Source organism: Streptomyces prunicolor NBRC 13075 (genome assembly GCF_000367365.1).
Classification (GTDB): Bacteria; Actinomycetota; Actinomycetes; order Streptomycetales; family Streptomycetaceae; genus Streptomyces; species Streptomyces prunicolor.
Map to the genome: position 1 here is coordinate 1 of NZ_BARF01000091.1, position 57,671 is coordinate 57,671.

The window sequence follows — 57,671 nt, forward strand, 5'->3', positions numbered from 1 at the left end:
CGCCGCAGCCGACCGACGACGGACGCTTCCTCGCCTCTCCAGCGGAGCGCTACGCGCTGGTGGGGTCCTCACCGCGGTCCAGGGCCTTCCAAATGTCCTCGGGGCGGTCCGGGTCCACCACCGGAGCCCGCCGGGGGCGAGGCGCGCCGTTGCGTTCGTAGCGGCCCGACATCGCGGGCCAGCGGCGGCCGTAGAACAGGGCGAGGAGACCGGCCAGCAGGATCAGGCCGCCGCCCACCGCGGCGACGTAGGGCCAGGCCGTGTGGTCGAAGGCGTGCACGACGGACGAGGTGTCGCCGGAGGCCTGCGCGGCCTTGTCGTCGAGCGCGGAGCTGTCGGTGGCACCGAGGAGGGCCGCGGCGACGATGCCCGCGCCGGAGAGCGCGAGGAGGGCGGAGACCGCGAAGCGGCCCGTCCTGCGGACGGCGAAGACGGCGACGAGCGCGGCGAGACCCACTATGGCGAGCGCCGCGGGCACACCCGTGACGTCGCTGCCCTTGACGGACAGCGGGAACGCGTCGCCGGCCACCGTCGCGGTCCCCATCGACCAGCGCTGACGGGTGGCCAGCAGTGCCACGGCCGCGCCGAGCGCACCGCTCAGCAGAGCCACGGCGAGGCTGCGGCGGCCGGCGCGCGCGGGGCCTTCGCCTTCGGAACGGGGGTGTGGAACAGCAGCAGTCACGTAGTCCACTATCGCTCGAACCCCGGGCGAACCGTCACCCGGGGTTCATATGACCCTCGTCCTATTGCCCGAGCCGGTTCGCCGTGTGTACCGCGCGGAGGACCGCCGCCGCCTTGTTGCGGCACTCCTGGTCCTCCATCTCCGGGTCGGAATCGGCGACGATGCCGGCGCCCGCCTGGACATAGGCCGTGCCGTCGCGGAGCAGGGCCGTACGGATGGCGATGGCGGTGTCGGAGTCGCCCGCGAAGTCGAGGTAACCGACGCAGCCGCCGTACAACCCCCTTCTGGACGGCTCCAGTTCGTCGATGATCTGCATCGCGCGGGGCTTGGGCGCTCCCGAGAGGGTGCCGGCCGGGAAGCAGGCCGTGAGGACGTCGAAGGCGGTACGGCCGGGCGCCACGCGGCCGGTGACCGTCGAGACGATGTGCATTACGTGGGAGTACCGCTCGACGGACATGAAGTCGACGACCTCGACCGAGCCGGGCTCGCAGACGCGTCCCAAATCGTTACGCCCGAGGTCGACCAGCATGAGGTGTTCGGCGCGCTCCTTGGGGTCGGCGAGGAGTTCGTCGGCGAGGGCCTGGTCCTCCTGCGGGGTGGCCCCGCGGTGCCGGGTGCCCGCGATCGGGTGGACCATCGCGCGGCCGTCCTCGACCTTGACCAGGGCCTCCGGGGACGAGCCCACGACATCGAAGCCGTCGAAGCGGAACAAGTACATGTACGGGGACGGGTTCGTCGCCCGAAGGACTCGGTACACGTCCAACGCGCTTGCCGTGCACGGTGTTTCGAAGCGCTGGGAGGGGACGACCTGGAAGGCCTCGCCCGCGCGGATGCGCTCCTTGATGTCCTCGACGGCCTCCTTGAAGTCGGGGCCGCCCCACAGCGCGGTGTACTCGGGGAGCTCGGAGGGCGGGAGCTGGGCGGGCGGCTGGGCCACCGCGCGGGAGAGGTCCGCCTCCATGGCGTCGAGGCGGGCGATCGCGTCCGCGTAGGCCTCGTCGACACCGGTGTCGAGGTCGTTGTGGTTGATCGCGTTGGCGATCAGCAGGACCGAGCCCTCCCAGTGGTCCATCACGGCGAGGTCGCTGGTGAGGAGCATGGTCAGCTCGGGCAGCTTGAGGTCGTCGCGCTCGCCCGGGCCGATCTTCTCCAGGCGGCGGACGATGTCGTAGCCGAGATAACCGACCATGCCGCCGGTGAAGGGCGGCAGGCCCTCCTGGTGGGGGGTGTGCAGGGTCTCGATGGTGGCGCGCAGGGCGGCGAGCGGGTCACCGTCGATCGGGACGCCCACGGGCGGGGTGCCGAGCCAGTGGGCCTGGCCGTCGCGGGCGGTCAGGGTGGCGGCGCTGCGGACGCCGACGAACGAATATCGGGACCAGGAGCGGCCGTTCTCCGCGGACTCCAGGAGGAAGGTGCCGGGGCGCTCCGCGGCGAGTTTGCGGTAGAGCGCGACCGGGGTGTCGCCGTCGGCGAGGAGCTTGCGGGTGACCGGAATGACGCGACGGTCGGTGGCCAGCTTGCGGAACGTCTCGAGGTCCATGGCGGCTGACCCTACTGATCCGAGGCGGCGGTGCCGGAATCAGCACCTTCTTTAAGAAGGCCTTCTCTGAAGCCTTCTTCGGGGCCTTCTTTTAGGAGCACGTCCGCGTCGAAGCACGTGCGGGCGCCGGTGTGGCAGGCCGCGCCGATCTGGTCGACCTTCACAAGGACTGTGTCGGCGTCGCAGTCCAGGGCGACCGACTTGACGTGCTGGAAGTGGCCGGAGGTGTCGCCCTTCACCCAGTACTCCTGGCGGCTGCGGGACCAGTACGTGCAGCGGCCCGTAGTCAGGGTGCGATGCAGCGCCTCGTCGTCCATCCAGCCGAGCATGAGCACCTCACCGGTGTCGTACTGCTGGGCGATCGCGGGGACGAGCCCGTCGGCGCTGCGCTTGAGGCGGGCGGCGATATCGGGATCGAGGCTGCTGGGCTGGGGCGTGCTGGTCATGGGGCCATTGTGCCGCGCCCCACTGACAGTCCCGGCCGGGTGTCCACTGTGCGGACCCTCCGCGCGGTCGTAGGCTGACGGTATGTCGACCTTCGCCAAGCGTGAACGACTTCTGCTCGCCGATCTCCTGGAGACCGCGGGCCCGGACGCCCCGACACTCTGCGAGGGGTGGCGGACCCGGGACCTGGCCGCACACGTGGTGGTGCGCGAGCGCCGCGCCGATGCCGCCGGCGGCATCATGATCAAGCAGCTCGCGCCGCGCCTGGACCGGGTGATGACGGAGTTCGCGGCGAAGCCGTACGAGGAGCTGATCCAGCTCATCCGTACCGGCCCGCCGCGCTTCTCGCCGTTCCAGCTCAAGCAGCTCGACGAGGCGTCCAACACGGTCGAGTTCTACGTCCACACCGAGGACGTACGGCGGGCGCAGCCTGAGTGGACTCCGCGCGAGCTGGACCCGGTGTTCCAGGACGCCCTGTGGTCCCGGCTGGAGCGCATGGCCCGGCTGGTGGGCCGCAGTGCGCCGACCGGGCTGGTGCTGCGGCGCCCGGACGGGCAGACGGCGGTCGCGCACAAGGGTGCGCCGGTGGTGACGGTGACCGGTGAGCCCTCGGAGCTGCTGCTGTTCGCGCACGGGCGGCAGAGCGTCGCCAAGGTGGAACTGGACGGCGACGAGAACGCGATCGCCAAGCTCCAGGAGGCCAAGCAGCTGGGGATCTGAGCCCGCGGTTGTGAACAGGCCGGGTCAGTCGGGGAGTTCGGCCCGCCGCAGGTCTCGGACGCACAGCGCGATGACTCCACCAAGACCGCAGACCACCGCGCTGACCACGAACACCGGGCCCGTGCCCCACGCGCCGATCGCCGCGGCCGACAGCGGCATGCTCAGCGGGGCGAAGCCGAGGCTGGCCAGGCTGGAGACGGCGGTGACGCGGCCGAGGTAGGCGGGGTCGGACCGGGTCTGCAGCAGGGCGCCGCACATCACGCCGCTGAGCCCGGCGAGCAGTCCGATGAGCAGGGCGATGCCCACCGCCGCGAGGACGCTCGGGACGTAGGCGAGGGCGCCGATGGCGACGGAGCCCGCGATGAGCGACCAGCCGGCCACCTGCCCGGCGTGCGGAAGCCGGCCCCGCACGGTCAGCACCGTCGAGGCGGTTCCCGCGCCGACCCCGAACCCGGCGAGCACCCACCCCATCCCGGACGCCCCCCAGCCCCGCTGGTCGGCGAGCAGGGTCAGCCCCACGTTGAGCGGGCCGGCGAACCCCAGGTCACCGAGGGCGATGGCCAGCATCAAGGGCGCGAGGACACGGTGACGGCGGACGTAGCGGAGCCCGACGGCCAGGTCGCGCCACGCGGTGGTCGTACCGACGGCGGCCGTGTCGCCCGGCGGCAGCTCCCGGACCCGTACCGAGATCAGTAGGGGCACCGACACCGCGATCAGCAGCCCGGCGATCCCGAACGCGGCCGTCGCGCCCCCGAACGCCACGGCGAGGCCACCGAGCGGGGCGCCGAAGATCACGGCGAACCGGTACGCGAGGCCCCGCATGCCCTGCACCCGGGCGAGCTGTCCCTTGCCGGTGATGCGCGCGGGCAGCGCACCCACGGCGGGTATGAAGACGGCGTCCACGATGCCGAAGACCAGGGCGAGCGCGGCGAGCGGCCACAGCCCCGGGCCGGTGAGGAACAGCAGCGCCGCCACCGCGAGCACGGCCGCGCAACGCACCGCGTCGCTGCCGATGACGACCCGGCGCGGACCGAAGCGGTCGGCGATCACTCCGCCGCCCAGCATCAGTACCGCGCGCGGGAGCGCGCTGACCGACATCACCAGGCCGGCCTGCGCCGGGGACCCCGCCTGCACGGCGGCCCAGGACAGCGCTACGTAGTAGACGCCGTCGCCGGCCATCGACGACGCGTAGGCGCCTAGCCAGCGCAGGACGTTGGGGTCGCGGTGGGCGGGTCTGTCGGTGGCTGTGCCGGGGGCTGTGAGCGTGGTGGGCACGGGAGTTCGTCCTCTCCGAGGCTCAGGCGCGGAACGGGAAGCCGTACAGGTGGATCGCGACGTTCTCCCGGCCCTGGGTGTCGCCCACCTGCTCGGCGACTCGCCCCCTGGCCTGGTACTTCTTGATCAGGGCGTCCAACTCGTGCCCCAGTTCGGCGAGTTCGGGCGCGTTCAGTCGTGGGAGGTACTCGCCGTCGAAACCCGCCGAGCGCCACTCGTCGCTCCAGGACTCGGACTCGTCGAGGTGACGCCGGTACAAGTCGACACGCTGCTCCAGCAGCGCCCGCACGAGCGCCCCCTGGGTGGCGAGCTTCTCGGGGGCGTCCTTCACGTCCTCGTGCCGCACGATCAGGCTTTCGGCGGCGGTCCGCCACCAGCGCTCCCGACCGTCACCGCTCTGCTGCTCGGCCTCCTCGATCAGCCCGTGCTCGGCGAGCTTGCGCAGGTGGTAGCTCACCAGCGAAACAGCCTCGTCGACCTGGTCGGCGAGCTGCGACGCAGTCGCCGTACGGGCCACGTACAGCGCCCGGTACAGCTTGAGGCGCAGCGGGTGCGCGAACGCCTTGAGCGTCCCCAGATCGGTGATGTTGCGGGTCTCGTCCGAGGTCATGCATCCGACGGTAGATGCGAAAGGAAAGTTGCGCAATATATTTTGCGCAACTTTCCTTTCGCATCCACCCACAAGTAAGCCCCGACCGCCAGGCAGTCGGGGCTTACAACGCCTCTACGGAGTCACCGGACCGGAAATCACCTCACGGGGTGACCCGCCTCTCGCAACGCCTGCTTCACCTCACCGATCCGCAGATCCCCGAAGTGGAAGACGGAAGCCGCCAGCACCGCGTCCGCCCCCGCCGCCACCGCCGGCGGAAAGTCCGCGAGCTTGCCCGCGCCCCCGGAGGCGATGACCGGCACGGTCACGTGCTTGCGCACCGCGGCGATCATCTCCAGGTCGTAGCCGTCCTTCGTACCGTCCGCGTCCATCGAGTTGAGCAGGATCTCCCCCGCCCCCAACTCCGCGGCCCGGTGCGCCCATTCGACGGCGTCGAGGCCGGTGCCCTTGCGGCCGCCGTGGGTCGTGACCTCGAAGGAACCCGACTCCGTACGGCGCGCGTCCACGGACAGCACCAGCACCTGCCGCCCGAACCGCTCCGCGATCTCCCGGATCAGCTCCGGCCGGTTGATCGCCGCCGTGTTGACGCCGACCTTGTCCGCGCCCGCCCGCAGCAGCTTGTCCACGTCCTCGGCCGTGCGGACGCCGCCGCCGACCGTGAGCGGGATGAAGACCTGCTCGGCGGTGCGGCGGACCACGTCGTACGTCGTCTCGCGGTTGCCGGAGGACGCGGTGATGTCCAGGAAGGTCAACTCGTCGGCGCCCTCGGCGTCGTAGACCTTGGCCATCTCGACGGGGTCGCCCGCGTCACGCAGGTTCTGGAAGTTGACGCCCTTGACGACCCGGCCGTTGTCCACGTCCAGGCAGGGGATCACGCGTACGGCGAGCGTCATGACGAACCTCCGCCCTCGGTACCGGAGCGGTACGCCTCCACCTCGACCTCGACGACCAGGCTCGGGTCGACGAAGCCGGACACGATGATCATCGAGGCGGCGGGGCGGATCGCGTCGAAGAGTTCCTTGTGTGCGCGGCCCACGTCCTCGACGTCCCGGGCGTGGGTGATGTACATACGGGTGCGCACCACATTGGCGGGGCCGAGACCCAGTTGCTCCAGCGCCGAGAACGCGACGTTGAACGCGTTGACCGTCTGCTCGTAGGGACCGCCCCCGGCGATCTCGCCGTCCACTATCGACGTGCACCCGGAGACCAGCACCAGGCCGTTGGGCAGCTGCACCGCGCGGGAGTAGCCGAAGGCGTCCTCCCAGGGCGCGCCGGTCGACACGCGTCGTAGCTCGGTCACCGGGCCACCGCCTCCAGGGCCTCTTCCAGGGTGAACGCCTTCGCGTACAGGGCCTTTCCGACGATGGAGCCCTCGACACCGACGGGTACCAGCTCGGAGATGGCGCGGAGGTCGTCCAGCGAGGACACGCCACCGGAGGCCACGACGGGGCGGTCGGTCGCCGCGCAGACGTTGCGCAGCAGCTCCAGGTTGGGGCCCTGGAGGGTGCCGTCCTTGGCGATGTCGGTGACCACGTACCGGGCGCAGCCCTCGGAGTTGAGGCGGTCCAGCGTCTCGTAGAGGTCGCCGCCGTCGCGGGTCCAGCCGCGTCCGCGCAGGGTCGTGCCGCGTACGTCGAGGCCGACCGCGATCTTGTCGCCGTGCTCGGCGATGACCTTGGCGACCCACTCCGGGGTCTCCAGCGCGGCGGTGCCGAGGTTCACCCGGGTGCAGCCGGTGGCGAGGGCGGCGGCGAGGGTGTCGTCGTCGCGGATGCCGCCGGACAGCTCGACCTTGATGTCCATGGCGCCGGCGACCTCGGCGATGAGCTTGCGGTTGTCGCCGGTGCCGAACGCGGCGTCCAGGTCGACGAGGTGCAGCCACTCGGCGCCGGAGCTCTGCCAGGCGAGGGCGGCCTCGAGGGGGGAGCCGTAGGAGGTCTCGGTCCCGGACTCGCCGTGCACCAGGCGGACGGCCTGGCCGTCGCGGACATCGACGGCGGGGAGGAGTTCGAGCTTCGAAGGCATCAGAGGGTTCCGATCCAATTGTTCAACAACTGCGCTCCGGCGTCGCCGGACTTCTCGGGGTGGAACTGCGTGGCCCACAGGGCGCCGTTCTCCACGGCGGCCACGAAGGGCTTGCCGTGCGTCGACCAGGTCACCAGGGGGGCACGCATCGCCGGGTTCACGACTTCGAGGGACCAGTCGTGGACGGCGTAGGAGTGCACGAAGTAGAAGCGCGCGTCCGCGTCGAGGCCCGCGAAGAGCTGGGAGCCCGCCGGGGTGTCCACGGTGTTCCAGCCCATGTGGGGCACGATCTCGGCCTGGAGCGGCTCGACCGAGCCGGGCCACTCGTCCAGGCCCTCGGTCTCCACGCCGTGCTCGATGCCGCGCGCGAACAGGATCTGCATGCCCACGCAGATGCCCATCACCGGGCGCCCGCCGGCCAGCCGACGGCCGACGATCCAGTCGCCGCGCGCCTCCTTGAGGCCCTGCATGCAGGCGGCGAAGGCGCCGACACCGGGCACCAGCAGGCCGTCCGCGTTCATGGCCTTGTCGTAGTCACGCGTTATCTCGACCTCGGCACCCGTGCGCGCGAGGGCACGCTCGGCGGAACGGACGTTCCCGAAGCCGTAGTCGAAGACGACGACCTTCTTGGAAGCGTTCTTCGCCGCGCTCAACTCCACACCGCCAACCGCATGACCCCCGCGACCAGACACATCGCCGCGCCGATGGAGACCAGCACGATGAGGCTCGCCGGCATCTTCTGCTTGACGAAGGAGTAGACCCCGCCGAGGAGGAAGAGTCCGACGACGATCAGGAGGCTGGAGAGGCCGGTCACAGCGCGCCCTTCGTGGAGGGGAGGATGCCGGCCGCGCGCGGGTCGCGCTCGGAGGCGTAGCGCAGCGCGCGGGCCAGCGCCTTGAACTGGCACTCCACGATGTGGTGTGCGTTGCGCCCATAGGGCACGTGCACATGAAGCGCGATCTGGGCCTGTGCGACGAAGGACTCCAGGATGTGCCGGGTCATCGTGGTGTCGTACTCGCCGATCATCGGCGCCATGTTCTCGGGCTCGGTGTGCACGAGGTACGGGCGGCCGGAGAGATCGACGGTCACCTGCGCGAGGGACTCGTCGAGCGGCACCGTGCAGTTGCCGAACCGGTAGATCCCCACCTTGTCGCCGAGCGCCTGCTTGAAGGCGGCGCCGAGGGCGAGGGCGGTGTCCTCGATGGTGTGGTGCGAGTCGATGTGCAGATCGCCCTCGGTCTTCACGGTGAGGTCGAACAGACCGTGCCGGCCGAGCTGGTCCAGCATGTGGTCGTAGAAGCCGACTCCTGTCGACACGTCGACCTTGCCGTGCCCGTCGAGATCGATCTCGACGAGGACCGACGTCTCCTTGGTCGCCCGCTCCACACGTCCTACGCGGTTCATGCGCTCTGCTCCTTCTTCAGTTCACGGACCGCGTCGAGGAACGCGTCGTTCTCTTCGGGGGTTCCGGCGGAGACCCGCAGCCACCCCGGGATGCCGTTGTCCCGGACCAGGACGCCCTGGTCGAGGATCTTCTGCCAGGCGGTGTGCGAGTCCGCGAACCGCCCGAACTGCACGAAGTTCGCGTCGGACTCGACGACTTCACACCCGAGGGCCTTCAACTCGCCCACCAGCCGGTCCCGTTCGGACTTCAGCTGCTCGACATACCCCAGCAACGTGTCGGTGTGCTCCAGGGCGGCCAGCGCGGTCGCCTGGGTGACGGCGGACAAGTGGTAAGGCAGCCGTACGAGTTGGACGGCGTCGACGACCGCCGGGTGCGCGGCGAGATAGCCGAGCCGCAGGCCCGCCGCGCCGAACGCCTTCGACATCGTCCGCGAGACGACGAGATTCGGCCGACCTTCGAGCAGCGGCAGCAGCGAGTCGCCGTGGCTGAACTCGATGTACGCCTCGTCGACGATCACCATCGACGGCTTGGCGGCCTGCGCGGCCTCGTACAGCGCGAGCACCGTCTCGGGCGGAACGGCGTTGCCCGTGGGGTTGTTGGGGGTCGTGATGAACACGACGTCGGGCTTGTTCTCGGCGATCCAGCGCTCGGCGGCGGCGAGATCGATCGTGAAGTCCTCGTTGCGCGGACCGGAGATCCAGCCGGTCCCCGTGCCGCGCGCGATGAGCGCGTGCATCGAGTACGACGGCTCGAAGCCGATCGCCGTACGGCCGGGCCCGCCAAAGGTCTGGAGCAGTTGCTGGATGACCTCGTTGGAGCCGTTGGCCGCCCACACGTTCTCGACGCCGACCCGGTAACTCCCGGTCTTCGTGAGGTAGTTGGCCAGCTCGGTGCGCAACTCGACCACGTCCCGGTCCGGGTAGCGGTTGAGATCGCGGGCGGCCTCACGGACTCGCTCGGCGATGCGCTCGACCAGCGCCTCGGGCAGCGGGTAGGGGTTCTCGTTGGTGTTCAGCCGTACGGGGACGTCCAACTGGGGCGCGCCATAAGGGGACTTGCCGCGCAGCTCGTCCCGTACGGGAAGATCGTCGATTCCGAAGCTCACTTGCCGGGCACCTTCCAACCGAACCTTGCCTTGACCGCCGCGCCGTGCGCGGGCAGGTCCTCCGCCTCCGCCAGCGTGACCACGTGATGCGCCACGTCCGCCAGCGCGTCCTTCGTGTAGTCGACGATGTGGATGCCGCGCAGGAAGGACTGCACGGAGAGCCCGGAGGAGTGGCAGGCGCAACCCCCGGTCGGCAGCACGTGGTTGGAGCCGGCCGCGTAGTCGCCCAACGACACGGGCGCCCAGGGTCCGACGAAGATCGCGCCCGCGTTCCGCACCCGGTCGGCGACCGCGGCGGCATCCGCCGTCTGGATCTCCAGGTGCTCGGCGCCGTACGCATCGACGACCCGCAGGCCCTCGTCGATGCCGTCGACGAGGACGATCGCGGACTGCCGGCCGGCCAGCGCCGGGGCGATCCGGTCCTCGATGTGCTTGGTGGCCGCGACCTGCGGTTCCAGTTCCTTCTCGACGGCGTCCGCGAGCGTCACGGAGTCCGTGACCAGGACGGCGGCGGCGAGCGGGTCGTGCTCGGCCTGGCTGATCAGGTCGGCGGCGACGTGCACGGGGTCGGCGCTGTCGTCGGCGAGGACCGCGATCTCGGTCGGGCCGGCCTCGGTGTCGATGCCGATCTTGCCGGTGAAGTAGCGCTTGGCGGCGGCGACCCAGATGTTGCCGGGCCCGGTGACCATGTTGGCCGGGGCGCAGGACTCGGTGCCGTGGGCGAACATCGCGACGGCCTGGGCGCCGCCGACGGCGTAGACCTCGTCGACGCCGAGCAGCGCGCAGGCGGCGAGGATCGTCGGGTGCGGCAGACCGTCGAAGTCCGCCTGCGGCGGCGAGGCGAGCGCGACGGAGCCGACGCCGGCCTCTTGCGCCGGGACGACGTTCATGATCACGGACGACGGGTACACGGACCGACCACCCGGGGCGTACAGCCCCACCCGGTCCACCGGCACCCACTTCTCGGTGACCGTGCCGCCGGGCACGACCTGGGTCGTGTGCGTCGTACGGCGCTGCTCGCGGTGGACGAGCCGGGCGCGCCGGATGGACTCCTCCAGGGCCGCGCGCACCGCCGGGTCGAGCTGCTCCAGCGCGTCGCTGAGCGCCTGCGCCGGGACCCGTACCGATTCCAGCCGCACGCCGTCGAACTTCTCGGCGAAGTCGATCAGCGCCGCGTCGCCCCGATGATGCACGGCCTCGCAGATCGGCCGCACCTTCTCCAGGGCGGCCGAGACGTCGAAGTCGGCTCGGGGCAGCAGGTCGCGCAGGGCGGGCCCTTCGGGGAGGGCGTCACCGCGCAGATCGATTCGGGAGATCACGCGCCAATTCTCTCAGACGGCGATCGACGACTGCTCACGCATATCAATGGCTGATACAGACCGTGGCCGGAACCCGGAAGATCCCCTTCACGTCTAGTGTTCCGGGCGTCACGGAGCGGGCATGAACAGCTGTGCGAAACCCGTGAGTAGTTGAGAGGGATGAAAGAGCAGTGACCGAGGGTGCCGGCCTCCGCGCGGGGGATGTGCCGGACGATCTGACCGCCGCCGAGGCCGGTATGTGGCAGGCCTTCCGCAACGGCAGCGTGTACGACCTGAGCAGCGGCGACACGGTCGTCGACGATCCGCACGGCGGGCACCCGTGGGGCCCGGAGCGGACGGTACGGGCCCGCATCGTGTGCTGGCTGCTCCTGGACGGCCCGCCCGCGCTGTCGGGCCGGGTGGCCTCCCTGAAACTCACCGGCGTGCAGATCAGCGGCGTGCTGGACCTGGCGGGCGGCACCGTCACGCCGTACGTCGAGCTGAAGGGCTGCCGTTTCGAGCGGGAGGTGCTGCTGCCGGAGGCCCGCTTCCGGACCGTACGGCTGGTGGACTGCTCGGTGCCGCGCCTGGAGGCGGCGCGGGTGCACACGGAGGGTGATCTGCATCTGCCGCGCTGCCGCTTCCACAACGGCGTCCGGCTGACCGACGCGCACATCGGCACGGATCTGCTGCTCAACCAGGCGATCGTGTACCGGGACCGCACCGGGCGTTCGATCGCCGCCGACGGCATGACCGTGGGGCAGGATCTCCAGGCCGAACTCCTCGAATCGCACGGTGAGTTGAGCCTGCGCAGCGCCAAGGTCGGCGTCTCGCTTAGTCTGCGCGGCGCCCGGCTGGCGAACCCGTACACGCGACTCGCCCTGAACGCGCCCCAGTTGACCGTGGGCCGCACCCTGTACCTCACCCCGGCCGGTGTCGGCGGCCCGTGGCTGAGCGGCACAACTCCCGCGCGCGGGACCCGCATCCAGCGTTTCTCGTGCCAGGGCGGGGTGCGGCTGGACGACGGGCGGTTCGGGGACGCGGTGGACCTGGAGCGGGCCCGGTTCACGTTCACGGACAACCAGGAATTGTCGCTACTGCGCATCCAGGCGCCGGAGTTGCGCTTCCTCGGGGAGGGGCCACAGCGCGGGAAGGTGGTGCTGTCGGGGGCACGGGTGGTCAACCTGATTGATTCGGCGACCAGTTGGCCGGGTCCCGGCAACCTGCACATGGGCGGCTTCGTGTACGAGAACCTCGTACCGCAGGGCCCGTTCCCGCTGGACACCCGCCTCGACTGGGTGGCCGCGGCGACCGCCGAGTACGCCCCGGAGCCGTACGAGCGGCTCGCGACCGTGCTGCGCAACGCCGGTGAGGACGAGGACGCGCGGGAGGTGCTGCTCGCCAAGCAGCGCAGGCGGCGGGAGAGTCTGCCGGTCGCGGCGAAGGTGTGGGGGGTCGTGCAGGACTGGACGGTCGCCTACGGGTACCGGCCGGGCCGGGCCGCCGTATGGATGGCGGTGCTGTGGGCGGCGAGTTCGCTGGCGTTCGCGCACGCCGACCACGCGCCGGTGAACGCGAACGGGCATCCGCCGTGGAGCCCGGCCCTGTTCGCGCTGGATCTGCTGCTGCCGGTGATCGACCTGGGGCAGGTGGGCCAGTGGCAGCTGCACGGGGGCTGGCAGTGGCTCTCGGTGGCGCTGATCCTGCTGGGGTGGATCCTGGCCACGACGGTGGCGGCGGGCGCCACACGCCTGCTTAGACGCGGTTAGGAACCCGCTCGCAAAGGCCCCGGGCACAGCACTCGAACAGATGAGCAACAGTCACCTTTTACCTGCCTTTGACCAGGGCGCGTACAACTTTCAGGCGGGTGCTCAAACGGTCTGGCGCACTCCGGATCCACGGTCTTTCAATGGTCGACACCATGGCTCTGCTGCGCGCGTTCATCCGTACCGCCCGGATGGCAAGGAACACCTCGCGGCTCGCCGCCGGGCTGCCGGCCGACGACGAGGTCCTCCTCGACGCGCCCGACGACCGGCTCGGCCCCGCGCTGGTCGCCGCCGGGCGCGGCGAGTACGGCCCGGCCTCCGCACTGCTGGCCGCCACGCGCGCGTCCGCCGAGTGGGAGGACCGCGACCGCCACACACGCCGGCTCGCCGCGTTCGCCCGCTCCCGCCCCGAGTGGCTGGACGACTGGTGCGCGGCCGCCCCGCAGAACCCGGACGCACTCCTCGTCACGGCCCAGCTGGCGATGGACCGCTGCTGGGAGTCACCGGCCCGCGCCGAACTGCTGCGCGAGCTGAGCCCGCTGATCACCGCGGCGGCCGAGGCCGAACCGCGCGACCCGGTGCCCTGGCGCATCGCCCTCGACCGGGCACGGGGCACGAACGCCGGGCACACCGAGTTCGAACGGCTGTGGGGCGAGGCGGTCCGCCGCTCCCCGCACCACTACGGCTGCCATGTGGCCGCCCTCCAGTACCTCTCGGCGGCCTGCTGCGCGCAGTGGGGGAACACACCACACACCGCCCGCTGCTCCCACCGCGCGTGCTTCGACTTCGCCGAGCCGGCCGCGCAGGACGCCCTGCCCGGCTCGCTCGTCCAGGCGCTGCCGGTGCGGGCAGCCTTCGCCTGTCTGACCGACGGCTGCGCTCCGACGGTGCCCCGCGCCCGCCTGGACGCGGCGGCCGACCTGGCGATCGCCCTCTCGGCCACCTACGCGGCGGCGGACCCCTGGCCGGCCGAGGTCCGCAACCTCCTGACCTACGTCCTCATCCGCCTCGAACGCTGGACGGACGCGCTCGACCAGCTCCGCCTGATCGGCCCGTACGCCACGTCCTTCCCCTGGGACCGGATCTCCGACGACCCGCTGGGCCAGTTCCTCGAAGTCCGGGACGGCGTACGCATGGCGGTGGCCTCGGACATCCCGCTCGGCGGCCCGATTCCCCACACTCTGCGGGCGATTCCGACGCAGCCGTGGGCCTTCGAGGACGCTCCCGGGTATCCACGGAGTGAGCACGACGGACGTGCCCGCTCCGGCGACCATTAGGCTTTTGCGCCGTGACCACCGTCCGGCTGCCGCTCTTCCCCCTGAACTCGGTTCTGTTCCCGGGGCTCGTGCTTCCTCTGAACATTTTCGAGGAGCGCTATCGCGCCATGATGCGCGATCTGCTCAAGACCCCTGAGGAGGATTCGCGCCGATTCGCCGTCGTGGCCATCCGCGACGGCCACGAGGTGGCATCGACCGCCCCGGGCATGCCCGACCAGACGGCCGTGCCCGAACGCGGGCCCACCGCCGGCTTCGGCCCCGACCCGCTCAAGGCCTTCCACTCGGTGGGCTGCGTCGCCGACGCGGCCACGATCCGCGAGCGCGCCGACGGCACCTTCGAGGTGCTGGCGACGGGCACGACCCGGATGCGACTGCTCTCCGTGGACGCCTCGGGCCCGTTCCTGACGGCCGAGCTGGAGGAGCTGCCCGAGGAGAAGGGCGACGAGGCGGGCGCCCTTGCGGAAGGCGTGCTACGCGCGTTCCGCCAATACCAAAAACGCTTGGCAGGCGCCCGCGAACGCACCCTGTCGACGGGCGAGGCCGAACTCCCCGACGAACCGGCGGTCGTCTCCTACCTGGTGGCCGCGGCGATGATGCTCGACACGGCGACAAAACAACGCCTCCTCCAGGCCCCCGACACGGCTTCCCGCCTCCGCGACGAACTGAAACTCCTTCGCTCCGAGACGGCCATCATCCGTAACCTGCCGTCCCTGCCCGCGTCGGACCTGACCCGAGGCCCGACAAGCCTGAACTGACCCCGGAAACCGGACCAACTGATGGCCAAGAAGCCAAAACAACAACAGTCGGGCGGCACTCCCGCGACGGTCGTCCTGACGACCGCGGGAGTGCCGTACGACCTCCACGCCTACGACCACGACCCGTCCCACCCCTCCTACGGCGAGGAGGCGGCCGAGGCGATGGGCGTCTCCCCGGACCGGGTTTTCAAAACCTTGCTGGCGGACGTGGACGGCACGTTGACGGTCGCCGTCGTCCCGGTGGCGGGCCAGCTGGACCTGAAGGCACTCGCGTCGGCGGTGGGCGGCAAACGCGCGACGATGGCCGACCCGACCCTCGCCGAACGCACCACGGGCTACGTCCGAGGCGGCATCTCCCCCCTGGGCCAACGCAAGAAACTCCGCACGGTCCTGGACGACTCGGCCACCTCCCACCCCACGATCTGCGTCTCGGCGGGCCGCCGCGGCCTGGAGGTGGAACTCTCCCCCGAGGACCTGAAAACCCTCACGGCCGCGGTACTGGCCCCCATCGGCCGTGCGTGACCTCTCGACGCGACGCCCGTCCTGGGTTAAGCACAAGGGGCATGTCGAAGAAAACGAGAAAACGAAAGTGGCGCGTACGAAAGCACAGGGCTAATCACGGCCACCGACCGGCGTAGGCGTTTCGGACGCCGGTCCGGTGACTGGCGGGGATGGCTTCTGGACGCAGGGGGCAACGCGGCGCGACTTCTCGACGCCGACGGGCAGAATCCAGCCCGTCCGGCGATTGAGGACGAGGCCGTTCAGGCCGATGGGGGTCTGGGGGCGGAGCCCCCAGGCGGGGCTGAAGGGGCAGAGCCCCTGGAGGATGGGACGGGTAGGGGCGGCGGGGGCGAAAACCGCCCTAGCTCATCGGCGCCCCGTACCCATCCTTGGGAACCGCCCCGTCCTGCACATACACCGGCTCAGGATCCCGCGGCCCGAACAACGCCGTCAGCCCCAGATGAACGACCAGCGCGGCCACCGGCCAAGCCAGCAACGCCCCCTTCGCGCTCAACTTCAGCGGCGCGGAGAACGTAACCCCCTTACCGACAGCCTTGGCATGCGCGAGCACATCCTTCGTGGGCCCGAACCACATCCCCAGCCGCCAGGCGAGGAACGAAGCGAGCAGCCCTCCCAGGGCCAGCGCAGCGACCAGCGGCACTCCCCCACGCCGCCGCAACAGGAACACGCCAAGCGCACTCAGCACCCCGAAAGCCACCGCGAGCAGAGTGAACGTTCCGTCCACCCCCACCGCCTGCTCGCCCTCGGAGTCCTTGAGGTAGACGACCCAGCTCTTGTCGACCACGTCCCCGACCAGCGGCACATGCGGCGCCAGCCACCACCACAACACCCCGAGCAACACCCCACCGAGCGCGACGGCGACCGTGACGACCACGCCCTCGATCAGCTCGGTCTTCATCCCGGGCCCGTCCTGGCCGTAGGACGCTTCCTGCGGGGGATACGCGGGATACCCGGCACCGGAGGCACCCGGGTCGGCCGAGGCGCCGGGGTCACCCGAGGTGCCCGGATCACCCGGCGGCTGCCACGGGTCGTGCGGGGACTGGTCACGCGGCGGCGGAGGCGGAGTCAGCGGTGCGGTCACACCGCCATCGTGCCAGGCCCCGCTGTGCGGCGCGTCACCGGACGGCAGCCCGACGGTAGGCCCAGGCGGCGACGGCCAGCGAAACGACCCCGACCCCGGCGCATACGGCGAGGTCACCGAGGACGAGCGCCCAGTCCGGATGCGCGGCGAAGGTCTGCGCGAACGCCTCCACGCCGTACGTCGAGGGCACCAGATCCCGCAGGAACCGCACCGCGTCCGGCATCCGATCGGCAGGCAGCACACCCAGCAACAGAGCCGCGGACATACCCAACTGCCCAAGCAGCGTGGCGAGTTCAGGGCGAGGCGCAAGCAGCCCGAGAGCCGCCCCGAGCCCGGCGAGCGCGGCCCCGGCGAGCGGGATCACCGCCGCCAGGATCCAGATGTTCCCCATCGGCAGCCCGAAGAGCACACACCCGAAGACGGCGGTGAGCGCGGTCCCGGGCACGGTGAAGGAGGCGTACGCCCCCGCCGCGCCCAGCACCACGGCCGCGGGCGGCACCGGCAGGGTGGCGTAGTGGTCGAGCCCGCCGCTGCCGCGCAGCTGTCCGAAGTACTGCGCGAGCAGGTTGAGGCCGACGTAGGCGACGACGAGCACGGACGAACCGGCCACGACGAACCGGGCGTCGTGGCTCCCGCCGTCGACGACCCCGCGCATCATGATCAGGATGCCGACCGACTGGAAGGTCGCCACGAACAGCAGCGGGATCCGCGCGACCCGCGCCCGGGACAGCTGTGCCCGGTACACGGCGGCCATGGAGGGCCACAGCCTGGCCTTCGGCCCCAGCTCGGCCGCGCCCGTCCCGACGGCCTCCGGCACGGCCAGCGGGCCACTCGGCAGAACATCGGCGGATACGACACTCACGTCGCGCTGCTCCTCTCGACACCGGCAGTCGCCCTGTCCCATACGGATACGACGGCCCGTGTACTCATGCTTTCACCAGCCCCTGTGCGTTCCCGCCCAGTGCCAGGTACACGTCCTCCAGGCTGGGTGTGGCCAGGGTGAAGTCGTCGAGAGCGGCGAACGCGGCCCCGCCGGTCACCGTGGCGACGGCCACCCGGGCCTCCTCCGGGGCGAGCCTGAGCGTCCAGCGGCGCCCGGACTCGACGGCCCGGTCCCGCAGCGCGGCGACCTCCGGGACGTCCAGCGGCGGCTTCTCCCGCCACACCAGCTCGACCCGCACCTCGCCCGCGACCTGTTCCTTGAGCCCGGCGGGGGTGTCGCAGGCGATGACCTTGCCCTGGTCGAGGACGGCGACCCGGTCGAGGACGGTCTCGGCCTCGATGACGTTGTGGGTGACGAGCAGCACGGTGGACCCGCGCTCGGCCCGGCGCCGGTCTACGGCGGACCACACGGCCCTGCGCGCGACCGGATCCATCCCGGTGGTCGGCTCGTCGAGCACCAGCAGCGACCGCTCCCCGACCAGCGCGGCGGCCACACACGCCAGCCGCCGCTGCCCACCGGACAGCTTCTTGAGCGCCCGCCCGGCGATGGCCGTAAGCCCCAACTCGTCCAGTACGGCGTCCCGTTCGGCCCGCGCGTCGCGCAGGTCCAGGCCGCGCAGCCGGGCGGTGGTCTCGGCGGCCAGCGACACGGTGAGTTCGTCGAGGGCGGAGGACTCCTGGCCGAGGTAGGCGAGGATCCGCGCGGCCCGCTCCGGGTGGCGCACGATGTCGTGCCCGAGGATCTCGACGCTGCCGGCGTCGGGCCGCATGAGCCCGGTCAGCTGGCGTACGAGGGTGGACTTGCCGGCGCCGTTCGGCCCGAGCAGTCCGAAGATCTCGCCCCGGCGGATGTCGAGGGTGACGTCGTCGGTGGCCCGCACCTCGGGGGTGCCCGGCGCACCGCGTCGGCCGCGCACCGCCGGATAGGTCTTGCTGAGCCCGCGCACCGCACACACGACATCCCCACCGTGTCGAAGTGCCACTCCCGCGCGCGTACTCACGGGACGAGACTACGGGGTCCGGGAGGCCCGCCCGTTCGCGGGTCGGTCGAGAACGGCACATTCGTCGGTAAAGCCGCCCCGCCGCACGGCCGCCCGGCCGGCTCCGCTCACTCGCCCGCGGGTGCGTGCTCCGCGGCCGTCCGTACGTCGATCTCGCGCCAGAAACCGGCCCGGATCGCGTACCGGTCGTGCTCGTCGATCTGGTCGTCCTTGTGCGCGAGGAGGCCGAACCGGGCGGCGTAGCGCAGCAGTTCGCCGTCGATGCGGTGCGGGACGCGCGGGTACATCCCGGACAGTTTCTGCAGGTTGCTGCCGTGGTCGCCGAGGCGGCCCATCCAGCGGCGGGCGAAGACCTGGCCCACTTCGTAGGGGTCGCCGCCGACCGTGGTGATGTCTTCCTCGCGGTCGGCCCAGCGCTGCTCGGCGGTGGTCAGCTGCGCCAGCGTCGGCATCGAGGCGACCTCGGGGGGCTCGGCGGCGCCGCCCGGCCGGTCGACCCACCCTTTGTCGGAGGACCAGCGCAGGGTCGCGCTCGTGGGCTGCGGTACGGGTTGGGCGGCACCCGGGGCCTTCAGGCTCGCGAGGTCCTTCGGGGTGGGCACGCCCTTGGACGCGGGCACCCGCTCCTGCGAACCGTTCTCCGAACCCGCCTCGGCCGCCGCGTGCTCGCCCTCCTCGGCCGGCCGCTCGCGCGTGGCCGGTGCGGACTCGGGCAGCGGCGCGGACAGGATCGCGGCGATCTCCGGCCGCGGCACCGGCGGCGGCGCACACACACCGCCGAGATCCTTCGCCCGTACGGCCTTGGTGATCCAGGTCCGGTCGAGCACCCGCCGCTCGTCGGCCTCGGCGACCAGGTCCTCGGACTGGTTGTAGTCCCCGTCCGCGGCCTGCACGGCCCACAGGTGTACGGCGACGCCGTGCTCCTTGGCGGCCATCATGCCCGGCAGCAGATCGCCGTCGCCGGTGACGAGCACGACGTCGGAGCAGGCGCGGTTGCGGGCCAGTTCGGTGAGCTCGGCGTGCATGGCGGCGTCGACGCCCTTCTGCGCCCAGCGACCGTCGCTGCGGGTCAGGGCACCGAGGCGGACGGTGACGCGGGGCATCACGCGCAGCCTGCGGTGCTCGGGCTGCGGGACGCGGTCGGGGGCGCCGTCGAACCAGTAGATACGCAGCAGGGGGCGTTCGGTGTCGGACTCGGCTCGCTCGCGCAAACCCTGGATGAGGGCGGCGTGATCGACGGTGATACGGGAACGCGAGGGCTCTCCGGCGAGGAGACTGGCCGCCGCCCCCAGCAGATACCCGGCGTCCACCAGGACGATGCAGCGGTCCACGCGACTCACCCTCTTCCCGGTCGGTTCACTTCGGGCTTGCTTCGAGTCTGCCCGACCGCGCAGGGGTTAACGGCCCGAACTCGATCTTCGGCGTGGCGTTTCGGGGCTTCTCTCTCGTACCAACCATGTCACACACGGTAATTATCCGAAATGCGTTCTTCGTCAGCCTATGTGAATCTGGTCGCGGCCCTGGCCCCTAGATCCCCCTCAGGAGGCAGAGCACCATGGCCAAGAACAAGAACCGTGACCGTAAGCAGCCGCAGTCGGAGCGCGCCCAGGAGCAGGCCACGTCGTCCTCGATGGAGGCACAGGCCGAGCAGCGCATATCCCAGGTGACACCGGGCGACATGGCCCGCAAGGGCAAGCAGAAGCGCTTCGGCCACAACTGAGGCCTGCTTCAAGGCTTGTTGAATGACTGAGGGGCGCATCCGTTGGCGGATGCGCCCCTCAGTCACTTCTCTGTCGTCTGTCGCCTGTTGCCCGCCGCCTGTTGCTCAGCCGGCCAGACAGGCCGCGCCGAGCAGCACCTTCAAGTCGCCGAACAGCGCCGGGTCGGGCTTCACCCGGTGCTTGTCCAGCCGCAGGATCGTGGTCTTGGTCGGGCCCTGGAGCTTGATGCGGACCTCGCTGTCGCCCCGGTGGTGGCTGAGGATCTCACCGAGCCTGCTGACCATGGGCGGCGTGACCCTGGTCGCCGGGATGGTCAGGATCACGGGCGCGTTGGTGCCCACGTTCGACACGTCCGGGACCTGCATCTCCATCGCGACCAGGCGCGGCACATCCTCGCGCTTGTCGAGGCGGCCCTTGACGAACACGATGGTGTCCTCAACGAGTTGGGTCGACACCAGCTGGTAGGACGCCGGGAAGAACATGCACTCGATCGAGCCCGCGAGGTCCTCGACGGTGGCGATCGCCCAGGCGTTGCCCTGCTTGGTCATCTTGCGCTGGAGGCCCGAGATGATGCCGCCGATGGTGACGACCGCGCCGTCCCCGTGCTCACCTCCGGTGAGCTGGGCGATGCCCGCGTCGGCCTTGTCGGACAGCACGTGCTCCAGGCCGAAGAGCGGGTGGTCGGAGACGTACAGACCGAGCATCTCCCGTTCCTGCGCGAGGAGATACGTCTTCTCCCACTCGTCGGTGGTGAACTCCACGTCGAGTCCGAAGCCGGGCTCGCTGGTGTCCTCGTCACCCATGCCACCGAAGAGGTCGAACTGCCCCTCGGCCTCCTTGCGCTTGACCGCCACCACGTTGTCGATCATCGGCTCGAAGTGCGCGGTGAGGCCCTTGCGGGTGTGCCCCAGGGTGTCGAACGCACCGGCCTTGATGAGGGATTCAGTGGTGCGCTTGTTGCAAGCGGCGGCCTCGACCTTGTCCAGGTAGTCGGGGAACGAGCCGTACTTCCCCTTCGCCTTGCGGGACCTGATGATCGAGTCGACCACGTTCGTGCCGACGTTGCGCACGGCCTCCAGGCCGAAGAGGATCACGTCGTCGCCCTGGGCGGCGAAGTTGTGCACCGACTCGTTGACGTTCGGCGGGAGCACCTTGATCTTCATGCGCCGGCACTCGTTCAGGTAGATCGCGGACTTGTCCTTGTCGTCCTTGACCGAGGTGAGCAGCGCCGCCATGTACTCGGCCGGGTAGTTGGCCTTCAGATAGGCGGTCCAGTACGAGACCAGGCCGTACGCGGCGGAGTGCGCCTTGTTGAAGGCGTAGCCGGCGAAGGGGACCAGGACGTCCCACAGGCCCTGGATCGCCTCGTCGCTGTAGCCGTTCTTCTGGGCGCCGGCCTGGAAGATGGTGAAGTTCTTCGCCAGCTCGTCGGCCTTCTTCTTGCCCATCACGCGGCGCAGGATGTCGGCCTCGCCGAGCGAGTAACCGGCCACGATCTGGGCGGCCTTCTGCACCTGCTCCTGGTACACGATCAGCCCGTAGGTCACCGCGAGGACCTCCTCGAGGGGCTCCTCCAGCTCCTTGTGGATCGGGGTGATCTCCTGCCGCTTGTTCTTGCGCTCGGCGTAGTTGATGTGCGAGTTCATGCCCATCGGGCCCGGCCGGTACAGGGCCGAGACGGCGGAGATGTCCTCGAAGTTGTCGGGCTGCATCTGGCGCAGCAGCGAGCGCATCGGGCCGCCGTCGAACTGGAAGACGCCCAACGTGTCGCCGCGGCAGAGCAGTTCGAAGGTCTTGGGGTCGTCCAGCGGGAGGGCGAGCATCTCCAGGTCGATGCCCTTGTTGGACTTCACCATCTTGATGGCGTCGTCCATGATCGTGAGGTTGCGCAGGCCCAGGAAGTCCATCTTCAGCAGGCCGAGCGACTCGCACTGCGGGTAGTCCCACTGCGTGATGGTCACGCCGTCGGTGTGGCGCACCCACACCGGTGCGTGGTCGACGATGGGCTCGCTGGACATGATGACGCCGGCCGCGTGCACGCCCATCTGCCGGACCAGGCCCTCGACGCCCTTGGCGGTGTCGATGACCTTCTTGACGTCCGGCTCGTTCTCGTACATCCCGCGGATCTCGCCCGCCTCGCCGTAGCGGGGGTGCTTGGGGTCGGTGATGCCGGAGAGGTCGATGCCCTTGCCGAGGACGTCGGCGGGCATCGCCTTGGTGAGCCGGTCGCCCATCGCGTACGGGTAGCCCAGTACGCGCGCGGAGTCCTTGATGGCGTTCTTGGCCTTGATCTTGCCGTAGGTGCCGATCATGGCGACCTTGTCGGCGCCGTACTTCTCCGTCACGTACCGGATCACCTCGACGCGCCGACGCTCGTCGAAGTCGATGTCGACATCGGGCATGGAGACGCGCTCGGGGTTGAGGAACCGCTCGAAGATCAGGCCGTGCGGGATCGGGTCGAGGTCGGTGATGCCCATGGCGTACGCGACGATCGAACCGGCCGCGGAGCCACGGCCGGGGCCGACCGCGATGCCGTTGTTCTTCGCCCACATGATGAAGTCGGCGACCACGAGGAAGTAGCCCGGGAACCCCATCTGGATGATGACGTCCATCTCGTAGTCCGCCTGCTTCTGGCGGTCGTCGGGGATGCCGCCCGGGAAGCGGCGCTCCATACCCCGGCGGACTTCCTCCTTGAACCAGGTGATCTCGGTGTAGCCGTCCGGGATATCGAACTTCGGCATGAGGTTCTTGGCCTCGAACATGCCGCTGGTGTCGATCTGTTCGGCGACCAGGAGGGTGTTGCGGCAGCCCTCCTGCCAGGCGTCCGAGGAGTCCACGGCGTACATCTCGTCGGTGGACTTCAGGTAGTAGCCGGTGCCGTCGAAGCGGAAGCGGTCCGGGTCGGAGAGGTTCTTGCCGGTCTGGATGCACAGCAGAGCGTCGTGCGCGACCGACTCGTGGGCGTACGTGTAGTGCGAGTCGTTCGTCACCAGGGGCGGGATGCCGAGCTTCTTGCCGATGTCCAACAGGCCGTCACGGACCCGGCGTTCGATCTCGATGCCGTGGTCCATCAGCTCCAGGAAGTACCGGTCCTTGCCGAAGATGTCCTGGTACTCGGCGGCGGCCTTCAGGGCCTCTTCGGGCTGGCCGAGCCGCAGCCGGGTCTGGAGTTCGCCCGAGGGGCAGCCGGTGGAGGCGATGAGGCCCTCGGACCACTGGGAGATGGTCTCCTTGTCCATGCGCGGCCACTTCTGGAGCCAGCCCTCGGCGTACGCGTCCGAGGAGAGCTTGAAGAGGTTGTGCAGGCCCGTCCTGTTGGCCGCCCAGATCGTCTTGTGGGTGTAACCACCGGAACCGGACACGTCGTCGCGCTTCTGGTGCGGCTGGCCCCACTGGATCTTGCGCTTGTTGCGCCGGGACTCGGGGGCGACGTACGCCTCGATGCCGATGATCGGCGTGACGCCCGCTTTCTTCGCGGTGTGGAAGAAGTCGTAGGCCCCGTGCAGGTTGCCGTGGTCGGACATGGCGATATGGGTCATGCCCATCTCGTTGCACGCGTCGAACATGTCCTTCAGCCGCGCGGCACCGTCCAGCAGCGAGTACTGGGTATGGACGTGCAGGTGCGTGAACGGCGGCTTTGACACGGCTTGGCCTCCAGGGATAACAGGGGAAACGATCGACAAAGTGCGGCGGACGGTCTGGGGGGACGAAACCGAATCCTATGCCTCGGGACTGACACTCGGCGGGCACTCCCACGTACCTTCAAGCGTTGGAAAGTGACGACAGACCCGTCACATGTCACGTACCACCCGTACCAGGAGGCACAGAGCGATGTCGGTTCCGCAGCTCAACGACGAGCACCGCGGCGAGGAGATCCTTGCCGTCTTCGACACCGCCTTCGGCGAGCTCCTGGCCGCCGACCCGGCCGCGTTCCGCGTGAAGTTCCGGAAGATGGCGGCCTCCGCCTTCGCCTTCTACCGGGGCACGGCGGCCCTCTTTTACCACGACCTCACTGCAAATAATCAGTTTGGCTCGAAGCGGGGCGGCCCGTACCTGGACGAGCGCACCTCGCGCGTGTGGATCCACGGCGATCTGCACGCGGAGAACTTCGGCACGTACATGGACTCGAACGGCCGCCTGGTCTTCAACGTCAACGACTTCGACGAGGCGTACGTCGGCCCGTTCACCTGGGACCTCAAGCGCTTCGCCGCCTCCGTCGCGCTGATCGGGTACGCGAAGGCGCTCAGTGACGAGCAGATCACCGAGCTGGTGCAGGTCTACGCGGGCGCGTACCGCGAGCGGGTGCACGCGCTGGCGACGGGCGCGAAGAGCGACGAGGTGCCGCCGTTCACGCTGGACACGGCCGACGGCCCGCTCCTGGGCGCGCTGCGCACCGCGCGCTCGCTGACCCGCTTCGAGCTGCTGGACTCGATGACCGAGATCCGCGACTTCGAGCGCCGGTTCGCGTCGGGCGGCGGCTCCATCGAGCTGGACGCGGCGACCCGCTACAAGGTCCTCGCGGCCTTCGACGGCTACCTGGAGACGCTCCCCGATTCCTCCCTGGACCGCCCCGACTCCTACCGCGTCAAGGACGTCGTCGGCCGCCGGGGCATCGGCATCGGCTCGGCCGGGCTGCCGTCGTACAACATCCTTCTGGAGGGCAACAGCGACGCCCTGGAGAACGATGTGGTGATCTACATCAAGCAGGCCCAGACGCCGGCCGTCTCCCGGCACATCACGGACGCGGCGATCCGGGACTACTTCCAGCACGAGGGGCACCGCACGGTGATCTCCCAGCGCGCGCTCCAGGCGCACGCGGACCCGTGGCTGGGCTGGACCGAGCTGGGCGGGACCGGGCAGCTGGTCGCCGAGGTGTCGCCGTACGCGGTGGACCTGGACTGGAGCGACATCGACGACCCGGAGGAGATCGCCGCCGTCGTCGCCGACCTCGGGCGGGCCACGGCCACGATGCACGCGGCGGCCGACGACCAGTCCGGCGAGTCCCTGGTGCCGTTCTCCACGGAGCGGGCCATCGACGCGGCGATCGCGGCCGACGAGGACGGCTTCGCGGGCGTGCTCGTCGACTTCGCGCACGACTACGGCGCACGCGCGCGTGCCGACCACCAGACCTTCGTCGACCTGTTCCGCAACGGCCGGATTCCGGGTCTGTAACCATCCGTACGCTCACAGGAACCCTTTAGGGGTCCCTTACCGGAGCACATGACAGACTCACCTCCGCTATGGACATATCCGGGATCCAGCTCAGGGCCGTACGCGCGGCGCTGTTCACGGCACTGGTCGTGACGCTCAGCACCGCGTCGCACGTGCTGCTGTCCCGGGTCCCGCTTCCGTTCGGCACGGTGGCGGCGATCGCCGCCACCGTGTTCGTGATCGCCTACGCGCTCGCGGGCCGAGAGCGCGGCTTCGGCCGGATCGCCGCGCTGCTGATCCCGCTGGAACTGGCCGCCGACACGGTGTTCACCACCGGCCAGCACGCCTGCTACGGCAGGGCGGGCGGCCCGGTCGCCGGACCGCTGCGCGCGGTCGGCCTGGACGTGCTGTGCAGCGGCGGCAGCGTGGGCACCTCGCTGGCCCGGATGACCGACAACCCCCATCAGGCGGCGGCGCTGCTCACACACACCGACGCCACCGCCGCCTGGCTGCTGCTCGGCGCGCACATCGGCGTCGGCCTGCTGGCCGCCGCCTATCTGCGCCGCGGCGAGCGCGCGCTGTCCGAACTGCTGCGCGCGGCGACGGCGGTGGGCTTCCGCCCGCTGCTGCTGGCCGTCGCCGCGGTGTCGGCCCGACGCACCTCACCGGCCCGCCGGCTGCCGCGCGCCACGCACCGTACGACCACCGCCCGTGAGCGGCTGCTGGTGCACTCCCTGGGACGGCGTGGACCGCCGTGCTCGCTCCTGCCCGCGGTCTGAACACCCACAGGTACCTGAGCACACATCAGTCCCCCACACGTATTCCGCGTACGACGTGTACGCGTCCCATATGGAGATCACCAACATGAGCAAGCGGAACAGCGCGGCGGCGAAGACGGCGGCCCGTGAGCGGCTGCGCGCGGAGCGCGAGCGCCAGGCCAAGCGCGCCAAGGTCAGGCGGCAACTCATAGTCGCCGGTTCGGTCGTCGCGGTCCTCGCGATAGCCGGCGGTATCGGCTACGCGGTCGTGCAGAACAGCAAGCCCTCCTACTGGGAGTCGGCGAAGGACGACAAGCTCGTCAAGCCGGCCAACACCACCGGCACCAACGGCACTACGGTCGTCTTCGGCAAGAGCACCGCCAAGAAGACCCTGGTCATGTACGAGGACCCGCGCTGCCCGATCTGCGCCCAGTTCGAGCAGGTCGTCGGCTCGACCGTGAAGAGCGACTGGGACGCCGGCAAGTTCAAGATCCAGTACGTCGGCGCCACGTTCATCGACAACAAGGACAACGGCGAGGGCTCCAAGAACGCGCTGAGCGCCATGGGCGCCGCGCTGAACATCAGCCCCGAGGCGTTCCTCGAGTACAAGACCGCGCTCTACTCGACGAAGTACCACCCGGACGAGACGACCGACAAGTTCAAGGACGACGCGTACCTGATCAAGGTCGCGAACACGGTCCCCGCCCTGAAGAACAACAAGGCCTTCCAGAAGGCCGTGAAGGACGGCACCTACGACAAGTGGGCGCTGGACATGTCCGCCACGTTCGACAAGAGCGGGGTGACCGGCACGCCGACCCTGAAGATGGACGGCAAGGCACTGACCTCCGACGGTTCGAACGCGCCGATGACCGTGGACACCTTCAACACGGCGCTCACGGCGGCCCTCAAGGGCTGAGCCCTGTTGTAACTCCAGGCCTGAGCCTCCTTGCAAGACGCGCAGCCGAAGAGCGGGCGAACTTTTACGAGTTCGCCCGCTCTCGTTAATACTGGTCAGTAACCTAATCGCTCGTGACCAGTCGATACAGAGCACCCGAGGACGTCAACCCGCCCTCCCCGCGCCGCCGTACGGTCGTCAAGGCCGCCGCAGCCACCGCGGTCCTGGCCGGCCCGCTGATCGCCGCCCTACCTGCCGGGGCCGCCACCGACACCCCCGCCTTCCTGCACGGCGTCGCCTCCGGGGACCCGCTCCCGGACGGCGTCCTCCTGTGGACCCGGGTGACGCCCACCGCCGAGGCGGTGCCCGGCTCCGGACTCGGCCCGGACACCGAGGTGAGCTGGACCGTGGCCACCGACAAGGCATTCACCACCATCGTCTCCAGAGGCTCCCTCACCGCGACCGCCGCCTCCGACCACACCGTCAAGGCCGACATCCGCGGCCTGGCCCCGGCCACCGACTACTTCTTCCGCTTCTCGGCCGGCGGCACCGACTCCCCGGCGGCGCGCACCCGCACCGCGCCGGCGACGGACGCGACCGTGACCGGCCTGCGCTTCGGCGTAGTCACCTGCGCCAACTGGGAGGCCGGCTACTTCTCCTCGTACCGCCATCTCGCGGCCCGCAACGACCTGGACGCCTGGCTCCATCTCGGGGACTACATCTACGAGTACAAGTCAGGCGAGTACGCGGCGCGCGGCACGGTCGTACGGCAGCACGCGCCCCTGAACGAGATCATCACGCTCGCCGACTACCGCACCCGGCACGGCAAGTACAAGACCGACCCGGACCTCCAGGCCCTGCACGCGAAGGCGCCGGTCGTCGCGATCTGGGACGACCACGAGTTCGCGGACAACGCCTGGTCGGGCGGCGCGGTCAACCACACCGAGGGCGCCGAGGGCACCTGGACGGCCCGTCAAGCGGCCGCGAAACAGGCCTACTTCGAGTGGATGCCGGTCCGCCCGGCGATCGCGGGCACCACCTACCGCCGCCTCCGCTTCGGCAAGCTGGCGGACCTCTCGCTCCTCGACCTGCGCTCCTTCCGTTCGCAGCAGGCGAGTTCGGGCAGCGGTTCGGTGGACGACCCGGACCGTACGATCACGGGACGCGCCCAACTCGACTGGCTGAAGGCCGGGTTGAAGGCGTCGGACACCAAGTGGCGGCTGGTCGGCAACTCGGTGATGATCGCGCCGTTCGTCGTCGGCGCGCTCTCCGCCGACCTGTTGAAGCCGCTCGCCAAACTGCTGGGCCTGCCGCAGGAGGGGCTCGCCGTCAACACCGACCAGTGGGACGGCTACACCGACGACCGCCGTGAACTCCTCGCCCATCTGCGCTCGAACGCGATCGGCAACACGGTCTTCCTCACCGGCGACATCCACATGTCCTGGGCCAACGACGTGCCGGTGGACGCCGGGACGTACCCGCTCTCGCCGTCCGCGGCAACGGAGTTCGTGATCACCTCGATGACCTCGGACAACCTCGACGACATCGTGAAGGTCCCCGAGGGCACGGTCTCCGCGCTCGCCGCACCGGTCATCCAGCTCGCCAACCGGCACGTCCACTGGGTCGACACGGACCGCCACGGCTACGGCGTCCTGGACATCACGGCCGACCGCGCGCAGATGGATTATTACGTCCTGTCCGACCGGACGTCGGCGACCGCGACCTCGTCCTGGGAGCGGTCGTACTGGACGCGGAGCGGCACGCAGAAGGTGGAGCGGACGTACAACCCGGTGTAGGCAGGGCCTTTAACCGGCGTGGGCAAGGCTTTAAAGGGTCTCCAGGAAGCCGAGGGCCACCCGCCAGGTGGCCTCGGCGGCCTCCTCGTCGTAGTCCGGGAGCCCGGGGTCGGTGTACAGATGGCCGGCTCCGGCGTACCGATAGATCTCGACATCGGCACCGGCCTTGCCCATCTGCAGATACCAGGAGCTGAGCCAGTCGTCGGTCTCGAACTGGTCGGGCTCGGCGACGTGCAGTTGCACCGGCAGGCCGTCGACGGAGGCGTTGGCCGCTATGTCCGAGGTGCCGTGCAGGAGGAGCAGCCCCAGTGCCTTCTCGTCGCCGAGGGCGAGGGTCTGCGCGACGGAGGCGCCGAGCGAGAACCCGGCGTAGACGAGGCCACGCTCGGAGTAGGGGGCGGCGGCCAGCACGGCCCGCTTGAGGAGCTCGTCCTTGCCGATCTCCTGGTTCAGCGCCCTGCCGTCCTCGACCGTGTCGAACGTACGCCCCTCGAAGAGGTCCGGCGTCCACACCTCGTGGCCCGCCGCGCGCAACCGATCGGCGGCGTCGCGCACCGCCGGCCGGAGACCGTACGTCGAGTGGAAGAGCATGATGTTCATGAAGCCATCGTGCCAGTACGGTCGGACACATGGAGAACGTACTGCGCCCGCTGATCGTCATCGGCGGCTCCGTCGTCCTCACGCTGTTCATCGGCTGGGTCACCGACCTGCTGCTGCGCAAGGCGGACGCCCGGCACGACGACACCACCCTGTGGGGCCTGCTGCGCCGAGGCCGAGTCCCGTACCAACTCGTACTCTGCGCGGCCTTCCTCAGAGCCTCCTACGACCAGGCACAACTGCTGGAGGAACACCGGGTCGGCATCGGCCAGACCCTCACCCTGGTGCTGATCGGCGCCACCGCGTGGCTGATGATCCGGGTCGCGGCGGCGATCGTGGAATCGTCGTACGCGCGCTACGCCCGCGCCTCCCGCGACGCGGCACGGGTCCGCCGGGTCCGGACCCAGGTGACGCTGATCACGCGGGTGGTGGCCGCGATCGTCGGCGTGGTGGCGGTCGCCGCGATGCTGCTGACGTTCCCGGCGATGCGCGCGGCCGGCGCGTCGCTGCTGGCCTCGGCGGGCGTCCTGGGCATCGTCGCCGGTGTAGCGGCGCAGTCCACTCTCGCCAACCTCTTCGCGGGACTGCAGATCGCCTTCGGCGACATGGTCCGCATCGGCGACACGGTGGTGGTGGACGGCGAGTGGGGCACGATCGAGGAGATCACCCTGACCTTCCTGACGGTACGGACCTGGGACGAGCGCCGGATCACCATGCCGGTGTCGTACTTCACGTCCAAGCCCTTCGAGAACTGGTCCCGCGGCACCCCACAGATGACCGGCATCGTCTACTTCCAGGTCGACCACTCGGCCCCGGTGGACGCGATGCGCACCCAGCTCCGCGAGATCCTGCGCGCCTGCCCCGCCTGGGACGGCCGCAGCTACGGCCTCGTCGTCACCGACACCACCCCGAACACGATGGAGGTCCGCGCCCTGGTCACGGCCAAGGACGCGGACGACATCTGGACGGTACGGGTCACGGTCCGCGAACAGATGATCCGCTGGCTGTACGTGGAGCATCCCTACGCGCTGCCTCGCGTGAACACGGCGGACGCGGCGCCGATTCCGGGGGAGGATCCGTCGCCGAACGGTGGTGGCGTCGGGCGCACGGCGCATGAGCCTCCGGGGGTAACCGGGGCTGAGGGTCGGACGGGGCGAGGTAGCCGGTCGGCTGACGACCACGGCTGAATTGCCCACTCACGCCCACCCGTTCACATTCGGTTGAGGGGTGGGCGTCTGCCGTTGGGGTGCGGCACCGCTGGCGACTGACGGCCGGCCGGTTCAGGGCCTCAACACCCGCGCCGGGTGCGTACCCCCTCACCGGCGAGCGACAGAACCCGAACCGGGTCCGGGCGACTCCGGCCCCTCAACGCCCATGCTGGGCAACGTCGTTGGACTGGGCGGCCCGCGAAGCGACCGGGAACCGGCCAAGGCTGAGCACCTCCAGGCACCCCAACACCCGTGTCCAGCAACACCATTGACCCGGACGCCCAGCGAGGCACCCGGCACCCGGAGCGACCAGCCGGCCCAAGGTCGCAACGCCCATGCCCGGCGAGAACCCTCCCCCACCCCGAACGCCCAAGCCCCAGCCGAGGCCAGTACCCGGCGCCTCAATCTCCGCGCCCGGCAACGCCGTTGACCGGAACCAAACCTCAGCCAAATAGCCCCAGCCCCTCAACGCCCCCGCTCAGCCCCACCGTTGACCTGGATCACCTGCGAGGTGACATGCCCGGCCGCCGGGGACGCGAGCCAATGCAGGGTCGCGGCGATGTCCCCGGGGGTACCGGCACGCCCGGTCGAGGTGTCTCGGATCATCCGTTCACGCCGCGCTTCCGCGATCGCGGGGCCGAAGAACTCCGTGTCCTCGATGTACCCGGGCGCGACCACGTTCACGGTGATTCCGCGCGGCCCGAGATCCCGGGCCAGATCATGGGCGTACGGGTGCAACGCGGCCTTGGCCCCGCCGTACGCCCCACTCCCCGAACCCCGGTACGCGGCGATGGAACTGACGAACAGCACCCGCCCGCCCGGCTCCGCGAGCCGCGTCCTCAGCGCCTCGGTGAGCAGCGCGGCGCTCAGGGTGTTGCTGCGGAAGTTCACGGTCCAGTCGTGCGCGACGGCGTCCAGCTCATCGCCGCTCGCGCTCGCGGGTTCCAGGCTCCCGTTCCCGCCCGCGCTGTGCACCAGCACATCCACGGTGCCGAACTCCTCGGCGACGAACCGCCCGACGCCCCGCACCACTTCGGGCTCACTCAGATCCCCGGCGTACGTCAACGCCCCGGGCACCCCGGCCTTCTCCAACACCTCACGCCGCCGCCCGAGCAGCAACACCCGGTCCCCGCCGGCCACGAAGGCATGCGCCGCGGCGAGCCCAATTCCCGTACCACCACCACTGATTACGACGTTACGAGCCATGGGACGAGCCTACAAAGAGGGCGAGGACAAACACGAACCAATTCGAACGACGGCCGCCGACAACACTCAACCCGCAGCCGCCAACGGGGCCGAGCCCCCACAGGAGACGTCCACCCTTCAATCGCCCGTAAACGGGCGGTGCGCGGGTGGGCAAGCATTTCGGCCCACAGCCGCCAACGACGCCCGACCCCCACGACAAACGCCCACCCTCCAGCCCACGGTGAACGGGCGGTGCGCGGGTGGGAGACTCACCTCAGACTACGCACGTCAAGATGCCGAAGCACCCGGTCCACGATCTCCGGATCCGCCCCCGGCTCACTCCGCGCCGCCAACACCTCATGCCGAGCCGCGCTCATCATCTCCCCCTGGATCCGCCGCATCCGCTTCACCCGCTTCACCCGCTTCTCGTACGCCTCCCGCCGCTCCCCGTCCCCCACCTCGGGAGAGATCCGCACCCCGATGTCGAACGCCCGCCGCAACAACTGCTCGGACACCTCCTCCGGCAACTCCTCCACATCCTCGATCTCCCGCAGCCTCCGCTTCGCGGCCTTCGCCGCCCGCACCGCCAGTTCCTTCTCGAACGCCTTCTCGCTGTCGGTGTCGGCCCGCACCCCCAGCCGCTTCACCAGCCACGGCAACGTGAGCCCCTGAAGCACCAGCGTCGCCATGATCACCCCGAACGCGATGAACACGATCTCGTCCCGGTCCGGGAACGCCGACCCGTCGTCCATGGTCAGCGGGATCGCCAACGCCAGGGCCACGGACGCCACCCCGCGCATCCCCGCCCACCACATGATCACGGTCTCCCGCCAGGACGTCGGGATCTCCTCGTCGTAGTCCCGCTTGGCGTGCAGCCGTTTCGTCAGCCAGGTCGCCGGCAGCAACCACGCCAGCCGTACGACCACCACGACCCCGACGATCGCGGCGGCCCAGCCGAGCATCTCGCCCCACCGCCCGGACGCCGTACGGATCGCGTTGTGCAGTTCGAGCCCGATGAGCCCGAACGCGACCCCTGTGACCAGCGTGTCCACGACATCCCACACGGTCGCCCCGGCGAGCCGGGTCAGCACATCATCGGCGCCCAGGGAGTACTCCGCCAGGAACAGCGCGGTGGTGAGCACCGCGAGCACCCCGGACCCGTGCAGTTCGTCGGCCAGGACGTACGAGGCGTACGGCACCAGCAGCGTCAGCCCGATCTGCAGGGTGGCGTCGTCGAGGGCCGACATCAGCTTGTTCGTGGCCCACCCCAGGGCCACTCCGACCACTACGGCGACGACGGCGGACAGCACGAAGTCGAGCCCGGCACGCCAGAAGTCGAAGCTCCCGCTGACGGCGGCGGCGATCGCGACGTGGTACAGCACGATGGCCGTCACGTCGTTGAAGAGACCCTCGCCCTCCAGGATCGACACCAGCCGCCGCGGCAGCCCGAGTTGCCCGGCGACGGCGGTCGCGGCGACCGGATCGGGCGGTGCCACGAGCGCGCCGAGCGCCACGGCGGCGGCGATCGGCAGGCCGGGCACGATCGCGCTCGCGACGGCGGCCACGGCGAGGGTGGTGACGAAGACCAGCGCCACGGCCAGCAGGAAGATGGGCCGGATGTTGGCCGTGAACTGCCGCCAGGAGGTGCGCCGTACGGCCGCGTACAGCAGCGGTGGCAGCAGCAGGGGCAGGATCAGGTCGGGCGGGACGTTCACGTTCGGCACGAAGTCGGCCACCGCGAGGACTATCCCGAGGAGCGTCATGAGCACCGGCGAGGGCAGACCGAACCGGTCCCCCAGCGGGACGCTCACCACGGCCCCGAGCAACAGGACGAAAAGCAGGGCCAATTGATCCACGGTCAGGGCTCCGGCGGGATCTCGACGTTCAACTAGCGGACGTCCAAGCCTGCCATGCCGCCCGCCCGACCAGCTCTTTCGACGCCCTCAGGTTGTGGAGCCGGTCACAGCGCGCACCGCATCGCCCGATGCGGAATCCCCGCGTCCGGGAACTCCGGCCCGTACACCTCGTAGCCGAGCCGTTCGTAGAACCCCAGCGCATGCGTCTGCGCGTGCAGATCCACGGCGGCCAGCCCACGCGCACGTGCCGCGTCCTCGATGGCCCGCACCAACGCGACCCCGACCCCGAGCCCCCGCGCCTCCTTGGTGACGGCCAGCCGCCCCAGGGACCCCACGGTCGCGTCCCCGTCGGTCTTCGCCGCGGCCGCCTCGCCGTACAGCAACCGCCCGGTACCCAGCGGCGTCCCGTCCTCCCGCACGGCGAGGACATGCGTCGCCACGGCGTCGTAGTCGTCGTACTCGAGCTCCTGGGGCACGCCCTGCTCGACGACGAAGACCTCCTTGCGCACCGCGAAGCAGGCCTCACGGTCGGCGGGATCGTCGGCGACGCGCACCACGTACGACGACGGACTCACGCGTACGTCTCCTCGCGCACCAGGTCCAGGGCCTGCTGAAGGTCGTCCGGGTAGCCGCTCTCGAACTCGACCCACTGTCCGTCGGCGGGGTGCTCGAAGCCGAGCCGGACGGCGTGCAGCCACTGGCGGGTCAGGCGCAGCCGCTTGCTGAGCGTCGGGTCGGCGCCGTACGTCAGGTCGCCCACGCACGGGTGGCGGTGGGCCGCCATGTGCACACGGATCTGGTGGGTGCGGCCGGTCTCCAGCTTCACATCGAGCAGGGAGGCCGCGCGGAACGCCTCGATCAGGTCGTAGTGCGTGATCGACGGCTTGCCCTCGGCGGTGACCGCCCACTTGTAGTCGTGGTTCGGGTGGCGGCCGATGGGGGCGTCGATGGTGCCGCTGGTCGGGTCGGGGTGGCCCTGGACCAGCGTGTGGTAGCGCTTGTCGACCGTGCGCTCCTTGAACTGGCGCTTCAGCGAGGTGTACGCGCGCTCCGACTTGGCGACCACCATCAGACCGGATGTGCCTACGTCGAGGCGGTGCACGATGCCCTGGCGCTCGGCGGCACCGGACGTCGAGATGCGGTACCCGGCGGCGGCGAGGCCGCCGATGACCGTGGTCCCGGTCCAGCCGGGGCTGGGGTGCGCGGCGACGCCGACCGGCTTGACGATCACTACGACGTCATCGTCGTCGTAGACGATCTCCATACCCTCGACCGGCTCGGCGACGATCTGCACGGGCGCGGGTGCCTGCGGCATCTCGACCTCGAGCCAGGCCCCGCCGTGCACCCGCTCGGACTTCCCGACCACCGAGCCGTCGACCGTGACCTTCCCCGCGGTGGCCAGCTCGGCGGCCTTCGTACGGGAGAAGCCGAACATGCGGGAGATGGCGGCGTCGACACGCTCGCCCTCCAGGCCGTCGGGCACGGGCAGGTTTCGGATCTCGGGAACTGTGCTCACCCGGTCGAGTATGCCGGACGGGTCCGACACCGCCTTACCCGAGCCGGGGCGCTCAGGCCTCGCCGACTCGCGCTCAGCCCTCGTGGATCCGCGCTCAGTCCTTGTGGACGGTGCCGTCCGGGTCCAGGCCGCGGAAGGAGAGCAGCACGATCAGGATGCCGCCGCACACGATCGCCGAGTCGGCGAGGTTGAAGACGGCGAAGCCCTTGGGCGCGATGAAGTCGACGACCTCGCCCTGGAAGATGCCGGGCGAGCGGAAGATCCGGTCGGTGAGGTTGCCGAGCGCGCCGCCCAGCAGCAGCCCGAGCGCGATGGCCCACGGCAGGCTGTAGAGCTTGCGGGCCAGCCGGGCGATCACCACGATCACGGCGGCGGCGATCATCGTGAAGATCACCGTGAAGGCCGCGCCGAACCCGAAGGCGGCGCCGGGGTTGCGGATCGCGTGGAACTCCAGCCAGTCCCCGAAGACCTCGATCGGCGCGTGGTGCTCCAGCTTGGCGACCACGAGCAACTTGCTGACCAGGTCGAGGGTGTACGCGAAGACGGCCACCACGAAGAGCACGGTGATCCGCCGCCTGCCCCTGGGGGGCGCACTCTCGCCCTGCTCCGGCTCGGCCCCCGCCGCCTCTGGGGTATCCGGCGTACCGATGATGCGCTCCGCCTCTGCCACGTGAGTCCCTCGACCTAGGTACCTAACTCAGGATGAGGGTACGGCACACCTGTCGGCAGCTTCAGTACCGGCGTCAGTACCGCGTCAGTACCGGCGCTCCTGCTTCTGCTTGCACTCCACGCACAGGGTGGCCCGGGGGAAGGCCTGCATACGGGCCTTGCCGATCGGGTTGCCGCAGTTCTCGCACAGACCGTAGGTGCCGGCGTCCAGCTTCCCCAGGGCGCGCTCGGTCTGGATCAGCATCTCGCGCGCGTTGGCGGCCAGCGCCATCTCGCTCTCGCGCGTGATGTTCTTGGTCCCGGTGTCGGCGTCGTCGTCGCCCGCGCCGTCCCCGGAGTCCCGCATCAGGCCGACGAGGGCCTGCTCGGTGGACGTGATCTCCTCGCTCAGCCGCGCCGCCTCGGACTGCAACTCGGTACGGGCCTCCTCGACCTCCTCGGGCGTCCAGGGGTCCTCCCCGGGGCGCACCGCGAGCTCGCCGGGCACCGCCGCGACCCGCGCCTTGGGAACGGCCCTCTTCGCCGCAGTGGCCGTACCCGGAGTCTTCTTCGCAACCACCGTCGTGGCTCCCGTCTGCTCCGCGGCCTGCGCCGCGCCCGCCTTTGCCTTCTTGGCCGCGCTCTTCTTCGTGCCGGTCGTGCCCTTGGTTCCCGTGGTTCCCGCAGTGCGATTCGTGCCCGTGGTGCTCTTCGCAGAACCGCTTTTCGCACCGGCGGTGCTCTTCGTAGGGCTGCTCTTCGCCGACGTGCTCTCAGGGGCGACGGTCTTCTTCACAGCCGCTTTCTTCACAGCCGCTTTCTTCACGGCCGTCTTCTTCGTGTCCGTGGCCTTCGGGACGGCCGCCGCCTTCGTAGCGGTCGTCTTCCTGGTCACCGTCTTCGTAGCGGTCGTCTTCGTAGAGGCCGTCTTCGTAGCCGTGGCCTTCGTAGCCGCCGCCTTTTTCGTCGCCGTGGTTTTCGCGGCGCTCTTCTTGGCCACCGTCTCCTCGGCCATCGCCTTCTTGACGGCCCCCGGTCTTTCGGCCCCTTCCCCGGTCGCCTTCTTCGAAGAAGCCGCCTTCGTAGCGACCGCCTTCTTGGACGCGGTCTTCTTCGCTGCGGTCTTCTTCGCCACCATGGCCGCGGCCCCTTCACATTTTGTGATCACGCACGCGAATCGTGCTGGGACGATAAATCGACTTGAGTCCCGCGGCAACGGGGCACGCCGCCCGATTCGTCCACCCCCCTGGCCTCGCGCGGCAAGCCTTCATGCGTTGTGCCCAGCTCCCCGCCGGGTAATCCGCCAAGTCCGACACCTCGAACATCGAACGCGTGTTCAGCGCCATTCGAGTCATGAACCGTGTTCGCAAGCCTCCCGCCGAGGCCCCCGCAAAACCGGTCGGCCGCTGTCCGTGCGGCCCCGTACACTGGGCGGAGCGAGAAGCGTGGATGGGGACGAGTAGCGGCGTACGCAGCCCAGAGCGACCCGGGGACGGTGGAAGCCCGGGGGCCGGCACGACGTGAAGATCACCCCGGAGCCGCCGGAAGAAAGCCGCAGCCGACCGGCCGTGGCGAGTAGACCCGGTATCGCGACCCCAATGAGGGGGCTCACTGGTGCGCTGGACGCACCGGGGAGCCAAGGAGGGTGGTACCGCGGGAGCGCGCCGCACACGGCGTACGGAAAGTCGTAGCTCTCGTCCCTCCGGACGGAAGGCAGAAAGTCCGCCGGAGGAAGCTCGCTGATGACAACGCCGACGTACCGCCAGGTGCCCGCCCAGGTCGACCTGCCCGCGCTCGAGCACGCCGTGCTCGACTTCTGGCGCGAGCAGAAGATCTTCGCCAAGACCCTGGACCAGTCCGAGGGGCGCCCCGAGTGGGTGTTCTACGAGGGCCCGCCCACGGCCAACGGCATGCCGGGCGCCCACCACATCGAGGCGCGCGTCTTCAAGGACGTTTTCCCCCGCTTCCGGACCATGCGCGGCTACCACGTGGGCCGCAAGGCCGGCTGGGACTGCCACGGCCTCCCGGTGGAGCTGGCGGTGGAGAAGGAGCTGGGCTTCACCGACAAGCAGGACATCGAGGCGTACGGCATCGCCGAGTTCAACGCCAAGTGCCGCGAGTCCGTGACCCGGCACACCGATGCCTTCGAGGCGCTCACGACCCGCATGGGGTACTGGACGGACCTCGAGGACCCGTACCGCACGATGGACCCCGAGTACATCGAGTCGGTCTGGTGGTCGCTCAAGGAGATCTTCAACAAGGGTCTGCTGGTCCAGGACTACCGCGTCGCCCCCTGGTGCCCGCGCGACCAGACGGGCCTCTCGGACCACGAGCTGGCGCAGGGCTACGAGACGGTCGTCGACCCCTCCGTGTACGTCCGTTTCCCGCTCACCTCCGGTCCGCTGGCCGGCCGTGCCGCGCTCCTGGTGTGGACGACGACCCCCTGGACGCTCGTGTCCAACACGGCCGTCGCCGCCCACCCCGAGGTCACCTACGTCGTCGCGACGAAGGGCCCCGACAGCGCAGAGCAACTCGTCGTCGCCGAGCCGCTGTTCGCCAAGGCGCTCGGCGAGGGCTGGGAGACCACCGGTGAGACCTTCACCGGCGCCGAGATGGAGCGCTGGACGTATCAACGTCCGTTCGAGCTCGTGGAGTTCCCGGAGCCGGCGCATTACGTCGTCAACGCCGAGTACGTGACGACCGAGGACGGCACGGGTCTGGTCCACCAGTCCCCCGCCTTCGGTGAGGAGGACCTCAAGGTCTGCCGCGCGTACGGCCTGCCGGTCGTGAACCCGGTCCGTCCGAACGGCACCTTCGCCGAGGACGTCCCGCTCGTAGGCGGTGTCTTCTTCAAGAAGGCCGACGAAAAGCTCACCGAGGACCTCAAGGACCGCGGCCTGCTCTTCAAGCACGTGCCGTACGAGCACAGTTACCCGCACTGCTGGCGCTGCCACACCGCGCTCCTGTACTACGCGCAGCCCTCCTGGTACATCCGCACCACAGCGGTCAAGGACCGCCTCCTCCAGGAGAACGAGAACACCAACTGGTTCCCGGACACCGTCAAGCACGGCCGGTACGGCGACTGGCTGAACAACAACATCGACTGGGCGCTGTCCCGCAGCCGCTACTGGGGCACCCCGCTCCCGATCTGGCGCTGCGAGGACAACCACCTCACGGTCGTCGGCTCCCGCGCGGAGCTGACCGAGCTGACGGACACCGACCAGTCCGGCCTGGACCCGCACCGCCCGTTCATCGACGCGGTCACCTTCGCCTGCCCCCAGTGCGGCGAAACCGCCACGCGCGTGCCCGAGGTCATCGACGCCTGGTACGACTCGGGTTCGATGCCGTTCGCGCAGTGGGGCTACCCGCACAAGAACAAGGAACTCTTCGAGTCCCGCTACCCGGCGCAGTTCATCTCCGAGGCGATCGACCAGACCCGCGGCTGGTTCTACACGCTGATGGCCGTCGGCACCCTGGTCTTCGACAAGTCCTCGTACGAGAACGTGGTCTGCCTGGGCCACATCCTCGCCGAGGACGGCCGCAAGATGTCCAAGCACCTGGGCAACACCCTGGACCCGATCCCGCTGATGGACCGCCACGGAGCGGACGCGGTGCGATGGTTCATGGCGGCGGGCGGCTCCCCGTGGGCGGCACGCCGCGTGGGCCACGGCACCATCCAGGAAGTCGTCCGCAAGACCCTCCTGACGTACTGGAACACGGTCGCCTTCCAGGCCCTGTACGCGCGCACCTCCGACTGGGCGCCGAGCGCGGCGGACCCGGCCCCGGCCGACCGCCCGGTCCTGGACCGCTGGCTGCTGTCCGAACTCCACGCGCTCACCGACCAGGTGACGCAGGCTCTGGAGTCCTACGACACCCAGCGCGCCGGCAAGCTCCTGTCGGCGTTCGTCGACGACCTGTCCAACTGGTACGTCCGCCGCTCCCGTCGCCGCTTCTGGCAGGGCGACAAGGCCGCGCTGCGCACCCTGCACGAGGTCGTCGAGACGGTCACCCAGCTGATGGCCCCGCTGACCCCGTTCATCACCGAGCGGGTCTGGCAGGACCTGATCGTCCCGGTGACTCCGGGCGCCGCGGAGTCCGTCCACCTGTCCTCGTGGCCGGAGGCGGACCTGTCCGTCATCGACCCGGAGCTGTCCAAGCAGATGGTCCTCGTACGGCGCCTGGTGGAGCTGGGCCGGGCCACGCGCGCGGAGTCGGGCGTCAAGACGCGCCAGCCACTGTCCCGCGCGCTGATCGCGGCCACGGGCTTCGCCGCCCTGGACCGGGAGCTGCACGCGCAGATCACGGAGGAGCTGAACGTCGAGGGGCTCGCCTCGCTGAGCGAGGTCGGCGGCTCGCTGGTCGACACCACGGCGAAGGCCAACTTCCGCGCCCTGGGCAAGCGGTTCGGCAAGCGCGTCCAGGACGTCGCGAAGGCCGTGGCGAACGCCGACGCCGCCGCGCTGTCCCTCGCCCTGCGCGAGGGCACGGCGACCGTCGAGGTGGACGGCGAGACCATCACGCTGGCTCCGGATGAGGTGATCATCACAGAGACCCCGCGCGAAGGCTGGTCCGTGGCCTCCGACTCGGGGGCGACGGTCGCCCTCGACCTGGAGATCACCGAGGAGCTGCGCCAGGCGGGCCTGGCCCGTGACGCGATCCGGCTGATCCAGGAGTCCCGCAAGAACAGCGGCCTGGACGTGGCCGACCGGATCGCCCTGCGCTGGACCTCGACCGACCCGGCGGTCATCGCGGCCCTGTCCGAGCACGCGGCCCTGATCGCCGACGAGGTCCTCGCCACGGACTTCGCCCAGGGCGAGGCGGACGACACCTACGGCACCCCCTTCACGGACGAGGGCCTGTCCCTGGTGTTCCGCCTGCACAAGGTCTGAGCACCACCGGCACCCGAAAGGGCCCGGCCTCCTTCGTGGAGGCCGGGCCCTTTTCTCACGCCCAACGGCGGCCAACTCACCTGAGCCAACGGTCAACTCACGTGATCCAGCGCTCAACCCGCGTAAAAAGGGCGGGGCCCCGGATCGAAATCCGGGGCCCCGCCCTGTTGAACGCTGCCGACGCCCAAGGCGTACTAAAGGCCGGTCAGTTGTCGTCCTCGTCGATCAGGAACCCGCGCATCGGCGACGGAGCCTGACCCATCGGGGACGGGCCCTGCGGCCGTACCGGCGCCATCGGCTGGGTCATGGCCGGAGACATCTGCTGCTGGCCGCCGTAGGACGGGCCGGCCGGAGCCGGGCCACCCATGCCCTGCGGGCCGCCGTACGACGGGGCGCTCGCGCCGGCCGGGGCCATCGAGGGCGCCGGGGACGGCGGAAGCGACGCGGCGGCCGGAGCACGCGGCGGGGCCAGCGAGTCGTCGGCCTGGGTCTCCAACTGACGCAGCTGGGACTCCAAGTAGGACTTCAGACGCGTGCGGTACTCGCGCTCGAAGCCGCGCAGGTCCTCGACCTTGCGCTCCAGCGTGGCGCGGGCGGACTCCAGGGAGCCCATCGCGACGCGGTGCTTCTCCTGCGCGTCCCGCTCCAGGGCGTCGGCCTTGGCACGGGCGTCACGCTCAAGACCCTCGGCGCGCGAACGGGCCTCGCCGACAATCTTGTTGGCCTCGGAACGGGCCTCGGCGATCGCCTGGTCGGCGGTCTGCTGGGCCAGCGAGAGGACACGGGCGGCGCTGTCGCCACCGGGGCCCTGCTGCGGCATGCCGCCACCCATGGGTCCGCCCATCGGGCCGCCCATCTGCTGCTGCATGGGGGGCTGGCCGCCCATCTGACCCTGCATCGGGCCCTGGCCCATCTGCTGCATCTGGCCCTGCATCGGACCCTGGCCCATCGGACCCTGACCCATGGGGCCCTGTCCCATCGGACCCTGACCCTGCGGGCCGCCCTGGCCCTGGCCGCTGGGGCCTGCGGGCAACTGCGGGGCACCGCTCGGCAGTTGGGGCGGGCCGCCCATGGGGCCGCCCATCTGCTGCGGCGGGCCCGATATGCCGGCGGGCACCGGGCCACCCGGACCGCGCATGCCTTGCGGGGGCATGCCCTGCTGGGGCATCCCCTGCTGCTGCATGCCGCCTTGCTGCATGCCACCTTGCTGCATGCCGCCCTGCTGCTGGTCCTGTTCGGGGGGCTTGCGCATGTTCTGTTGGTTCTGGGCGGCTGCGCGCGTGGCCGCGGCCAACTTGGCGCGCAGGTCCTCGTTCTCGCGCAGCAGACGCGTCAGTTCGGCTTCGACCTCGTCGAGGAAGGCATCGACCTCGTCCTCGTCATAGCCTTCTCGGAGGCGGACGGTCGTGAACTGCTTGTTCCGCACGTCCTCGGGGGTCAACGGCATCTCTTCACCTCAACGTAGTCATCGGCAGTCGGCAAGACCGTATCGTCCACTGTCACCTCGCGAGATTGCCCACGATAGAGATCAAGATGTAGACGATGATCATCAGGACGAAGAAGGACAGGTCGAGCGCCACGCCCCCGAGACGCAACGGCGGGATGAACCGCCGTAGAAGCTTCAACGGTGGATCGGTGACAGTGTAGGCGGCCTCCAGAACGACCACCATCGCCTTGCCGGGTTGCCATGAGCGGGCGAACTGGAAGACGTAGTCCATGACCAACCGGAAGATGAGCACGATGAGGAACACCATCAGCGCGATGTAGATCACCTGCGCGAACACGCTCATGGTCTGTCTTTCCCTCTCCCCTGTTCCGTGCTTCCTAGCGGCTGTCTGTCTCAGCTCTGATTGAAGAACCCGCCCTCTGCGATGCGGGCCTTGTCCTCCGCCGTGACATCGACGTTAGCAGGCGACAACAGGAACACCTTCTGCGTCACCCGCTCGATGCTGCCGTGAAGACCAAACACCAAACCGGCCGCAAAGTCGACAAGTCGCTTGGCGTCTGTGTCATCCATCTCAGTCAGATTCATGATCACCGGGGTGCCTTCACGGAAGTGTTCCCCGATGGTACGGGCCTCGTTGTAGGTCCGGGGGTGAAGTGTGGTGATCCGGTAAGGCTCTCGTTCCGACACGACCTTGGGCATGATCACCGGTGCGTTCTTCTCCAGGGACTGGCGTTCTTGTGTGATGGATGCCACGGGCGCGATACGCGCCGGACGCCCTGATTCCGCACCCAGTGAAGCGGAATGGGACACCGGTTCGCGAGGGGCCGGAGGCTGCACCACTCGTACCGGTTCGTCCCTTTGAGACTGATGCGGGCTGTGTGACTGGTGCGACGGCTCGTGCCGTCGACGGTCCCGCTCGGGCTCCGGGTCCAGTTCGGGTTCGAAGTCGTCATCGGGGTCGAAACCCCGGCCGTCGTACCCATCGTCCTCCACGAGGCCGAGGTAGACCGCCATCTTGCGCATCGCGCCGGCCATGCTCTGAGTCCTCCGCTCTGTGGTGGATCGGCTGACGACTGCCAAGTGCCCGCGATCCACGAGGTCGTTACGCCCACTTTCGGGGGCATTGACCATATTTTCTACTGTGGTCCGACTTCCTGGCGACGTTACCCGAGCCTGGGGCGCACGCCGAGTACCGCAGTGCCGACGCGTACATGTGTCGCTCCGGCTGCCACGGCCTGTTCGAGGTCCGCACTCATCCCTGCCGACACCATGTTCGCAGCAGGATGGGCTCGGCGCAGGTCAGTCGACAAATCCATCAACCGGCCGAACGCCTCCTGTTGGCGTCCGGCGTACTCGCCGGTGAGCGGAGCGACGGTCATCAGACCGTCGAGCCGCAACCCCGGAGCCCCGGCGACGAGATCGGCCAACTCCCCGATCCCGCCCGGCCCTACGCCACCCCGCTCGCCCCGCCCGCTCACTCCCGCGTCGAGCGCGACCTGGATGAGACAGCCCAGTTCGCGCCCGGACCGCTCGGCCTCCTTCGACAGCGCGGTGACGAGCCGGGAACGGTCGACCGACTGCACGACATCGGCGTAACCGACCACGGATCGCACCTTGTTGGTCTGCAACTGACCGACGAAGTGCCAACTCAGCGGCAGATCCGCGCAGTCGGCGGCCTTCGGGGCGGCGTCCTGGTCCTTGTTCTCGGCGACATGACGCACACCGAGTTCGGCCAACGTTCGTACGTCGCTCGCCGGATAGGTCTTGGTGACCACGATCAGGGTCACCTCTTCGCGCTTCCGCCCGGCCGCCGCGCAGGCGGCGGCGATGCGCTCCTCGACTCTCGCCAGATTCACGGCGATTTCTTGCTTACGGTCCGTCATGTCCGATCAGTCCAACCAGACATAGCTCGCCAGCCGCCCGGTCGTCCGGTCGCGGCGGTACGAGAAGTGGTCGCCCGATTCACGGGTGCACACCGGCGACTGCTCCCGGTCGCGCACCCCGAGCCGGTCTAGCTGCGCGTGCGCTCCGGCGGTCACGTCGACCGCGGGAGTGCCCCAACTCGTCTCGGCGTACGCCGCGGGTTCCACGGCGGCGACGTCGGCGCGCATGTCCGCGGGCACTTCGTAGCACCGGCCGCAGACGGCGGGTCCGGTGCGGGCGATGATCCGGGCGGGATCGGCGCCGAGTTCCACCATGGCCGCCACTGCGGCCGGAACGACCCCGGCCACCATGCCCGGGCGTCCGGCGTGGGCCGCGCCCGCGATCCCGGCGACCGGGTCGGCGAGCAGGACCGGGGTGCAGTCGGCGGTCAGCACGGCGAGGGCGAGGCCGCGCCGGGCGGTGACGACCGCGTCGACAGAGGGGACGTCCGAGGAGCCCCAGGGCCCCTCGACGACCGCCACGTCCGCGCCGTGCACCTGGTTCATCCAGACCACCAGCGCCAGGTCCAACCCCAGTGACTTGGCGGCCAGTTCGCGATTGGTACGTACCGCTTCGAGGTCGTCGCCGACCGCGCCGCCGAGGTTGAGCTCCTCGAACGGAACGGCGCTCACCCCGCCCCACCTGTCGGTGAAGGCGAAGTGCGCGCCGCTCACGGTGTCGACCTGTCCTATCACTTCAGGAAGTCCGGTACGTCCAGCTCCTCGGCGGCGCTGTCCGAGTAGGTCCGCGACGGCGGGACCGGCGGGGCGACCGGGAGGTCGGCGACCGGCTCCGGAGCGTGCTCCGGCTCCTCCTTCGGCTTGACGCTGCCGAGCGAGCCGAAGGACGGACGGCTCTCCTGCCGTACCGGAGTCGGCTCGTCGCGGCGGGCCGAGGACGAACTCGAGCCCGTCTCACGGCGGGTCGGCGGCTGGCCGCCGTCGAAGCCGGCCGCGATCACGGTGACCCGGACCTCGTCGCCGAGGGCGTCGTCGATGACCGCGCCGAAGATGATGTTGGCCTCGGGGTGGGCTGCCTCGCTGACCAGTTGGGCCGCTTCGTTGATCTCGAACAGGCCGAGGTCGGAGCCGCCGGAGATGGACAGCAGGACGCCGCGGGCGCCGTCGATGGAGGCTTCGAGGAGCGGCGAGGAGATCGCCATCTCGGCCGCCGCCACCGCGCGGTCGTCGCCGCGGGCCGAGCCGATGCCCATGAGGGCCGAACCGGCCTCGGACATCACGGACTTGACGTCGGCGAAGTCGAGGTTGATCAGGCCGGGCGTGGTGATCAGGTCGGTGATGCCCTGGACGCCGGAGAGCAGGACCTGGTCCGCCGACTTGAAGGCGTCGAGGACCGAGACCTGGCGGTCCGAGATGGACAGCAGCCGGTCGTTCGGGATGACGATGAGGGTGTCGACCTCTTCGCGGAGTTCGGCGATGCCGTCCTCCGCCTGGTTGGCCCGGCGCCGTCCCTCGAAGGTGAACGGGCGGGTGACCACGCCGATGGTGAGGGCGCCCAGGGTGCGTGCGATGTTCGCCACGACGGGCGCGCCGCCGGTGCCGGTGCCGCCGCCTTCACCGGCCGTCACGAAGACCATGTCGGCCCCCTTGAGGACCTCCTCGATCTCCTCGCGGTGATCCTCGGCGGCCTTGCGGCCGACGGCCGGGTTGGCGCCGGCGCCGAGTCCGCGGGTGAGTTCGCGGCCGACGTCGAGTTTGACGTCGGCGTCGCTCATCAACAGCGCCTGCGCGTCGGTGTTGATGGCGATGAACTCGACGCCCTTGAGGCCGACCTCGATCATCCGGTTGATGGCATTGACACCACCGCCGCCGACACCGATGACCTTGATGACTGCGAGGTAGTTCTGCGGTGCTGCCACGTCGAAGGCCTCTCGCCTCGAGTTACGTGTCGCCGATCGCGGTGCTCCGCGATCCGACGACGGATGTCGAATGGGACGGTCCGTAGCGCCGACCCGAACCCTAACGTTGAAGTTTAGGGTTACCAGTGTGTCCGTTCCTTGAAGTCTTCTGAACAGGACACTAAGTCGACAAGTGGCGCACGTTCAACGAACACGCCGAACCTCCCGTTTTTCTTTTCACCCTATGTGATCAGCCGTAGCGCTGCCCAACCAGGGTGCTGGCCTGCGCGAATGTGCGTCAACTCCCGGCTGACGCAGGGGCGGTGGGAACACTTACATCGAAGTACCGGGCGCCGGAAGCTGCTTTCATGAGAGCGGTGAGCGTACGCGCCTTCGCCGCGCCCTTGTCGCCACTTCCCCAAGAGACCGTCCGGCCACCGCTCAACTCCAGCGAGATGTCGTCGTAGGAACGGACCTTGACGACTTGGGTGTCCCGCGCGACCGCGGCCGGAATGCCACCCGCGACCTTCACCGCCTCGCGCACGAGCCGGTCCTCGTCGAAGCGGCGCAGGCTGGCCGCGGACGAACCCGATTGAGAGAGCGTCAATTCGAGGGTGGGGACGGACTTCGGCGGCGTGGAAACAGTGGCGAATCGCACGCCATTGGCGTCCACTTCGACGAAGTTTCCGCCCTTTTTCACCACCAGAACCGGGCTGCGTTCGGTCACTTTCAGCCCGATTCCATGAGGCCAGGAACGGACTACGTCAACCGCGTCAATTCGGGGCAATTTCCTGCGGAGTCGGGCTTCGATCGCATCGGTGTCGACGGAAATCAGCGGTCCGCCGACCGGAACGTCGGCCGCTTCGCGCACCTGCTCCGGCGTCAGAACCTTGGTCCCGGAGACCGACACCTTCTCCACCCGCAGCCACTGCGAGCCGTAGAGCAGCCAGACCGCCGCGGTGCCCAACAGGACTGCGGCGAGGGCGAGTACGACAATCAGACGAAGGCGCCGCGGTCCCAGGCGCCGGACAAGGGGCGGGCCGGACGACTCCTGTTGGCGTTCACCGCGCTCGGCGGTCGTCGGTCCGGCCACGATCCCCTGCCTCTCTCACATATGGCTAGCGGTGCCGCGAGGCGATCGCCTCGTACACCATGCCGACGAGCAGGTCGTCGGCGTCCCGGCGGCCGAACTCGCTTGCCGCGCGCGACATTTCGTACAGCCGGTGCGGATCGGCGAGCACGGGCAGGACGTTGCCCTGGATCCACTCGGGCGTCAGTTCCGCGTCGTCGACCAGGAGTCCGCCGCCGGCCTTGACCACCGGCTGGGCGTTCAGCCGCTGTTCGCCGTTGCCGATGGGCAGCGGGACGTAGGCGGCCGGGAGTCCGACGGCGGAGAGTTCGGCGACGGTCATCGCGCCCGCACGGCAGAGCATCATGTCGGCCGCGGCGTACGCGAGGTCCATCCGGTCCACGTACGGTACCGGGATATAGGGGGGCATCCCCGGCATCTGGTGCACCTGCGGCAGTTCGTTCTTCGGGCCGACCGCGTGCAGGATCTGGATTCCGGCCTGTTGGAGGTACGGCGCGACCCGCTCGACCACCTCGTTCAGGTGCCGGGCGCCCTGCGAGCCGCCGGAGACCAGCAGCGTCGGCAGGTTCGGGTCGAGCCCGAACGCGGCCCGGGCCTCGGGCCGTACGGCCGCGCGGTCCAGGGTGGCGATCGAGCGGCGCAGCGGGATGCCGATGTAACGGGCGTCGCGCAGCTTGCTGTCCGGGGTCGAGACGGCGACCCGGGCCGCGTAGCGCGAGCCGATCTTGTTGGCCAACCCGGGCCGGGCGTTGGCCTCGTGGATCACGATCGGCACCCCGAGGCGCTTGGCCGCGAGATAGCCGGGCAGCGCCACATAGCCGCCGAAGCCGACGACGCAGTCCGCCTTGGTGCGCTCCAGGATCTGCTCGGCCGCCTTGATGGTGCCGCGCAACCGGCCCGGCACGGTGATCAGTTCGGGGGTGGGCCTGCGCGGCAGGGGTACGGCGGGGATCAGCGCGAGTTCGTAGCCCCGCTCGGGTACGAGACGGGTCTCAAGGCCGCGCTCCGTGCCCAGGGCCGTGATCCCCACAGTGGGGTCCTGCCTGCGCAGGGCGTCCGCGAGGGCGAGCGCGGGCTCGATGTGGCCGGCGGTCCCCCCACCGGCGAGTACGACATGCACCGAAATTCACCGCTCTCCGGACGAACGCGCCGCCGAGGCACGCCGTCGCATCGTGTTCCATCTGCGGGGACTCCGGCCGGAACCGGGTCCCCTGCCCCCCCGTTTTCTACCAAAGCGGGGTTGCCGCATCGCAAGCGCCGCCCGCGCAGCGGGGTCGTCGCGCGCGAAGGCGATCAGCAACCCGATGGCGAACATGGTCGGCAGCAGGGCGGAACCCCCGTAGGAGAACAGCGGGAGCGGGACGCCGGCGATCGGCAGCAGGCCGAGCACCGCACCGATGTTGATCACCGCCTGAGCGATGATCCAGGTGGTCACGCCTCCCGCGGCATACCTGACGAAGGGGTCCTCCGTGCGTCCGGCCACGCGGATACCCGCATAGCCTAGAGCCGCGAAGAGGGCGAGCACCGACAGTGTGCCCGCCAGACCCAGTTCCTCACCGGTGACGGCGAAGATGAAGTCGGTGTGGGCTTCGGGGAGTTGACCCCATTTCTCCACACTCGCACCGAGCCCGGAGCCGAAGATCCCGCCGGATGCGAGCGCGTAGATCCCGTGCACGGCCTGCCAGCAGTCGGCGACCCCGGTCTTGGGCTCGGTGGCGCCGATGCAGGCGAGCCGGGCCATGCGGTTGGGGCTGGTCTTGATGAGGATCACACCGATAGCGGCCGCGATCGAGAGAACGCCGACGAAGAGCCGGGTGGGCGCACCGGCCAGCCAGAGCAGGCCGAACAGGATCGCGGTGAGGATGATCGCCGTACCCATGTCGCCGCCGAGCATGATCAGCCCGAGCAGCATGAACGCGACCGGCACCAGCGGCACCAGCATGTGCTTCCACTGGGACAGCATCGCCTTGTCCTGCTTGCGGGCGAGCAGATCGGCGCCCCACAGGACGAGGGCCAGCTTGCCGAACTCGCTGGGCTGGATCTGGAAGGAGCCGCCGAGCGAGATCCAGTTGCGGTTGCCGTTGACCGACATCCCTATCCCCGGCAGCTGCACCAGCGCCATCATGAAGACGGCGCCCGCGAGGATCGGATAGGCCAGCGCCCGGTGGAGTTTGACCGGCATCCGCGACGCGGCGAGCGCCAAGACCCCGCCGATACAGGCGGCGAGGAACTGTTTGCGGAAGAAATACGAGCCGGGCAGCGAGAGTTGGAGTGCGGTGATCTGGGAGGCCGAGTAGACCATCACCAGACCCAGCACGGTGATCAGCACGCTGCCGCCTGCGATCAGGTAGTAGGCCGTCAGCGGACGGTCCCAGGCCCGGCGCGCGTTGGCGTAGAGCCGTCGTACGGGGTTGTCGCGGACGGTCCTGGCGGCTGCGGGACGTCTGGGGGTCCGCTGCTGCACGGGCGGCCGGCCGGTACGGCTACTGGGCATCAGCGCCTCCGCTTGCGTCGGTCAGGCGCCGAGTTCGCGAACCGCCGTGGCGAACGCGTCACCGCGCTTGTTGTAGTTGGCGAACATGTCCATGGAGGCGCAGGCCGGGGCGAGCAGCACCGTGTCGCCGGCGGCGGCGAGCCGCTGTGCCTCCTGGACAGCCGCGAGCATCGCCCCAGTGTCGGTCCGGTCGAGGTCGACGACGGGTACTTCCGGCGCGTGTCGCGCGAGGGCTTCGCGGATCAGCGCGCGATCGGCGCCGATCAGCACGACACCCCGAAGGTGCTTCGCCGACTTGGCGACGAGTTCGTCGAAGGTCGCACCCTTGGCGAGTCCGCCCGCGATCCACACGATCGACTCGTAGGCCGCCAACGAGGCTTCCGCCGCATGGGTGTTGGTGGCCTTGGAGTCGTCGATGTACGCGACACCGTCCACATCGGCCACGTGCGCGATGCGGTGCGCGTCGGGCGTGAAGGCCCGCAGCCCGTCCCGTACGGCCTTGGCGGGCACCCCGAAGGCGCGCGCGAGGGCAGCGGCGGCAAGGGCGTTGGCGATGTTGTGCGGGGCCGGCGGATTGACGTCCGCGACCTCGGCGAGTTCCTGCGCGTTCTTCTGCCGGTCCTCGACGAAGGCGCGGTCCACCAGAATGCCGTCCACGACGCCGAGTTGGGACGGCGCGGGACTGCCGAGGGTGAAACCGATCGCCCGGCACCCCTCCTCGACGTCGGCCTCGCGGACCAGCTCCTCGGTGGCCTTGTCGGCGACGTTGTAGACGCAGGCGACCCGATTGCCTTCGTAGATACGGCCCTTGTCGGCGGCGTACGCCTCCATCGAGCCGTGCCAGTCGAGGTGATCGGGCGCCAGGTTGAGAACGGCCGCGGAGTGGGCACGCAGCGAGGGCGCCCAGTGCAGCTGATAGCTCGACAGTTCCACGGCGAGGACGTCGTACTCCTCGTCCCCGAGTACGGCGTCCAGGACCGAGACGCCGATGTTGCCGACCGCCGCCGTGCGCAGGTCCGCCGCCTTCAGGATCGAGGCGAGCATCTGGACGGTGGTGGTCTTGCCGTTGGTGCCGGTGACGGCGAGCCAGGGGGCCGCTTCGGGGCCGCGCAGGCGCCAGGCGAGTTCTACGTCGCCCCAGATCTCGATCCCGGCTGCCCGGGCCGCCGTGAACAGCGGCTTGTCGGGCTGCCAGCCGGGGGTGGTGACGATCAGTTCGGTGCCGTCGGGCAGGGTCGCACCATCGCCGAGGCGCACGGTGATGCCGAGCGCCTCCAGGTCGGCCGCCTGGGCCCGGGAGCGCTCGTCGGCGCCGTCGTTGACGACCGTGACGAGCGCGCCGAGGCCGTGCAGGACCTTGGCCGCCGGGATGCCGGAGACACCGAGCCCGGCGACGGTGACGTGCTTGCCCTCGAAGGAGAGCCCCTGCCCATCGGTCACTTTTCCGCTGCCCATCCCGCGTAGAAGAGGCCCAGGCCGACGATCACGCAGATGCCCTGGATGATCCAGAAGCGGACCACGATGAGCACTTCGGACCAGCCCTTGAGTTCGAAGTGGTGCTGGAGCGGGGCCATTCGGAAGACCCGTTTGCCGGTGAGCTTGAAGGAGCCGACCTGGATGACCACCGACATGGTGATGAGGACGAAGAGGCCACCCATGATGGCGACGAGCAGCTCCGTGCGGGAGAGGATCGCCAGACCGGTGAGAACACCGCCGAGGGCGAGCGAACCCGTGTCCCCCATGAAGACCTTGGCCGGCGAGGTGTTCCACCACAGGAAGCCGAGGCAGGCACCCATCAGCGCGGAGGCGATGACCGCGAGATCGAGCGGATCGCGCACTTCGTAGCAGGCGTTCGGGTTGGTCAGGGTCTGCGCGTTGGCGCAGGACTCCTGGAACTGCCAGACACCGATGAAGGTGTAGGCGCCGAAGACCAGGACGGAGGCGCCGGTGGCGAGGCCGTCCAGACCGTCCGTCAGGTTCACGCCGTTCGACATCGCGAGGATCATGAACAGCGCCCAGATCACGAACAGGATCGGGCCGATCTTCCAGCCGAAGTCCGTGATGAACGACAGCTTCGTCGAGGCCGGGGTGTTGGCGCGGGAGTCCGGGAACATCAGCGCGAGGACCGCGAAGCTGATGCCGACGATCAGCTGGCCGGCCATCTTCGCCTTGGCCCGCAGGCCCAGCGAACGCCGCTTGACGATCTTGATGTAGTCATCGAGGAAGCCGACCAGCCCCATACCGCACATCAGGCCGAGCACCAGCAGCCCCGAGTAGGTCGGGGGGTAGCCGGTGATGACCTTGGAAAGGAAGTAGGCGACAACCGTCGCCAGGATGAAGGCGATACCGCCCATGGTCGGCGTACCGCGCTTGCTGGCGTGCTCGCGCGGGCCGTCGTCACGGATGTACTGGCCGTAGCCCTTGCGGGCCAGCAGCTTGATCAGCAGCGGGGTACCGACCAGCGTCAGGAAGAGACCGATGACGCCCGAGAACAGGATCTGCTTCATCATCGGGCATCGACCCCACCCTCGGCACCGGTCTCGACGAGCGCCTGCGCCACGCTCTCCAGACCGACCGACCGGGACGCCTTCACGAGAACGACGTCTCCCGGGCGCAACTCGCTGCGCAACAGGTCGACCGCCGCCTGTGCGTCGGACACGTGCACCGACTCCTCACCCCACGAACCCTCGTTATATGCGCCCAGTTGCAGCCAGGACGCTTCCCTGCCCCCGACCGCGACGAGCTTGCCGACATTGAGCCGGACGGCCAGCCGTCCGACCGCGTCGTGCTCGGCGAGCGCCTCGTCCCCGAGCTCGGCCATCTTGCCGAGCACCGCCCAGGTCCGCCGCCCCTTGCCCATGGCCGCGAGCGCGCGCAAGGCGGCTCGCATGGACTCGGGGTTCGCGTTGTAGGCGTCGTTGACGATGGTCACGCCGTCCGGTCGCTCGGTGACCTCCATCCGCCAGCGGGAGAGGGAGCCCGCCTCGGAGAGCGCGGTGGCGATCTCGTATGCGGACATGCCCAGCTCATGGGCGACGGCGGCCGCGGCGAGCGCGTTCGACACGTGGTGCTCACCGTACAGGCGCATGGTCACGTCGCTTGCACCGGAGGGTGTGTGGAGCCTGAAGGCGGGCTGTCCGCTGTCCGTGAGTCGCACGTTCTCGGCCCGTACGTCCGCTTCGCCGGACTCTCCGAAAAGGATCACCTTCGCCTTCGTACGGGACGCCATGGCCCGTACGAGCGGATCGTCCGCGTTGAGGACCGCGACGCCGCCATCCTCAACTGAAGGGAGCGCTTCTACGAGTTCGCCCTTTGCCTGCGCGATCTGCTCCCGGCCGCCGAACTCGCCGATGTGGGCGGTGCCGACGTTGAGGACGAGGCCGATCTGCGGGGGCGTCAGATCCGCGAGGTAGCGGATGTGACCGATGCCGCGGGCGCCCATCTCCAGGACGAGGAACCTCGTCTCGGCGGTGGCGCTCAGCGCGGTCAGCGGCAGCCCGATCTCATTGTTCAACGATCCCGGCGTGAACACCGTGGGCGCCTTGCGCGCGAGCACCTGGGCGATGAGGTCCTTGGTGCTGGTCTTGCCCGCCGAGCCGGTGAGGGCGACGAGGGTCGCGCCGAGCCGTCGTACGACATGACGGGCGAGGGCGCCCAGGGCGCTCTGGACGTCGTCCACGACGATCGCGGGCACGCCGACCGGGCGGGACGCCAGGAGGGCCACCGCGCCCGCCTCGACCACCGCGTTCGCGAAGTCGTGGCCGTCGACGTGCTCGCCGACGAAGGCGACGAAGAGGCTGCCTGGTTCCACTTCCCTGGAGTCGCGGACCACCGGGCCGGTGACCTGGACGGACGGATCCGGTATGTCGTGCGTCTGCCCGCCGACGACTTCTGCGATCTCGGCGAGGGAGAGGGCGATCACAAGTTCATCCCTGGGTCTTCTGGATAGCTTCGCGAAGCACCTGGCGGTCGTCGAAGGGACGGACCACTCCGGCGATGTCCTGGCCCTGCTCGTGGCCCTTGCCCGCGACCAGTACGGTGTCGCCCGGCTGTGCACGGGCGACGGCGGCGGCGATGGCGGCGGCCCGGTCCTCGAAGACCTGGACCTCGCCACGCTCGTGCGCGGGCACCGACGCGGCGCCCTGGAGCATCGTCGCGAGGATCGCGAGGGGATCCTCGGAGCGGGGATTGTCGGAGGTCAGTACGGCGGTGTCGGCGTGCCGGGCGACAGCGGCGCCCATCGGCTCGCGCTTGGTCTTGTCGCGGTCGCCGCCGCAGCCGAGCACGACGTGCAGCTTGCCCTCGGTGACCTTGCGCAGCGCGCGCAGGACCGATTCGACGGCGTCCGTCTTGTGGGCGTAGTCGACGACCGCGAGATACGGCTGCCCGACGTCCACCCGCTCCAGGCGCCCCGGCACGCCCGGCACCGCGGCGATGCCGTCGGCGGCCAGCTGCGGGTCGAGGCCGGCGGTGGCCAGGGCGGCGATCGCGGCGAGGGTGTTGGCCACGTTGAAGGAACCGGCGAGCGGCGAACGAGCGGTGATCAGCTCGCCCTTGGGGCCGACCGCGGTGAACGTCGAGTCCATCGGGCCGGCTTCGACGTCCTGGGCGCGCCAGTCGGCGTCCGGGTGGCCCTCGGCGGAGTAGGTGGTCACGGGGACCGTGGCCTCCCGGGCGAGCCTGCGGCCGTACTCGTCGTCAAGGTTGACTACTCCCTGCCTGCTGCGCAGTGGCGTGAACAGCTGCGCCTTGGCCTGGAAGTAGTCCTCCATGCCCGTGTGGAACTCCATGTGTTCCGGGCTGAGGTTGGTGAAGACCGCGATGTCGAAGATGCAGGCGTCGACCCGGCCGAGGACCAGCGCGTGGCTGGAGACCTCCATGGCGACCGCGTCGACCCCGCGCTCCAGCATGACCGCGAACAGGGCCTGGAGATCGGTGGCTTCAGGGGTCGTGCGCTCCGACTTGATGCGCTCGTCGCCGATGCGCATCTCGACCGTACCGATCAGACCGGTGGACCGGACCGTTTTCAGGCCGCCCTCCACGAGGTACGCGGTGGTGGTCTTGCCGGACGTTCCGGTGATGCCGATCTGGAGCAGATCGCGGCCGGGGTGGCCGTAGATGGTCGCGGCCAGCTCGCCCATCTGCCCGCGCGGATCCTCAACGACCAGTACCGGCAGGCCGGTTGCGGCCGCGCGGTCGGCGCCGGTCGGGTCCGTCAGCACGGCTACGGCGCCGAGGCCGGCCGCCTGGGTGACGAAGTCGGCGCCGTGCAGCCGGGCACCGGGCAGCGCGGCGTACAGGTCGCCGGGGCGGACGGCGCGCGAGTCATGGGTGATGCCCGTGACCTCGGCGGCCGACACCGGCGCTGTCGTCATGGTCACGGCGGCGCCCAGTTGGTCGGCGAGTTCCGCGAGGGGTGTGGCGGAGAGCTGCGCCGGCCTGGGCGGCCCCGGGTAGGTCACGGATGCGCCCTTCTGGGGGGTTTGGGAGTGGTCGGCGGGTGGCACGGCGGTGAGCGTACCGGGCGCACCCGCCGCAGGGCGAAGTGAGGTGCGGGGCCCGCTGTCCTGCTGGCCCTGGTTCCCGGACTGGGAGGTGATCATGGTCACGGATCGGTTCCTGGCTGTTGCGCTGATCAGGGCGTGAAGGTCACGGGCAGATTCGCGGCCTTCGCCCCGGTGGGCGGGACCTGGAGGGTTTTGAGGGCGAACTCCATCACCTGCTTGTAGATCGGTCCGCAGATCTGACCGCCGAAGTAGCTTCCGCTGGTGGCGTTCTGGATCGCGCAGTAGACGGTGATGCGGGGGTTGTCGGCGGGCGCGAACCCGGCGAACGACGAGGTGTATCCCTTGTACTTACCGGTGGCCGGATCGACGCGGTTGGCGGTGCCGGTCTTGCCCGCGACCCGGTACCCCGGAATCGCGGCCTTACCGCCCGTGCCCTGCTCGTCGTCCACCACGGACTCCAGCATCTGGGCGAGGGTCTTCGCCGTCTTCGCGCTGATCACCCGGGTCTTCTTGGGCGTCGCCGCGGGCGTGAAGCGGCCGTCGGGCCCCTTCGTGCCGCGCACCAGGGTGGGTTCGACGCGGACTCCGCCGTTGGCGACCGTCGAGTAGACGGAGGCCGCCTGGAGCGCGTTGAGGGACATGCCCTGGCCGAAAGGAATCGTGTACTGCTGCGAGGTCGACCACTTGTCGGCGGGCGCGAGGATGCCCTTGGTCTCGCCGGGGAAATTGAGCCCGCTGTAGCTGCCGATGCCGAACTTGCGCAGATACGAGTACAGGACCTGGTTGGCCTCGGGCTGGGTCTTGCCGAGCTGCCCGGCCGCTTCGATGGTGCCGATGTTGCTGGACTTGGCGAGCACGCCGTTGAGGGTGAGGTTCCAGGTCGCGTGGTCCACGTCGTCCTGGAAGAGCCGGTCGCCGCGGTGCAGCCGGTTCGGCACGACGACATGCGTCAGCGGGGTGGCCGCATTCTCCTGGAGTACGGCGGCCATCGTCATGACCTTGGCGGTGGAACCGGGCTCGTAGGCGTCCTGGACGGCCGCGTTGCCCAGGGACGCGGCGCTGGCCTGCGAGAGGTCGTTCGGGTCGAAGCCGGGCGCGTTGGCCATGGCGAGGATCTCGCCGGTGCGGGTGTCCTGCACTATCACGTACCCGCGGTCCGCCTTGGACTTCTTCACCTGCTCGGTGATGGCGTTCTGCGCGGCCCACTGGATGTCACGGTCGATCGTCAGCTCCACGTCGGCACCGGCCACCGCGGGCGTCTCCGTGGAGCCCGCGGTGGGTACCTGGAGACCGCCGGACTGGGCGTAGCGGACTTTGCCGTCCTTGCCGGTGAGGTCCTTGTTCAGCTGCTGCTCGACCCCGCCGCCGCCCTTGCCGTCGGCGTTGACCCAGCCCAGTATCCCGGCGGCGAGATCGCCGTTCGGGTACACGCGCTTGGTGGTGGGGACGGCGAGGACACCGGCCACGACGTTGACCGTGGTCGGGTCGGTCGAGGCCTTGGTGTTGAGCGCGCTCTTCAGGTCCTTGATCTGCTTCCAGACCTGCGGGGTCTGGCGGTTGGCGAGCACTACGTAGCGCAGGTTCTTGTTCGCGGGCCTGAGCTTCTTGACCAGTCCGGCCTGGTCCACGCCGAGGATCGGGGCGAGGAGGGCGGCCGCCTGTTCGGGCCCGTCGTCGATCTTCAACTGCTTGCGGGTGAACAGCGTCGGGTCGGCGGTGATCGTGTACGCGTCCACGCTGGTCGCCAGCGCCACCCCGGAACGGTCGGTGATCTCACCGCGCTCGGCGGCCAGGACGTAGTCGACGTACCGGTTCTGCGCGGCCTTGGCGGCGTACGCGCTCGCGTCGACGGCCTGCACCTGGAGCAGTCGTACGACGAACGCGATGAGTACGAGGGTCAGCGCGAGGCTGATCATGCGCAGCCGGGGGCGGGGGCTGCCGAGCCGGAGGGAGCGGGGGCCCGCCGGGCGGCCGGCTGCGGCTGAGGGCGGCGGTGATGCCGGACGGCGGGCCGGGCGGGCGCCGGGACCGGGGCGGCGCCGGGCGGCGTTACCGCCCTCCGGGCGTTCGGGCCTGGCCGGTCCTGGCACTCGGCGGCGCGGCGGTTCCCTGTCGGACACTTCCGTCACCTGCCGGGTGTTGTCGGGGTGGAGGACTGTGCTGTGGAGGACTGCGCTGTGGAGGTCTGGGTTGTAGCGGTCCGGGTTGTAGCGGTCTGGGTTGTAGCGGTCTGCGCTGTGGATGCCTGGGCGGGCCGGGTCGCGACGGGGGTGGCCGCGGGGGCCGGTGCCGGCACGACGGCCGTGGGGCCCGGGCTCGGGCTAGAACTTGGGCTCGGGCTAGGCCTGCTGACGAGTGCTTCGGGAGCGAGGACCGCCGGTGTGCTCACGGTCTTCGCGGCGGCCTGCTCCGGGACACCCTTCACCGTGCCATTGGGGTCGAGGAAGGCGGGGTCCCCGCCGGGCACCATGCCCAGCTCGTGGGCGCGGCGCTGGAGGGCGTCGGGGGCGGAGTAGGCGTCGACGTCCCGCTGGAGGGCCTGTTCCTCATCGGTGAGGCTCTTCGTCTGCTTCTGGAGGTCGTCCAGCTTGAACTGCCCTTCGCTGAGCGCGGAGTTCAGCACGAGCAGAGCGATCAGGCCGCCGCCGAGAAGCAGCACGACAAGGAGGACGAACGGGGTCCGG

The 57,671-nt window shown here is 69.8% G+C and carries 52 protein-coding genes (1 of these 52 running past the window's edge); 12 read left to right on the plus strand and 40 right to left on the minus strand.

All coding sequences use genetic code 11. The annotated features are described in order from the left end of the window. Positions 1-49 precede the first annotated feature (49 nt). Genes SPR02S_RS38090 through hisI form a run of 3 tightly spaced genes read right to left on the minus strand, consistent with a single transcriptional unit; the run spans position 50 to position 2,668 of the window. On the minus strand, positions 50-691 hold the full coding sequence (locus SPR02S_RS38090; RefSeq protein ID WP_026151224.1) for a TIGR02234 family membrane protein: 642 nt from the start codon (positions 689-691) through the stop codon (positions 50-52). Positions 692-743: 52 nt separating this feature from the next. Further along, the gene (locus SPR02S_RS38095) at positions 744-2,222 is read right to left on the minus strand and encodes an anthranilate synthase component I (RefSeq protein WP_019062279.1); all 1,479 of its coding nucleotides are present in this window, start codon (positions 2,220-2,222) and stop codon (positions 744-746) included. An 11-nt stretch (positions 2,223-2,233) separates the two neighbouring features. After that, positions 2,234-2,668 (minus strand): phosphoribosyl-AMP cyclohydrolase, encoded by a 435-nt coding sequence (hisI, locus tag SPR02S_RS38100; protein ID WP_019062280.1) that lies wholly within the window; start codon positions 2,666-2,668, stop codon positions 2,234-2,236. 82 nt (positions 2,669-2,750) lie between these two features. Here hisI and SPR02S_RS38105 point away from each other — a divergent pair, with 82 nt between their 5' ends. Next, entirely contained in the window at positions 2,751-3,386 is a 636-nt protein-coding gene (locus SPR02S_RS38105) for a TIGR03085 family metal-binding protein (protein ID WP_019062281.1), read from the plus strand. A gap of 24 nt (positions 3,387-3,410) precedes the next feature. Here SPR02S_RS38105 and SPR02S_RS38110 read toward each other — a convergent pair whose 3' ends face one another. From SPR02S_RS38110 to hisD, 10 genes are all read right to left on the minus strand, one after another. Beyond that, on the minus strand, positions 3,411-4,661 hold the full coding sequence (locus SPR02S_RS38110; protein ID WP_019062282.1) for an MFS transporter: 1,251 nt from the start codon (positions 4,659-4,661) through the stop codon (positions 3,411-3,413). A 22-nt stretch (positions 4,662-4,683) separates the two neighbouring features. Next, positions 4,684-5,271 carry an ArsR/SmtB family transcription factor gene (locus SPR02S_RS38115; protein ID WP_019062283.1) on the minus strand — a complete coding sequence of 196 codons (588 nt, stop codon included), beginning with the start codon at positions 5,269-5,271 and terminating at the stop codon, positions 4,684-4,686. 137 nt (positions 5,272-5,408) lie between these two features. After that, positions 5,409-6,164 (minus strand): imidazole glycerol phosphate synthase subunit HisF, encoded by a 756-nt coding sequence (hisF, locus tag SPR02S_RS38120; protein ID WP_019062284.1) that lies wholly within the window; start codon positions 6,162-6,164, stop codon positions 5,409-5,411. Then, positions 6,161-6,571, minus strand: coding sequence for a RidA family protein (locus SPR02S_RS38125; RefSeq protein ID WP_019062285.1), 411 nt, complete (start codon positions 6,569-6,571; stop codon positions 6,161-6,163). The genes hisF and SPR02S_RS38125 overlap by 4 nt, the downstream gene beginning before the upstream one ends. Then, complete coding sequence (priA, locus tag SPR02S_RS38130; RefSeq protein WP_019062286.1) at positions 6,568-7,296, minus strand: bifunctional 1-(5-phosphoribosyl)-5-((5-phosphoribosylamino)methylideneamino)imidazole-4-carboxamide isomerase/phosphoribosylanthranilate isomerase PriA; 729 nt, start codon at positions 7,294-7,296, stop codon at positions 6,568-6,570. Before priA ends, SPR02S_RS38125 begins: the two co-directional genes overlap by 4 nt. Then, positions 7,296-7,955: an imidazole glycerol phosphate synthase subunit HisH gene (hisH, locus tag SPR02S_RS38135; protein WP_019062287.1), complete on the minus strand. Its 660-nt coding sequence runs from the start codon at positions 7,953-7,955 to the stop codon at positions 7,296-7,298. Before hisH ends, priA begins: the two co-directional genes overlap by 1 nt. Then, the gene (locus SPR02S_RS64125) at positions 7,946-8,110 is read right to left on the minus strand and encodes a CG2302 family histidine operon protein (RefSeq protein WP_019062288.1); all 165 of its coding nucleotides are present in this window, start codon (positions 8,108-8,110) and stop codon (positions 7,946-7,948) included. Before SPR02S_RS64125 ends, hisH begins: the two co-directional genes overlap by 10 nt. Then, complete coding sequence (gene hisB / locus SPR02S_RS38145; RefSeq protein WP_019062289.1) at positions 8,107-8,700, minus strand: imidazoleglycerol-phosphate dehydratase HisB; 594 nt, start codon at positions 8,698-8,700, stop codon at positions 8,107-8,109. The genes SPR02S_RS64125 and hisB overlap by 4 nt, the downstream gene beginning before the upstream one ends. Beyond that, on the minus strand, positions 8,697-9,806 hold the full coding sequence (locus tag SPR02S_RS38150) for a histidinol-phosphate transaminase (protein ID WP_019062290.1): 1,110 nt from the start codon (positions 9,804-9,806) through the stop codon (positions 8,697-8,699). The genes hisB and SPR02S_RS38150 overlap by 4 nt, the downstream gene beginning before the upstream one ends. Further along, positions 9,803-11,125, minus strand: coding sequence for a histidinol dehydrogenase (hisD, locus tag SPR02S_RS38155; protein ID WP_019062291.1), 1,323 nt, complete (start codon positions 11,123-11,125; stop codon positions 9,803-9,805). The genes SPR02S_RS38150 and hisD overlap by 4 nt, the downstream gene beginning before the upstream one ends. 170 nt (positions 11,126-11,295) lie before the next feature. Between hisD and SPR02S_RS38160 the strand changes: the two genes are divergently transcribed. The 4 genes from SPR02S_RS38160 (at position 11,296) to ybaK (ending at position 15,424) form a co-directional block, all read left to right on the plus strand. Then, a complete protein-coding gene (locus SPR02S_RS38160) occupies positions 11,296-12,873 on the plus strand; it encodes a hypothetical protein (protein ID WP_019062292.1) in 1,578 nt (525 codons plus the stop codon). Positions 12,874-13,013: 140 nt separating this feature from the next. After that, positions 13,014-14,147 (plus strand): hypothetical protein, encoded by a 1,134-nt coding sequence (locus SPR02S_RS38165; protein ID WP_019062293.1) that lies wholly within the window; start codon positions 13,014-13,016, stop codon positions 14,145-14,147. An 11-nt stretch (positions 14,148-14,158) separates the two neighbouring features. Next, positions 14,159-14,902: an LON peptidase substrate-binding domain-containing protein gene (locus SPR02S_RS38170; RefSeq protein ID WP_019062294.1), complete on the plus strand. Its 744-nt coding sequence runs from the start codon at positions 14,159-14,161 to the stop codon at positions 14,900-14,902. A 21-nt stretch (positions 14,903-14,923) separates the two neighbouring features. After that, complete coding sequence (ybaK, locus tag SPR02S_RS38175; RefSeq protein WP_019062295.1) at positions 14,924-15,424, plus strand: Cys-tRNA(Pro) deacylase; 501 nt, start codon at positions 14,924-14,926, stop codon at positions 15,422-15,424. A gap of 340 nt (positions 15,425-15,764) precedes the next feature. Here ybaK and SPR02S_RS38180 read toward each other — a convergent pair whose 3' ends face one another. From SPR02S_RS38180 to SPR02S_RS38195, 4 genes are all read right to left on the minus strand, one after another. After that, on the minus strand, positions 15,765-16,505 hold the full coding sequence (locus tag SPR02S_RS38180) for a DUF2567 domain-containing protein (RefSeq protein ID WP_078623123.1): 741 nt from the start codon (positions 16,503-16,505) through the stop codon (positions 15,765-15,767). 34 nt (positions 16,506-16,539) lie between these two features. After that, a complete protein-coding gene (locus SPR02S_RS38185) occupies positions 16,540-17,367 on the minus strand; it encodes an ABC transporter permease (RefSeq protein ID WP_019062297.1) in 828 nt (275 codons plus the stop codon). 64 nt (positions 17,368-17,431) lie between these two features. Then, a complete protein-coding gene (locus tag SPR02S_RS38190; RefSeq protein ID WP_026151225.1) occupies positions 17,432-18,403 on the minus strand; it encodes an ABC transporter ATP-binding protein in 972 nt (323 codons plus the stop codon). 152 nt (positions 18,404-18,555) lie between these two features. Continuing rightward, on the minus strand, positions 18,556-19,779 hold the full coding sequence (locus tag SPR02S_RS38195) for an NYN domain-containing protein (RefSeq protein ID WP_019062299.1): 1,224 nt from the start codon (positions 19,777-19,779) through the stop codon (positions 18,556-18,558). Between the two features lie 224 nt (positions 19,780-20,003). Here SPR02S_RS38195 and SPR02S_RS64130 point away from each other — a divergent pair, with 224 nt between their 5' ends. Next, the gene (locus SPR02S_RS64130; RefSeq protein WP_019062300.1) at positions 20,004-20,168 is read left to right on the plus strand and encodes a hypothetical protein; all 165 of its coding nucleotides are present in this window, start codon (positions 20,004-20,006) and stop codon (positions 20,166-20,168) included. Positions 20,169-20,273: 105 nt separating this feature from the next. On the opposite strand, the gene dnaE is transcribed toward SPR02S_RS64130, so the two are convergent. After that, on the minus strand, positions 20,274-23,813 hold the full coding sequence (gene dnaE / locus SPR02S_RS38205) for a DNA polymerase III subunit alpha (RefSeq protein ID WP_019062301.1): 3,540 nt from the start codon (positions 23,811-23,813) through the stop codon (positions 20,274-20,276). Between the two features lie 187 nt (positions 23,814-24,000). On the opposite strand from dnaE, the gene SPR02S_RS38210 reads away from it, so the two are divergent. The 4 genes from SPR02S_RS38210 to SPR02S_RS38225 all read left to right on the plus strand — a co-directional run bounded on the left by SPR02S_RS38210 (position 24,001) and on the right by SPR02S_RS38225 (position 28,769). Next, the gene (locus tag SPR02S_RS38210; protein ID WP_019062302.1) at positions 24,001-25,341 is read left to right on the plus strand and encodes a DUF2252 domain-containing protein; all 1,341 of its coding nucleotides are present in this window, start codon (positions 24,001-24,003) and stop codon (positions 25,339-25,341) included. A 68-nt stretch (positions 25,342-25,409) separates the two neighbouring features. Beyond that, complete coding sequence (locus tag SPR02S_RS38215; RefSeq protein ID WP_019062303.1) at positions 25,410-26,099, plus strand: hypothetical protein; 690 nt, start codon at positions 25,410-25,412, stop codon at positions 26,097-26,099. An 85-nt stretch (positions 26,100-26,184) separates the two neighbouring features. Continuing rightward, the gene (locus SPR02S_RS38220) at positions 26,185-26,994 is read left to right on the plus strand and encodes a thioredoxin domain-containing protein (protein ID WP_026151226.1); all 810 of its coding nucleotides are present in this window, start codon (positions 26,185-26,187) and stop codon (positions 26,992-26,994) included. Between the two features lie 113 nt (positions 26,995-27,107). Beyond that, entirely contained in the window at positions 27,108-28,769 is a 1,662-nt protein-coding gene (locus tag SPR02S_RS38225; protein ID WP_019062305.1) for an alkaline phosphatase D family protein, read from the plus strand. A 30-nt stretch (positions 28,770-28,799) separates the two neighbouring features. Here SPR02S_RS38225 and SPR02S_RS38230 read toward each other — a convergent pair whose 3' ends face one another. Beyond that, complete coding sequence (locus tag SPR02S_RS38230) at positions 28,800-29,369, minus strand: dienelactone hydrolase family protein (RefSeq protein WP_019062306.1); 570 nt, start codon at positions 29,367-29,369, stop codon at positions 28,800-28,802. Positions 29,370-29,398: 29 nt separating this feature from the next. Here SPR02S_RS38230 and SPR02S_RS38235 point away from each other — a divergent pair, with 29 nt between their 5' ends. Beyond that, the gene (locus SPR02S_RS38235) at positions 29,399-30,553 is read left to right on the plus strand and encodes a mechanosensitive ion channel family protein (protein ID WP_019062307.1); all 1,155 of its coding nucleotides are present in this window, start codon (positions 29,399-29,401) and stop codon (positions 30,551-30,553) included. A 486-nt stretch (positions 30,554-31,039) separates the two neighbouring features. Here SPR02S_RS38235 and SPR02S_RS38240 read toward each other — a convergent pair whose 3' ends face one another. The 6 genes from SPR02S_RS38240 to SPR02S_RS38265 form a co-directional block, all read right to left on the minus strand. Beyond that, complete coding sequence (locus tag SPR02S_RS38240; protein ID WP_026151227.1) at positions 31,040-31,780, minus strand: SDR family NAD(P)-dependent oxidoreductase; 741 nt, start codon at positions 31,778-31,780, stop codon at positions 31,040-31,042. Positions 31,781-32,028: 248 nt separating this feature from the next. Next, a complete protein-coding gene (locus SPR02S_RS38245) occupies positions 32,029-33,615 on the minus strand; it encodes a Na+/H+ antiporter (RefSeq protein WP_019062309.1) in 1,587 nt (528 codons plus the stop codon). 104 nt (positions 33,616-33,719) lie between these two features. Further along, entirely contained in the window at positions 33,720-34,190 is a 471-nt protein-coding gene (locus SPR02S_RS38250) for a GNAT family N-acetyltransferase (RefSeq protein WP_019062310.1), read from the minus strand. Further along, entirely contained in the window at positions 34,187-35,131 is a 945-nt protein-coding gene (locus SPR02S_RS38255) for an RluA family pseudouridine synthase (RefSeq protein ID WP_026151228.1), read from the minus strand. The genes SPR02S_RS38250 and SPR02S_RS38255 overlap by 4 nt, the downstream gene beginning before the upstream one ends. Before the next feature lie 94 nt (positions 35,132-35,225). Next, the gene (gene lspA, locus SPR02S_RS38260) at positions 35,226-35,801 is read right to left on the minus strand and encodes a signal peptidase II (RefSeq protein ID WP_026151229.1); all 576 of its coding nucleotides are present in this window, start codon (positions 35,799-35,801) and stop codon (positions 35,226-35,228) included. Positions 35,802-35,885: 84 nt separating this feature from the next. After that, a complete protein-coding gene (locus SPR02S_RS38265; RefSeq protein ID WP_019062313.1) occupies positions 35,886-36,917 on the minus strand; it encodes a TraR/DksA family transcriptional regulator in 1,032 nt (343 codons plus the stop codon). A 604-nt stretch (positions 36,918-37,521) separates the two neighbouring features. On the opposite strand from SPR02S_RS38265, the gene ileS reads away from it, so the two are divergent. Next, a complete protein-coding gene (gene ileS, locus SPR02S_RS38270; RefSeq protein WP_019062314.1) occupies positions 37,522-40,668 on the plus strand; it encodes an isoleucine--tRNA ligase in 3,147 nt (1,048 codons plus the stop codon). A gap of 205 nt (positions 40,669-40,873) precedes the next feature. On the opposite strand, the gene SPR02S_RS38275 is transcribed toward ileS, so the two are convergent. From SPR02S_RS38275 to ftsL, 15 genes are all read right to left on the minus strand, one after another. After that, positions 40,874-42,115, minus strand: a complete 1,242-nt coding sequence (locus SPR02S_RS38275) for a DivIVA domain-containing protein (RefSeq protein WP_019062315.1) — start codon at positions 42,113-42,115, stop codon at positions 40,874-40,876. 52 nt (positions 42,116-42,167) lie between these two features. After that, on the minus strand, positions 42,168-42,458 hold the full coding sequence (locus SPR02S_RS38280) for a YggT family protein (RefSeq protein ID WP_019062316.1): 291 nt from the start codon (positions 42,456-42,458) through the stop codon (positions 42,168-42,170). 50 nt (positions 42,459-42,508) lie between these two features. After that, positions 42,509-43,150, minus strand: a complete 642-nt coding sequence (locus SPR02S_RS38285) for a cell division protein SepF (protein ID WP_019062317.1) — start codon at positions 43,148-43,150, stop codon at positions 42,509-42,511. Positions 43,151-43,278: 128 nt separating this feature from the next. Beyond that, the gene (locus tag SPR02S_RS38290; RefSeq protein WP_019062318.1) at positions 43,279-43,998 is read right to left on the minus strand and encodes a YggS family pyridoxal phosphate-dependent enzyme; all 720 of its coding nucleotides are present in this window, start codon (positions 43,996-43,998) and stop codon (positions 43,279-43,281) included. 6 nt (positions 43,999-44,004) lie between these two features. After that, a complete protein-coding gene (gene pgeF, locus SPR02S_RS38295; RefSeq protein WP_019062319.1) occupies positions 44,005-44,733 on the minus strand; it encodes a peptidoglycan editing factor PgeF in 729 nt (242 codons plus the stop codon). Beyond that, positions 44,730-45,917: a cell division protein FtsZ gene (gene ftsZ, locus SPR02S_RS38300; protein WP_019062320.1), complete on the minus strand. Its 1,188-nt coding sequence runs from the start codon at positions 45,915-45,917 to the stop codon at positions 44,730-44,732. Before ftsZ ends, pgeF begins: the two co-directional genes overlap by 4 nt. A 277-nt stretch (positions 45,918-46,194) precedes the next feature. Next, the gene (locus tag SPR02S_RS38305; protein ID WP_019062321.1) at positions 46,195-46,989 is read right to left on the minus strand and encodes a cell division protein FtsQ/DivIB; all 795 of its coding nucleotides are present in this window, start codon (positions 46,987-46,989) and stop codon (positions 46,195-46,197) included. Between the two features lie 25 nt (positions 46,990-47,014). Continuing rightward, positions 47,015-48,106, minus strand: coding sequence for an undecaprenyldiphospho-muramoylpentapeptide beta-N-acetylglucosaminyltransferase (gene murG / locus SPR02S_RS38310; protein ID WP_019062322.1), 1,092 nt, complete (start codon positions 48,104-48,106; stop codon positions 47,015-47,017). 6 nt (positions 48,107-48,112) lie between these two features. Further along, positions 48,113-49,480: a putative lipid II flippase FtsW gene (ftsW, locus tag SPR02S_RS38315; protein WP_019062323.1), complete on the minus strand. Its 1,368-nt coding sequence runs from the start codon at positions 49,478-49,480 to the stop codon at positions 48,113-48,115. A gap of 21 nt (positions 49,481-49,501) precedes the next feature. Further along, positions 49,502-50,935: a UDP-N-acetylmuramoyl-L-alanine--D-glutamate ligase gene (gene murD, locus SPR02S_RS38320; protein ID WP_174447588.1), complete on the minus strand. Its 1,434-nt coding sequence runs from the start codon at positions 50,933-50,935 to the stop codon at positions 49,502-49,504. Beyond that, positions 50,917-51,990 (minus strand): phospho-N-acetylmuramoyl-pentapeptide-transferase, encoded by a 1,074-nt coding sequence (gene mraY / locus SPR02S_RS38325; RefSeq protein WP_063746293.1) that lies wholly within the window; start codon positions 51,988-51,990, stop codon positions 50,917-50,919. Before mraY ends, murD begins: the two co-directional genes overlap by 19 nt. Further along, complete coding sequence (locus SPR02S_RS38330; RefSeq protein ID WP_019062326.1) at positions 51,987-53,402, minus strand: UDP-N-acetylmuramoyl-tripeptide--D-alanyl-D-alanine ligase; 1,416 nt, start codon at positions 53,400-53,402, stop codon at positions 51,987-51,989. The genes mraY and SPR02S_RS38330 overlap by 4 nt, the downstream gene beginning before the upstream one ends. A gap of 4 nt (positions 53,403-53,406) precedes the next feature. Next, complete coding sequence (locus tag SPR02S_RS38335) at positions 53,407-54,942, minus strand: UDP-N-acetylmuramoyl-L-alanyl-D-glutamate--2,6-diaminopimelate ligase (protein WP_026151230.1); 1,536 nt, start codon at positions 54,940-54,942, stop codon at positions 53,407-53,409. Between the two features lie 173 nt (positions 54,943-55,115). Beyond that, positions 55,116-57,107 (minus strand): peptidoglycan D,D-transpeptidase FtsI family protein, encoded by a 1,992-nt coding sequence (locus SPR02S_RS38340; protein WP_281169921.1) that lies wholly within the window; start codon positions 57,105-57,107, stop codon positions 55,116-55,118. Between the two features lie 5 nt (positions 57,108-57,112). After that, a protein-coding gene (ftsL, locus tag SPR02S_RS38345) for a cell division protein FtsL (protein WP_019062329.1) crosses the window boundary here: on the minus strand, positions 57,113-57,671 show its 3' portion. The gene runs 92 nt beyond the window's last position; only the last 559 of its 651 coding nucleotides appear in the window; the start codon falls outside the window, past its right edge; its stop codon occupies positions 57,113-57,115.

What these genes read in the sequence shown, in the direction of transcription:
- SPR02S_RS38095 (WP_019062279.1), bottom strand. Translation starts at nt 2,222, where the DNA reads ATGGACCTCGAGACGTTCCGCAAGCTGGCCACCGACCGTCGCGTCATT.
- hisI (WP_019062280.1), bottom strand. Translation starts at nt 2,668, where the DNA reads ATGACCAGCACGCCCCAGCCCAGCAGCCTCGATCCCGATATCGCCGCC.
- SPR02S_RS38105 (WP_019062281.1), top strand. Translation starts at nt 2,751, where the DNA reads ATGTCGACCTTCGCCAAGCGTGAACGACTTCTGCTCGCCGATCTCCTG.
- SPR02S_RS38115 (WP_019062283.1), bottom strand. Translation starts at nt 5,271, where the DNA reads ATGACCTCGGACGAGACCCGCAACATCACCGATCTGGGGACGCTCAAG.
- hisF (WP_019062284.1), bottom strand. Translation starts at nt 6,164, where the DNA reads ATGACGCTCGCCGTACGCGTGATCCCCTGCCTGGACGTGGACAACGGC.
- priA (WP_019062286.1), bottom strand. Translation starts at nt 7,296, where the DNA reads ATGCCTTCGAAGCTCGAACTCCTCCCCGCCGTCGATGTCCGCGACGGC.
- hisB (WP_019062289.1), bottom strand. Translation starts at nt 8,700, where the DNA reads ATGAACCGCGTAGGACGTGTGGAGCGGGCGACCAAGGAGACGTCGGTC.
- SPR02S_RS38165 (WP_019062293.1), top strand. Translation starts at nt 13,014, where the DNA reads ATGGTCGACACCATGGCTCTGCTGCGCGCGTTCATCCGTACCGCCCGG.
- ybaK (WP_019062295.1), top strand. Translation starts at nt 14,924, where the DNA reads ATGGCCAAGAAGCCAAAACAACAACAGTCGGGCGGCACTCCCGCGACG.
- SPR02S_RS64130 (WP_019062300.1), top strand. Translation starts at nt 20,004, where the DNA reads ATGGCCAAGAACAAGAACCGTGACCGTAAGCAGCCGCAGTCGGAGCGC.
- SPR02S_RS38210 (WP_019062302.1), top strand. Translation starts at nt 24,001, where the DNA reads ATGTCGGTTCCGCAGCTCAACGACGAGCACCGCGGCGAGGAGATCCTT.
- SPR02S_RS38215 (WP_019062303.1), top strand. Translation starts at nt 25,410, where the DNA reads ATGGACATATCCGGGATCCAGCTCAGGGCCGTACGCGCGGCGCTGTTC.
- SPR02S_RS38220 (WP_026151226.1), top strand. Translation starts at nt 26,185, where the DNA reads ATGAGCAAGCGGAACAGCGCGGCGGCGAAGACGGCGGCCCGTGAGCGG.
- SPR02S_RS38230 (WP_019062306.1), bottom strand. Translation starts at nt 29,369, where the DNA reads ATGAACATCATGCTCTTCCACTCGACGTACGGTCTCCGGCCGGCGGTG.
- SPR02S_RS38235 (WP_019062307.1), top strand. Translation starts at nt 29,399, where the DNA reads ATGGAGAACGTACTGCGCCCGCTGATCGTCATCGGCGGCTCCGTCGTC.
- SPR02S_RS38240 (WP_026151227.1), bottom strand. Translation starts at nt 31,780, where the DNA reads ATGGCTCGTAACGTCGTAATCAGTGGTGGTGGTACGGGAATTGGGCTC.
- SPR02S_RS38265 (WP_019062313.1), bottom strand. Translation starts at nt 36,917, where the DNA reads ATGGTGGCGAAGAAGACCGCAGCGAAGAAGACCGCGTCCAAGAAGGCG.
- ileS (WP_019062314.1), top strand. Translation starts at nt 37,522, where the DNA reads ATGACAACGCCGACGTACCGCCAGGTGCCCGCCCAGGTCGACCTGCCC.
- SPR02S_RS38275 (WP_019062315.1), bottom strand. Translation starts at nt 42,115, where the DNA reads ATGCCGTTGACCCCCGAGGACGTGCGGAACAAGCAGTTCACGACCGTC.
- SPR02S_RS38280 (WP_019062316.1), bottom strand. Translation starts at nt 42,458, where the DNA reads ATGAGCGTGTTCGCGCAGGTGATCTACATCGCGCTGATGGTGTTCCTC.
- SPR02S_RS38285 (WP_019062317.1), bottom strand. Translation starts at nt 43,150, where the DNA reads ATGGCCGGCGCGATGCGCAAGATGGCGGTCTACCTCGGCCTCGTGGAG.
- SPR02S_RS38290 (WP_019062318.1), bottom strand. Translation starts at nt 43,998, where the DNA reads ATGACGGACCGTAAGCAAGAAATCGCCGTGAATCTGGCGAGAGTCGAG.
- ftsW (WP_019062323.1), bottom strand. Translation starts at nt 49,480, where the DNA reads ATGCCCAGTAGCCGTACCGGCCGGCCGCCCGTGCAGCAGCGGACCCCC.
- murD (WP_174447588.1), bottom strand. Translation starts at nt 50,935, where the DNA reads ATGGGCAGCGGAAAAGTGACCGATGGGCAGGGGCTCTCCTTCGAGGGC.
- mraY (WP_063746293.1), bottom strand. Translation starts at nt 51,990, where the DNA reads ATGATGAAGCAGATCCTGTTCTCGGGCGTCATCGGTCTCTTCCTGACG.